We start from the raw sequence: 55940 nt of genomic DNA on the forward strand, positions 1-55940 counted from the left end.
CGTCATCATCGACCACCTGACGCCGCCGCTGACGCGTGCGGAAAGCTATGGTCCGCTGAAGGACCTTGAGGCCCTGGTCGACGAGTATTACGAGGCCGCCGGCGGAGATCCGCGCCGCCTGAAGCTGCTGAAGAAGCAGATCCTCGATCTCGTCGCCGACATCGGCCTCGATGAGGATGCCGGGATTGCCAAGGGCGAGGCCGAGGAAAGCGCGCTCGAAAAGCTCGACGCCTATCTCTGCGACCTCAAGGAGATGCAGATCCGCGACGGGCTGCACATTTTCGGCCTGGCGCCGGAAGGCCGGCTCCTGACCGACCTGACCGTCGCTCTGGCCCGCGTGCCGCGGGGCCTCGGCGAAGGTGGCGACCAGAGCCTTCAGCGGGCGATCGCCAAGGATATACTTGAAAGAGAAGACCCCTCCCCAACCCCTCCCCACAAGGGGGAGGGGCTTCCGCTTGCGCCCGACTCTTCCGTCGAGCGCCAAGGGGAGCCACGGTTGCTCTCCCCCCGTGTGGGGGAGATGGCCGGCAGGCCAGAGGGGGATTTTTCGCACAGGCATGCCGTCTTCGATCCGCTCGACTGCGTGATGTCCGATCCGTGGACCGGACCGCGGCCGGCGATCCTTGCCGAGGTCGACGACCAGCCCTGGCGCACCAAGGGCGACACGGTCGAACGCATCGAGCTGCTCGCCGCAAGGCTTGTTGCGGGCGAGGTGACGTGCCCCGAAGCATGGATGCGGACCCGCGCCGTGCTCGACGAGATCGAAACACGGCTCAAGCCGTCCGTCACCGCCTGCGGCCCCGCCGAGATCGACGGCCTGCTCACCGGTCTCGACGGCCGCTTCGTGCCGCCCGGGCCCTCCGGCGCCCCCACGCGTGGACGGCCGGACGTGCTGCCGACGGGTCGCAATTTCTACTCGGTCGACAGCCGCGCGGTGCCGACACCGGCTGCCTATGAGCTCGGCAAGAAGTCCGCCGAACTGCTGATCGCCCGCTATGTGCAGGACCACGGCGAGTGGCCGACCTCGTTCGGACTGACCGCCTGGGGCACCTCGAACATGCGCACGGGCGGCGACGACATCGCCCAGGCGCTCGCGCTCCTCGGCGTCAAGCCGCTCTGGGACACGGCGTCCCGCCGCGTCACCGGCTTCGAGATCGTCCCGCAGGCCGTTCTCGGCCGGCCGCGCGTCGACGTCACGCTCAGGATTTCCGGCTTCTTCCGCGATGCCTTCCCCGAACAGATCGCCCTTTTCGACCGCGCGGTCCGCGCCGTCGGTGCGCTGGACGAGGACGCTGCCGATAACCCCGTCGCCGCCCGGATGCGCGAGGAGGTCGCGCGGCTACGCGAAGCGGGCATGGACGAGGACGCTGCCGCCCGTCGCGCCGGCTACCGCGTCTTCGGTTCCAAGCCCGGCGCCTATGGCGCGGGCCTGCAGGCGCTGATCGACGAGAAGGGCTGGGAGCGTCGCGGCGATCTCGCCGAAGCCTATCTCGTCTGGGGCGGCTATGCCTACGGCGCAGGCGAAGAAGGCAAGGCCGAACGCGGGCTCTTCGAGGAGCGGTTGCGATCGGTGCAGGCGGTCGTGCAGAACCAGGACAATCGCGAGCACGACCTTCTCGACAGCGACGACTACTACCAGTTCGAGGGCGGCATGACCGCGGCCGTCGAGCACGTTTCGGGCCATCGGCCGAGCGTCTACCACAACGATCATTCCCGCCCTGAGCGGCCGGTCGTGCGCTCGCTCGAGGAGGAGATCGGCCGGGTGGTGCGGGCCCGCGTCGTCAACCCGAAATGGATAGAGGGCGTCATGCGCCACGGCTACAAGGGCGCCTTCGAGATCGCCGCGACGGTCGACTACATGTTCGCCTTTTCAGCCACCACCGGTGCGGTGCGCGATCATCATTTCGAGGCCGTCTACCGGGCTTTCGTTCTCGATGAGCGGGTGCGCGACTTCATGGCGGAGAAGAACCCGGCGGCGCTCGAGGAGATGTCGGCGCGCCTGATCGAGGCGATCGACCGCGGGTTGTGGACGCCGAAAAGCAATTCGGCCAAGTTCTCGCTCGTGGAACTAGCTTCGGCGGGAGGACATCATGGCTGAACTCTCCGGTCGCTGCCTGTGCGGTGGCGTGCGTTTCAAGGTGAACGGGGAAATTCTTTCGGCAGGTCATTGCCATTGCGAAAGCTGCCGACGGGCGACATCGTCACCGGTCACCACCGTCTTCACGGTCCGGCGCAGCGATGCCGAGATCGGCGGGAGCTTGCGATTCTACGCCTCGTCGCCGGGCGTCAAACGCGGCTTTTGCCGAAATTGCGGTTCGCCGATGTCCTTTCAAACGGACGAGCGGCCGAACGAAATGGATTTCTACGTCGCGAGCCTGAACGATGGGCTGCACGTCGAGATCCACGAACATTGGCACTGGGACGAACGGGTCGATTGGCTGAACGTGACCGACGATCTCCCGAAGGGCAGTTGAGGACAGGAGAAGAGAAAATGACGGAAGAGACACAGGGAACGGATACCGACCTCGCGCGCCACGCGGAGAAAATGGCCAAGAAGAAGGCCGCGCGCGACAAGATCATGGCCACCAAGACCGATGAGAAGGGCCTGATCATCGTCCACACCGGCAAGGGCAAGGGCAAGTCGTCCGCCGCCTTCGGTATGATCTTCCGCCATATCGCGCACGGCAAGAAATGCGCGGTCGTTCAGTTCATCAAGGGCGCCATGTCGACCGGCGAGCGCGACCTGATCCTGAAACACTTCTCCGATATTTGCGAATTCCACACGATGGGCGAGGGCTTTACCTGGGAAACGCAGGACAAGGCGCGCGACATCGCGATGGCCAAGGCCGCCTGGGAAAAGGCCAAGGACCTGATCCGTAATCCGGAAATCTCGATGGTGCTGCTCGACGAGATCAACATCGCCATCCGCTACGACTATATCGACATCGGCGAGGTGGTGGAGTTCCTCAAGACCGAAAAGCCGGAGATGACCCATGTCGTGCTGACCGGCCGCAATGCCAAGGACGAGCTGATCGAGATTGCCGACCTTGTGACCGAGATGGAGCTCATCAAGCATCCGTTCCGTTCCGGCATCAAGGCGCAGATCGGCGTGGAGTTCTGAGCCCGGCCGCCGCTACTCGCGGCCGCCCGGCTGCAGGGGCAATGCCTTCAGGACTTCCGCCGTCCGGGTATCGGCCGGAAAGAAGGATTCGATGGCCAGCTCCGACAGCGTGATGTCGAGCGGCGTGCCGAACACCGTCGTCGTCGAAAGGAAGGAAAGCACGCCGGCCTCGGTTTCGATCTGCAGCGGGACGGCGATCTCTCCGAGGTCGTGAGCCTCGTCGGCGGCCCCGTGCGGCGGCGCAGGAGGCCGGGGCAGGGCCATCAGCTCATCGAGAAGATTACGGAGCACGGGGTCGCCGCTTGCGGCGATCTGTTGCTGCAACCGTTCGAGAAGATGGTTGCGCCAGACGGTGAAGTTGACGATCCGTCGGCCGAGGCCGTCCGGATGGAGGCTGAGACGCAGCACGTTGACCGGCGGCGCAAGCAGGCTTTCGTCCTCGACGCCGGCGAGCAGGGGGCCGAGCGCCGCATTGGCCGAAACGAGCATCCAGTGGCGGTCGACCGCGAGCGCCGGGAACGGTTCGTGTCCTTTCAGGATCATGTCGATGGCCTGTCGTGCGGGGACGAGCGCCGGGTCGTCGAGCGATCTCTGTGCGAAGACGGGGGCGTAGCCGGCGGCGATCAGGATCGGGTTGCGCTCGCGCAGCGGCACACCGAGCCGCTCGGTCAGGTGCAGCAGCAGGTCGCGGCTCGGTGCCGCGCGCCCGCTTTCGATGAAGCTCAGATGCCGCTGCGAGATTTCGGCATCGAGCGCAAGATCCAGCTGGCTCAAATGGCGGCGCCGCCGCCATTCTCGCAGGATGTCGCCGAGGCTCGCGGCGGTCATGCGGCCGCCGGAACCTTGTCGAGGAAGCCGTGGACCTCTTTCAGTCGGCCGTCCTCGACGATCGCGAAGTCCGTTCCCTCGATCATATCGTCGTTGTCGGCGGGGCCCAGCTTCCAGGAAAAGCGCAGCCGGTCGCCATAGCCGTCCGCCGAAATCAGGGCGAAGCGGAAGCCGGGGAAGCGGGCCTGAACGGCACTGACCAGCCCCTCGATCTCGGCATGGCCTTCACCAGACATCAGCGGGTCGACATAGGTTGCGTCCTCAAGCCAGCTCTCCCTGATCAGCGTGCGGCGCCGGGTGGCGTCGGTCTCGTTCCAGACGGCGATGTAGCGTTCGGCGACGGTGTTTGCGTTGTCCATGATCTTTGCTCCTTGTGACTGCCCGGTTCGTCCAGGCAGTCCGATCATCGGCAAGAAAGGTCATAGCATCAATTACCTCGCAGGTAATCGAACGGCGATTGCAGTCGGTCCTCACACCCCGAGCCACACTCTCACCGGATTGGCCGGATCGGCGAGCAGCTTCGTGGCGAGCGCGAGGCAGGTGACGACGAGGAGCGGGCGAATGATCTTGGCACCGTTGCGCATCGCAAGCCGCGAGCCGGTCTGGGCACCGAGAAACTGGCCGAGGCCCATCAGCAGCCCGATCTTCCAGAGCACGGCGCCGGTCATCAGGAAGACCACGAAGGCGCCGACATTGGAGCCGAGGTTGAGGAGCTTGGTGTGGGCCGTCGCCTTCAGCATGCCGAAGCCTGCGAGCGAGACGAAGGCCAACATGAAGAAGGAGCCCGTTCCCGGACCGAAAATGCCGTCGTAGAGGCCGATTGCCGGAACGACGGTCGCGCCGAAAAGCGTATGCGAGAGCCGGCGGTGACGGTCCTCGTCGCTGAGGTTCGGCTTGAAACCGAAATAGAGGGCGATCGCAACGAGCAGGAAGGGCATCAGGACCCGCAGTGCCTCGCCGGGGACGATCGTCGCTATCATCGCCCCGACGGCGCCGCCGAGCACTGCCATCGCCGCCATCGGGCGCTGCGCCTTCAGGTCGACATGGCCCTTGCGCGCATAGGCGAGCGTCGCCGACAGGGCACCGAACTGCGACTGCAGCTTGTTGGTGCCGAGCGTCTGGAGCGGCGGAATGCCGGCGATCAGCATCGCGGGCAGGGTGATCAGCCCGCCGCCGCCGGCAATCGAATCGACGAAGCCGGCGACGAAGGCCGCGATGAACAGGAGAACGAAGGCTTGCAGGGCGAGATCGGCCACGAAACGACTCTTTCGGGAGCGGTTGAGAACGGCCGGCACTCTTGCACCAGCGATCCGCGGCGGGCAACCGTCTTGCCGCAGGTCGTCTGTCGCCAGCTGGGGCCGTGGCGCAGACTCCACAGCTTCCGGCGCAATCCGGTTTGACCGCGACGGTGCGCTTCGGTAAACCACTCGCTAATGTGCGACGGCGCCTGTTTGACAGGCTGGAAATAGTCCGGTGCGGCCGACCCAAGTCGGGGGCCAAGTCCGGAGCTGTCCCGATGGCCGCAGGACCGCTCGGCGGTTCTGGCGCTTCGTACATGTCGAGAGCAACGAAGCAGGAGGCCGGAGCGAATGACGGACAAACTCGGAATCATGGTGTGCGGACACGGCAGCCGCAATCAGAACGCCGCGCGCGAATTCGCCGTGATCGCGGAGGCGCTGAAGGCCCGAAATCCGGACATGCCGGTCGAATACGGTTATCTGGAATTCTGCAATCCGGTGATTTCCGCCGGCCTCGACAAGCTTCGCGCGCAGGGCGTCACGCGGGTTCTGGCGATCCCGGGCATGCTCTTCGCCGCCGGCCACGCCAAGAACGACATTCCCTCCGTGCTCAACACCTATCAGGCGCAAAATCCGGGCATGGTGATCAATTACGGGCGTGAACTCGGCATCGATCTCAAGATGATCCGCGCCGCCGGCGACCGTATCCAGGAGGCGATCGAAAAGGCGAATGCCGAACTCGGCTTCGTCGACAAGCACGAGACGCTGCTGATGGTGGTCGGTCGCGGCTCCTCTGACCCGGACGCCAATTCCAACGCCGCCAAGGTCATGCGGATGCTCTGGGAGGGCATGGGCTTCGGCTGGGGCGAGACGTGCTATTCGGGCGTGACCTTCCCGCTCGTCGAGCCGGGCCTCACCCACGCCGCCAGGCTCGGCTACAAGCGCATCATCGTCTTCCCGTATTTCCTCTTCACCGGCGTTCTGGTGAAGCGGATCTATTCCTACACCGACGAAGTGGCGGCGCGTCATCCCGAGATCCAGTTCGTCAAGGCGAGCTACCTGAACGACCATCCGCTCGTGCTCGAAGCCTTCCAGGACCGGGTCAAGGAAGTCCTCGAAGGTGCTGCGGTGATGAACTGCCAGATGTGCAAGTATCGCGAGCAGGTGCTCGGCTTCGAGGCCGATATCGGTCAGCCGCAGGAAAGCCATCACCACCACGTCGAGGGCATCGGCGGCGGGCTGGAAAACTGTCCGTGCCAGGGGGATTGCGATGCCTCCTGCCGCGATCCCGATTTCTGCAAGGAGCACGGCCTGCCCTGGACCCCGGTGCATTCCCATGCCGAGCCCAACGACCTTGAACCGGCCTTCGACTACGCGGCTTCGACCACGCTCGGCGGCAAATACGGCCATCTCCTGAACGCAGCGCCCGATGCCGAGCTCGACGCGGTGATGAACGCCCCTTCCAGCGGCAAGGCCCATGTCCACGAGCACGGCCCCAATTGCGGCTGCGGCCATCATCACCACGACCACGGTCACGATCATCACCACCATCATGACCATGACCATGACCATGACCATGCACACCGTCATGGCCACGGGCACAGCCATGATCACGATCACGGACATCACCACGCGCCGTACCCGCATGCCGACCATCCGCTCGGCCCGAAGTCGATGCAGAAGAAATGACCGCATTGTTCGACAGACAGGCGTCCCGTCACTGCCCCTCATCCCCCTGCCGGGACCTTCTCCCCGTTGGCACGGGGAGAAGGGGGATGGGGCACGGGCGATGCCGCGGATTCCTTCTCCCCGTTTGCGGGGAGAAGGTGGCGGTAGCCGGATGAGGGGCAAACGACATTGACCATTCCCCTCGACTACATCCGCGATCCCGCAGAGATCTACCGCCGGTCCTTCGAGACGATCCGGGGTGAGGCGGATTTGTCGCGCTTTTCCAATGGCATGGAGGCGCTCGTTGTCAGGCTGATTCATGCCTGTGGCATGGTCGATCTCGCCGGTGACATCGCCTTTTCGGAGGGTGCTTTCGAGGCGGGGGCCGCGGCGCTTGCCGGCGGTGCGCCGATCCTCTGCGACGCCGAAATGGTCCGCCACGGCATCATCCGGCGGCTGCTGCCGGCCGAAAACGAGGTGATCTGCCTCCTCACAGACGAGCGGGTGCGCCCGAAGGCGGCCGAAATCGGCAACACGCGTTCGGCGGCCCAGGTCGATCTCTGGGGCGAGCGGCTCGGCGGCGCGGTGGTGGCGATCGGCAATGCCCCGACGGCGCTCTTCCGGCTGCTCGAACGGCTCGACGCCGGCGCGCCGAAACCGGCCGTTATCCTCGGACTTCCGGTCGGTTTCGTCGGAGCGGCCGAAAGCAAGGAGGCGCTGATCGCCGATCCGCGCGGCGTGCCGTTCATCGCCGTCCGGGGACGCCGCGGTGGCTCGGCCATGGCGTCGGCAGCCGTCAACGCGCTCGCCGGAAGGTTGGGCACCAATGACTAGACGCTGGCTCACCATCATCGGCGTCGGCGACAACGGCCTTGAGAGCCTGACATCCGAAGCGCAGGCCCTGCTCTGGCAGGCCGAGACCATCGTGCTCGGCGAGCGGCTGGACGGCGTGCTCGAAGGTGGTCACCTGCCGGGGCTGAAGCGTGTGCTCACCTGGAGCGGCGGCTTTCGTGAGACGCTGTCGGAAGTGCTGAAGCTACGCGGCACGCCGGTGACGGTGCTCGCGACCGGCGATCCCATGCATTTCGGCATCGGCGCGACGCTGCGGCGCTACGTGCCGGCGGAAGAGATGGCCGTGCTGCCGTCGCCGTCGGCCTTCTCGCTCGCCGCCGCCCGGCTCGGCTGGCCGTTGCAGTCGGTCGCGCAGATCTCGCTCCATGGCCGGCCGCTCTCCCATCTCAACCGGCACCTTCTGCCGGGTGCGCGCATTCTGGCGCTGACGTCGGGGGCGGAAACGGTCCGCGACGCGGCGAGCCTTCTCGTCCGCCGCGGCTTCGGAGCCTCGGTGATCACAGTGCTCGACCATATGGGCGGTCCCGCAGAGCGGATGACGGTGATGAGCGCCGAGGCTTTTGCGGCGGAGGCGCCGGCGATTTCGGAGTTCAACACGCTGGCGATCGACTGCGCCGCCGAAGGGCCGCTTCTCGCGCCTGTACCCGGACTGCCGGACGATGCCTTCGTGCATGACGGCCAGTTGACCAAGCGCGAGGTGAGGGCGGCGACGCTCTCGCTGCTCGCGCCCTTTCCGAATGCGCTTCTCTGGGATGTCGGTGCCGGCTGCGGCTCGATTGCGGTCGAGTGGCTGCGTTGCGGCATGGGCGCTCAGGCCGTGGCGGTCGAGGCCCGCGCCGAGCGGGTGACGATGATCCGCACCAATGCCGAGACGCTCGGTGTTCCGGACCTGCAGGTGGTCGAGGCGCCCGCCCCGGAGGGGCTCGAAGGGCTCGAAGCGCCGGACCGCGTCTTCATCGGCGGCGGCCTGACCCACGACGGCGTCTTCGACGATTGCTGGGCAGCACTGAAACCCGGCGGCCGGCTGGTCGCCAATGCGGTGACGATCGAAGGCGAGGCGAGGCTTGCGGACCTGCACGGTTTTCACGGCGGCGAACTCACCCGCATTTCGGTGTCGCGCGGCGCGCCGGTCGGGCGCTATTGCGGCTGGAAGCCTCTGATGCCGGTTACCATCTGGTCGGTGACGAAGGGGGAGGGCGCGTGATGCGGTTCGCGTTTCAATGCCCCCTCTGGCCTGCCGGCCATCTCCCCCACAAGGGGGGAGAGATCCGCGCCGCCAACGTGCTGCGCGCCGGCCGCTCGCTTCGCACGGACATTGCCTTCCCGGCGTTAACCCGTGATCCTCCTAGGGCGCGAGCGGTGCCGCTTGTCTGTCTCCCCCCTTGTGGGGGAGATGGCCGGCAGGCCAGAGGGGGTATTTTTCCGACAAGCAGGGGGCAGTCCTCATGACCGGCAAGCTCTACGGCCTCGGCCTCGGCCCCGGCGATCCCGAACTCCTGACGCTGAAGGCACACCGCATCCTGACCTCGGTTCCGGTGATCGCCTATCCGGCACCCGATACAGGGTCAAGCTTCGCCCGGCAGATCGCAGCCCCCTATCTGAGTTTCCACCAGGTGGAGGTTCCGATTATCGTGCCCATGCGGGTCGAGCGTTTCCCCGCGAAGGAAACCTACGACGAGGCGGCCGAGACACTGGCGCGACATCTCGAAAGCGGCCTCGACGTCGCGGTTCTCTGCGAGGGCGATCCCTTCTTCTATGGTTCGTTCATGTATCTCTTCGAGCGTCTTGCCGGCCGGTTCGCCACAGAGATCGTGCCCGGCGTCTCCTCGATGATGGCTTCGGCGGCTGCCCTCGGGCGGCCGCTTGCCGCGCGCAACGACGTGCTGAGCGTCGTGCCGGGCCCGCTCGACGACGATACCATGCGCGCCCGCATCGAGGCGGCGGGTGCGGTGGCGATCATCAAGGTCGGCCGGCACTTTTCCCGCATCCGGGCGCTGATCCGCACCATGGGGCTTGAAGCCGCCGCCGGTTACGTCGAGCGCGTGAGCCTTGCCGAACAGCGCGTCCTGCCGCTCGCCGAAGTCGGCGAGGACGTCGCCCCTTATTTTTCGATGATCCTGATCTACAAGGGCGGGGAGGGCTGGAACGCCGGCCTCTCGCCGCGGACCTCAAACGGAATGCCCTCATGAGCGAACTGAACACACCGGCCGTCGTCATCCTGTCGGACAAGGCCCTCGATCTCGGCCGGCGCATCGCGCTTGCAATCGGGGGCGAACTGCACGGCGCCCGCGCGCGCGTCTCGTCCGCCGATCGCCTGTTCGACGACGTGAAGGCGCATCTGGCGGGGCTCTTCGCCGAAGGCCGGCCGATCGTCGCGGTGATGGCGTCCGGCGCCGTCATTCGCCTTCTCGCGCCGTTTCTCTCCGACAAGCAGGTGGAGCCGCCGGTGCTCTCTGTCTCCGAGGACGGTGCCTCGGTCGTGCCCCTCCTCGGCGGCCATCACGGCGCCAACGATCTGGCGCGGGCGATTGCAGGCGCACTTGATGCCCATGCGGCCGTGACCACCGCCGGCGACCTCCGGTTCGGGATCGCACTGGACGAACCGCCGGCCGGCTATGTGCTCGCCAATCCGGAGAACGCTAAGGCGGTGATGGCCGAACTGGTGGCGGGGGCGAAGGCGAAGCTCGCTGTCTCCTCTCCCCGGCGGGGAGAGGGTGGCGCGATAGCGCCGGGTGAGGGGGCGGCACCCGACAAGTCCAGCCTTTTGTCCCCCTCATCCGGTCCTTCGGACCACCTTCTCCCCGTCGGGGAGAAGGGAAGGGCGCCGCTCGCCGCCTGGCTTCTCTCCTCGCGCATCCCCTTCGCGGACGACGGGATGGTGACATTGACCGTCACCGACCGGCCGAAGAACGCAGGCCCGCTGGAGCTCGTCTACCATCCGAAGACGCTGGTGCTCGGCATCGGCTGCGAGCGGCATGCCTCCACCGACGAGGCGATTGCGCTCGCCGAAAAGGCCCTTACAGAATGCGGACTGGCGCGGGAGAGCCTCGCAGCCGTCGCCTCGATCGACGTCAAGGCGGACGAGGCGGCGGTGCATGCGGCCGCGGCGCATTTCGGCGTGCCGGCTCGTTTCTTCGACGCCGCGACGCTGGAGGCGGAAGCGCCCCGGCTCAGGAACCCGTCCGAGGTCGTTTTCGCCGAGGTCGGCTGCCACGGCGTTGCCGAAGGGGCGGCGCTCGCGGCCGTCGGGCCGGCCGGGGAACTCGTCGTCGAAAAGATCAAGTCGAAGGGTGCTACGGCCGCAATCGCCCGTGTGCCGGCGATAGTCGATCCCGAAACCATCGGCCGTGCACGCGGAAAGCTCTTTGTCGTTGGCATCGGCCCCGGTGCCGACCAGTGGCGCTCGCCCGAGGTCTCGGCGATGGTTTCCGCCTCGACCGACCTCGTCGGCTATTCGCTCTATCTCGACCTGCTCGGTCCGCTCGCGGAAGGCAAGGCACGCCACGATTTCGATCTCGGCAAGGAGGAGGCGCGCGTCGTGCGGGCCATGGAACTCGCCGGCGAGGGGCGGACGGTGGCGCTGGTCTGCTCGGGCGACGCCGGCATCTACGCGATGGCGACGCTGGTCTTCGAACTTTTCGACAAGGGCGGCATTTCGGACGCCGCGCACCGGATCGAGGTGCAGGTCTCGCCCGGCATTTCGGCGTTGCAGGCGGCGGCGGCACGCATCGGTGCGCCGCTCGGCCACGATTTCTGCACCATCTCGCTCTCCGACCTGCTGACGCCGTGGGAGCACATCCAGCGGCGCGTGACGGCGGCGGGTGAGGGCGATTTCGTCATCGCCTTCTACAATCCGGTGTCGATGAAGCGCCGCACGCAGCTTGCCTGGGCGCGCGAAAAGCTGCTGGAATACCGTCCGGCCACCACACCGGTGATCCTCGCCACCAATCTCGGGCGCCCCGGTGAGCACGTCCGCACCGTGCCGCTCGGCGCACTGAACGTCGATGACGTCGATATGCTGACGGTCGTCGTCGTCGGCTCGTCGGAAAGCCGCACGGTCACGACCGGCGACGGCAAGACCTGGGTTTACACGCCGCGCGGCTATTCGGGGAAGGCGGATACGGGGATGGCGAAAGCTGGTGCCTGAGCATGGCCCCTCATCCCCCTGCCGGGACCTTCTCCCCGTTCACTGGGAGAAGGGATTTGGGGCCGAGGCAGTGCAGCATCGTCCTTCTCCCCGCAGGCGGGGAGAAGGTGGCGGCAGCCGGATGAGGGGCAGTTACATACGCGGTAGCGTCAGGGAAGATTTGACAAGGAAAACAGCATGACCGTCTATTTCATCGGGGCAGGGCCGGGGGCTCCCGACCTCATCACCGTCCGGGGTCTCAGGCTGATCGAGCGTTGCCCGGTTTGCCTCTATGCGGGTTCGCTGGTCCCGGAGGAGATCGTCAAGGCGGCGCCCGAAGGCGCGATCGTCAAAGATACCGCGCCGATGCATCTCGATGCGATCGTCGCCGAGATGGAGGCTGCGCATGCCCGCGGTGAGGATGTCGCCCGCGTCCACTCCGGCGATCCGTCGATCTACGGCGCTATCGCCGAACAGATGCGCCGGCTCGATGCACTCGGCATCCCCTATGACGTGGTGCCGGGCGTGCCGGCGTTTGCCGCGACCGCGGCCCGGCTCAAGACGGAACTGACGCTGCCCGAGATCGCCCAGACGATCATCATCACCCGCACCGAGATGAAGGCGTCCTCGATGCCGGAGTTCGAGACGCTGGAAATCCTCGGGAAATCGCGGGCGACGCTCGCAATCCACCTGTCGATCCGCAACCTGCCGCACATCCGCGAGGTTCTCACGCCCTATTACGGCGAGGATTGCCCGGTGGTGGTCGCCTACCGCTCGACCTGGCCCGACGAACAGTTCATCCGCACGACGCTCAAGGACATGCAGGCGGCGGTGCGCGAGGCGAAGATCACCCGCACGGCCCTCATCATGGTCGGCAAGGTCTTCGGCTCGGTCGAGTTCCGCGACAGCGATCTCTATAATTCGCAGTTCAGCCACGTGCTGCGCAATGTCGGCAAGAAGAAAAAGCAGGTGGCCGGCTGAACCATGGAACGCGCGGAGGGGTGGGACTTCGAGGCCGAGCTTTGGGAGTACAAAGGCAAGGGTGCATGGCACTTCGTCACCCTTCCGCCCGAGGTCGGTTTCGCGATCCGCTGCGCGAGTGAAGGTCGTCGCCCCGGCTGGGGCATGGTGGCGGTGACGGCGGAAATCGGCGACGTCGCCTTCAAGACCTCGGTCTTTCCCGACAAGGCCGCGGAAAGCTATCTCCTCCCGGTCAAGGCCGCGGTCCGCAAGGCGGCACGGGTGAAGGCCGGCGACACGCTGAGGGTCCGGATCGTTCTCCAACGGTGAATGCGGACAATCGCGCGTTGTCCGGCTGTTGCCCTTCCACACGCGCACGCTATGGTAGGCCCACGTTCGAAACGGAGATTCTCATGGCGGTCGAAAGTAACGTGACGGAAGGTAGTTGCCGCTGCGGACAGGTGCGCCTCAAGGCGCACGGCAGGCCGATGCTGACCATGGCCTGCCATTGCACGGGCTGCCAGAAGATGACCGCCAGCGCCTTCTCGCTGAGTGCGCTCTATCCGCAGGACGCAGTGGAGGTATCCGGACTGGAGCCGGTCATCGGCGGGCTCCACGGCGAGCTGCACCACTATTGCTGCCCCTATTGCATGAGCTGGCTGTTCACCCGCGCCGAGATGATGGGGCCGTTCGTCAATCTGCGCGCGACCATGCTGGACGATGCGCGCGGTTTCCGCCCGTTCATCGAGACCTACACGAGCGAGATGCTGCCCTGGGCGACGACGCCGGCAAAGCACAGCTTCGAGAAATTCCCGCCGATGGAGACCTTTGCCGGGCTGATCGCGGAATTCGCCGGAGCCGGCGCCTGAGCGCTTGGCCTTCGCGTCCGAAATGCGATAAGACGGCTGCCTCATCATTCGACAGCGACACACTCCCGGCGGTTTCATGCAAAAGGTCATCTTCGATACGGATCCGGGCGTCGACGACGCCATGGCACTGCTCTTTCTCCATCATCATCCGGATGTCGATCTGCTCGGCGTCACCACGGTCTTCGGCAATGCCCGGATCGAGACGACCACGCGTAACGCGCTCTTCCTGAAGCGCGAGTGGAAGATCGATGCGCCGGTGGCGAGAGGCGCCGGCGAGACCTTCATACCCCACCGCATCAGCCACGAGCCGCCGACCTTCATCCACGGCGACGACGGTCTCGGCAATATCGGTGTGCCGGACGTCGTCGACGTACCGCTCGACCCGCGTCCGGCCCATCGCTTCATCGTCGAGACCATACGCGAGAATCCGGGCGAGGTAACGATCGTCGCCGTCGGGCGCATGACCAATCTCGCCAATGCGCTCAAGGAAGATCCGGAGATCGTCGAGCTCGTGAAGGAAATCGTCGTCATGGGCGGTGCCTTCGAGGTCAACGGGAACGTAACGCCGGCGGCCGAGGCCAATATCCACGGCGATCCGGAAGCGGCCGACATCGTCTTCACGGCCGAATGGCCGGTGGTAATCGTCGGGCTCGACGTCACGCTCCAGACCGTCATGACACGGAAGGCGCTCGCCGACATCCGCGACGCCGCCGGTACCCGCGCGAAACTCCTCTTCGACCTCTCGCAGTTCTACATCAAGTTCTACGAGGGGCGTGTGCCGGACGGCATGGTGGTGCATGACAGCTGCGCCTGCGCCTATGTCGTCGCGCCGGATCTCTTCGAAACCCGCGCCGGCACGGTCCGCGTCGTCTGCGGCGGCATCGCCGACGGTATGACGATCCAGAAGCCGGACGGCCGCACCTTCGGTCCGAGCGACTGGGACGGACTTCCTTCGCAGCGTATCTGCACCGGCATCGACGCGCCGGCCGTGCTGCAGCTGATCCATGACACCATCGTGTCGGTGAAGGAAGACTGAGAGAAGGGCGGTCGCTCCCCATCTTCCGCATCCGCGAGGCAGTTGCGTGCCCGGCGCGGCCTTGCTCCCCAGCGTAGTTTTGAACACATTGCCCGGACGCCGAGAGGTTTTCGGGGAAGAGTGGAATTCTCGCTTTCGAAATATTCATCCATATGGTTGACTATCTGGCGAGACTCCTATATTCAACCATATGGGTGAACGAATGGACGAAGACGCTCTGTCACGCATACTGAAAGCCGCCGGTGACACCACACGGCGACAAATCTTGACGCTGCTCGTTCAGGAAGGGGCGTTGAGAGTGACCGCGCTCGCCGCCCATTTCGACATGTCGCTGAATTCCGTCTCGAAGCATATCAAGGTGCTGGAGGAGGCGGGACTGGTCACCCGCCGGACGATGGGCCGCGAGCATTTCATCGCGGCCGAGCTCGAACCGCTGAAGCTCACCGAGAGCTGGTTCGCGCAACTGAAGTCCATCTGGGAGTTGCGCCTGACGGCGCTGGAAAATGCACTCGTTTCAGAGGAAAACGACCATGAGCGAACTTGAACTGACGGTAAGCCGCACGATCGCTGCCTCGCGCGACAGGGTCTTCAATGCCTGGCTGTCGCCGGCCACTCTTTCGAAAGTCATGCGGCCGCCGGGCACCACGAGCGGGGCGGCGAAGGTGACCAATGATCCGGTCAAGGGCGGCCGTTTCTCGATCGTCATGAAGACGCCGGAAAAGGAAATCCCGCACGCCGGCACCTATCTCGAGATCGATCCTTACTCGCGCCTTTCCTTCACCTGGGAATCGCCGTTCTCGCAGGACGACAGCGTCGTTACGATCGACTTCTCAGAACCGGAACCCGGGATGACGGACATCACCCTGAAACAGGTGAAGTTTCGCAGTGAGGAGGCGCGCCTCGGTCACATCCAGGGATGGACCGCGATCCTCGGCTGTCTCGCAGAGACGATCGCCTGAGCCGGAACCATCGCCGGGCGGCCGTCAGGTCGCCCGACGGATCATTACCACCGGCAATCCCATCTTCCTTGCCGCGGCGATCTTGCCGTAGCCCGCGTCGCCGCCCGAGTTGCGGCAGACGAGGTGGGTGACCCGGTGCGCGCGGAAAAGGTCCGCTTCCTCCTCCGGATTGACCGAGGGCTTTCCCAAAATTAGGTCGTAGCCGGCGAGGCCGAGCGGTTTCTCCGGCGGATCGACCATGCGAACGACGAAATGGCAATCCGGCCGCGATTCGAAAACGGCAAGATGCTGCCGGCCGAGCGCCAGAAAGACGCGGGCACCGGCGGGCAGGGCGGCTGCCGCGTCGCCGAGGCTCTTCACTTCGATCCAGTTGTCGCCGGGCTGCTTTTCCCAGGCGGGCCGTTCGGGCCGCTCCAGAGATATCCCCGCCGCCGCGCAGGCGAGCCTGGCATTCTGCGAGATCCGGTTTGCGAAGGGATGGGTTGCGTCGATCACCCTTGCGATCCTGTTCTCGACGATGTAGCGGGCGAGACCTTCCGCTCCGCCGAAACCGCCGGTCCGGATGCGGCCGGGGAGCGGCGCGGGGTTGCTCGTGCGCCCGGCGAGCGAGGTGACGACATCGGCGCCGGCATCGACCAGCCGGCGCGCGATCGCTGCGGCTTCCGCAGTCCCGCCGAGGATCAGGATCGTCTCCCGTCTGTCAGCCGGCGCGGCCAAGGATATTGCCTTCCCTGTCGGTGACGACGATGTCGACCTCGACCGGCGCGCCGCGCAGCACGTCGAGCGCTGCCTTTCGGGCGTCGGCGGCGACGACGGTTGCGATGTCGATCCCCTCGTTCCGGAGGATTTCGCGGACTTCGAGAGCCGTGTTGGAGTCTTCTATTTTCTTCCTGACAGATTGACTCAGGTTTTCCGTACAAGCTAGTGAAAGAAAATAGCTATTGTCGACCTGGCTGCGGGACGAATGGAGGTCGAGTGCGCCCTGCGCGAGCTTTGCCATCTTGGCGAAGCCGCCTGCAATCGTCAGCCGCGGCACAGGGTGGACGCGCAAATATTTGAGCAGGCCGCCGGCGAAATCGCCCATGTCGAGCAGAGCTCCTTCGGGCAGGCCGTACAGGTCCTGAGCGGTCTTCTCCGATGTCGAGCCGGTGGCGCCGAGCACGTGGGTGATTCCTTCGGCGCGGGCGACGTCGATGCCTCGATGGATCGAGTGGATCCAGGCAGCGCAAGAGAACGGATGCACGATGCCGGTCGTCCCCAGCACGGAAAGCCCGCCGAGGATGCCGAGGCGCGGGTTCCAGGTCTGCTTGGCGATCTCCTCGCCGCCGGGGATGGAGACGGTGATTTCGACATCGGCCGGCAGGCCGTATTCGGCGCAGAGCGTCTCCACTTCACGGGTCATCATCTGCCGCGGGACCGGGTTGATCGCCGGCTCGCCGACGCCGAGGGGCAGGCCGGGCTTGGTGACGGTCCCGACGCCGTCGCCGGCGGCAAAGCGGATACCGCTTCCGGGCGGCAATGGGCGCACCGTGGCGATTACGGTGGCGCCATGGGTGACATCGGGATCGTCGCCGGCATCCTTGACGATGCCGGCCGTAGCATAACCTTCTCCGAGACTTTCGAAGGCGAGCGCGAAGGCCGGCTCCTCGCTGCGCGGCAGGCGAATGCTGACGGGGTCCGGGAACTCGCCGGTGATGAGCGCGGTGAGCGCCGCCTTCGTGGCGGCGGTCGCGCAGGCGCCGGTCGTCCAGCCGGGGCGCAGCGGTCCCTTGGGCTTCTCCCGGCTTTCGCCGGCGGTTCCCGCGATCGTCTTCGTTGCTTCGGTCGTCTCGTCCATCGCTCTCTTATAGGCCAGCGTTTCGGCCTTCGAAAGCACGCAGATGGTGTGTCGCGCGATTGCAATTTTGGGACTGCGGGCATAGAGCAAGGCGATGACTGAATTTCCGTTTTCCGATCTGCCGGCGATCGAGCCCGGTCATGTCTGGCTGGCCGGCGCCGGCCCCGGCGATCCGGGCCTTTTGACGCTGCTCGCGGCAAAGGCGCTCGGCGAGGCCGACGTCATCGTCCACGACGCGCTGGTCAACGAGGAATGCCTGAAGCTCGCACGTTCCGGTGCGACGCTAGAATATGCCGGCAAGCGCGGCGGAAAGCCTTCCGCCAAACAGCGCGACATCTCGCTGCGGCTGGTGGAGCTTGCGAAATCGGGCCTCAAGGTGCTGCGCCTCAAGGGTGGCGATCCCTTCGTTTTCGGCCGCGGCGGCGAGGAGGCGCTGACGCTGATCGAGCACGGCGTTCCGTTCCGGATCGTGCCCGGCATCACCGCCGGGATCGGCGGGCTCGCCTATGCCGGAATTCCGGTCACGCACCGGGAGATCAATCACGCCGTCACCTTCCTCACCGGTCATGATTCCTCCGGCCTCGTTCCGGACCGGATCGACTGGCAAGCGATCGCCAAAGGCTCGCCTGTGATCGTCATGTACATGGCGATGAAGCATATCGGACGCATTTCCGAACAACTGATTGCCGGTGGCCGCCGCGTGTCGGAGCCCGTCGCCTTCGTCTGCGATGCGGCGACGGCCTCGCAGAAGGTGCTGGAAACGACGCTCGGCGAGGCGGAGCAGGCGGTCGCTGCCTCCGGTTTCGAGCCGCCTGCCATCGTCGTCGTCGGCGAGGTCGTGCGCCTGAGACCGTCGCTCGATTGGCTCGGGGCGCTTTCCGGCCGCAAGCTCGTCGGTGATCCTTTTGCCGGCGATAATCGGAAGGATACGGCATGAGCGGGTTGATGATCGCCGCGCCGGCGACTGGATCGGGAAAGACCACCGTTACGCTCGGCCTCCTGCGTGCGCTGAAGCGCCTCGGCCACCCGGTCGCGCCCGGCAAGGCGGGGCCGGACTATATCGACCCGGCCTTCCATGCGGCGGCGAGCGGCGAGGTCTGTCTCAACTTCGATCCCTGGGCGATGCGGCGCGAGCTGCTGCTTGCCAATGCCGCCCTTCACAGGTCCGGCGGCAAGGACCTCGTCGTCGAGGCGATGATGGGGCTCTTCGACGGAGCCGCCGACGGCCGGGGCTCGGCCGCCGATCTCGCCGCGATCCTCGGGCTTTCCGTGCTGCTGGTCGTCGACTGCGCGCGCTCTTCCCATTCGACCGCCGCGCTCGTCAGCGGTTTTGCCAATTACCGCATCGATACCCGCATCGTCGGCGTGATCCTCAACCGCGTCAGCGGCGACCGCCACGAAGCGATGTTGCGGGATGCCATGGCCGCCATCCGCATGCCGGTCTTCGGGGTCATCCGCACGAACAAGTCGCTGGAACTGCCGGCACGCCATCTGGGGCTGGTGCAGGCCGGCGAGCACGGCGAACTCGAGACCTTCATCGACCGGGCGGCGGATCTCGTCGCCTCCTCCTGCGACGTGAAGGCCCTGATCCGCACCGCGCGACACATCCCCGACCGCTCTTCCGACGCGAACATCGCCCGGCTTATGCCGTTCGGCCAGAAGATCGCGGTCGCCCGCGACAACGCCTTCGCCTTTTCCTACGAGCACATGCTTATGGGCTGGCGTCGTCGTGGTGCGGAAATCTCCTTCTTCTCGCCGCTTGCGGACGAAGCGCCCGCCGCCGATTGCGATGCGGTCTACCTGCCGGGCGGCTATCCGGAGCTCTCCGCCAGTCAACTCGCTGCAGCCGAAACCTTCCGCGCCGGCATGGTGGCCGCGCAGGCGCGCGGTGCCCGCATCTTCGGCGAGTGCGGCGGCTACATGGTGCTCGGCGAGGCGCTGATCGACGAGGCGGGCGAAAGCCACCGGATGCTCGGCTTCCTGCCGCTGGTGACGAGCTTTGCCAGGCGCAAGCGGCAGCTCGGCTACCGCCGCCTGCGGCCGCTTGCCGGGTCCTTTTTCACGACGGACATGACCGCGCACGAATTCCATTACGCAACGATCGTTTCGGAAGGCGAGGGCGAGCGACTCTTCGCCGCCGAGGACGCGCTCGGCACGTCGCTCGGCGAGGTCGGCCTTAGGCGCGGTTCAGTCGCCGGCTCCTTCATGCATCTCATCGATATCTGCGAGAGCCGATGAGCGGCGCCATTGTTCATGGCGGCGGCATTGCGGCGGCGGCGGCGCTTTACGGCGGATGCGTCGGGGACTGGCTCGATCTTTCGACTGGCCTCAACCCATGCCCGCCGGCCGTTCCGGACGTCCCGGCCTCTGCCTGGCAGCGCCTCCCGGACCAGCATCTTCTCGATGAGGTGACGATCGCGGCGCGTGATTTCTACCGCTCCGCCGACATCCTGCCACTTGCCGTCCCGGGAACCCAGGCGGCGATCCAGATGCTGCCGCGCCTCGTTCCTGCCGACGCGCGGATTGCGATCCTCTCGCCGACCTATGGGGAATACGCCCGGGTCTTCGCGCTTGCCGGCGCGAGCGTCGACGCCATCGCCGGACCCGATGAGGTGCGTGAGGACCATGCCCTGGTCGTTGCGGTCAACCCGAACAACCCGGATGGCCGGCTGCTGTCACGCGACGCGGTCAAGCGCCTCGCCGCCGATCTTGCGGGTCGCGGCGGCTATCTCGTCGTCGACGAGGCCTTCGCCGACTGCACCCCGGAGACGAGCGTCGTCGACTTCGTGCCCAGCACCCCGAACCTGATCGTCTTCCGTTCCTTCGGAAAGTTCTTTGGCATGGCCGGCATTCGGCTCGGCTTCGTGATCGTCGTGCCGGAGGTTCGGGAGCGCATGGCGACCTGGCTCGGGCCTTGGGCGGTTTCGGGACCGGCCCTTTCGGTTGCGGCGACGCTTTTTCGCGGCGATGCGGAGGCGATCCGCCGGCGGCTCGCCGAGCGACGGGCGGCGCTGCAGCGGGTACTTACCGGGGCGGACCTTCACGTCGCCGGCGGCACGGCACTTTTTGCGCTCGTCGAGGACCCGCACGCGGAGCAACTCCATAGCCATCTTTGCCGGGCGCACATCCTGACCCGCAAGTTCGACTACGCGCCGACTTGGCTGCGCATCGGCCTTGCACCGGACGAGGCGGCGGATGCGCGTCTCGCCGCTGCCCTTTCGACCTGGAGCGGCGGATGAGCGTCATGATCTTTGCGATCCTCTTCCTGGCGCTGGTGCTCGACCGGCTCGTCGGCGACCCGGCATGGCTCTGGCAGCGCGTTCGCCATCCGGTGGTGGTTTTCGGCGCAGCGATCGATGCCCTCGACAGGCGGATGAACCGCGAGTCGCTCGCCGGTGTGATCCGCCGCCGCAACGGGGTTCTCGCAATCGTGCTGCTTCTCACCGGGGCCGCGCTCGCCGGTAGCCTGCTGCACGGCTTCTTCGCCGCGCTCGGTCTTGTCGGTCTTCTGCCGGAGGTCGCCGTCGTCGCGGTTCTCTTGGCACAGAAGAGCCTGAAGGATCATGTCGTGGCGGTCGCCGATGGTCTGCGTCAGGAAGGACTGGCCGGCGGGCGCCGCGCCGTTTCGATGATCGTCGGACGTGATCCGGAGACGCTCGACGAGGCCGGTGTCGTCCGCGCTGCAATCGAGAGCCTTGCGGAAAATTTCGCCGACGGCACGGTGGCGCCGGCCTTCTGGTATGCCGTCGCCGGCCTGCCGGGTATTTTCGCCTACAAGATGCTGAACACCGCCGATTCGATGATCGGCCACAAGAGCCCGAAATATATCGACTTTGGCTGGGCCTCGGCCCGTCTCGACGATCTCGCCAACTGGCCGGCAGCGCGGCTGTCGAGCCTGCTGATCGCTGCCGGTGCTGCGATACGGCAGGGAACTGCCGCCGCTCGCCGTTCGCTCTCCGTCGCCTTCCGCGATAGCGGTCTCCACCGTTCTCCCAACTCCGGCTGGCCGGAAGCGGCGATGGCCGGTGCGCTCGACATCCGGCTCGCCGGTCCGCGCATCTATGGCGGCCAGGTGGTGAGCGAACCGATGATCAATGGCGCGGGCCGCGCCACGGCCGAAGCGGGCGAGATCGGCGCGGCAATCGGCATCTTCGACGCCGCCTGCTCGTCGCTTGCCGCGGTGGCGCTCGGTCTGACGGTGATCGCAATCCTTCTCTGACGGTGATTCCAGCCGTGTTGGTGTTTGTTTACTCCTTTTGCGCTAGTATGAAGCAGTGTTCACGCGCGACAGGGGTATCGGAGGGATGCGCCGGCTTGCTGTCTTGTTTCTGATCGCCGTTTTCTCGGCTGCCGGTCCTGCCGCGGCCGTTGCCGATACGGTCGTTGCCCGGATCAGCCTCTCGGCACAGACGATGCGGGTCTCGGTGAACGGCGAGCCTCAATATACCTGGAAGGTCTCGACCGCCCGCCGCGGTTACCGGACGCCGACGGGCATCTTCACCGCCCGCTGGGCATCGCGCTATCACCGGTCGCGCAAATATGACAACGCTCCGATGCCCTACGCGATCTTCTTCAAGGGGGGATACGCCATCCACGGCACTAACGAGGTGAGGAGCCTCGGGCGACCGGTCTCGCATGGTTGCGTCCGGCTCCACCCCGACAATGCGGCGATCTTCTTCCGCCTCGCGACCAGCAACGGGCTCGCCAATACGAAGATCATCATCGCGCGCTGAGATTGCAGAACTGCGCCATTCCCACTCGGGATGAGTGTCATGCGGTCTTCAGGCTGTTTTGCCGGTAGAATCAGTCGTTTCCGGCGACGCAGCGCAGCCGTTCGAGGCTCGGCACGGTGACGTGGCGATTGTTCTCGATGACGATGATGCCTTCCTTGCGCAGCTTCGTCATCTGCCGGCTTACGGTCTCGATGGTGAGGCCGAGGAAATCGGCGATATCGGCACGCGACAGAGGCAGGTCGAACGTGCGCGGGCTCGCGTTCTCCGGATCGATATGGGTTGCGATCAGGTGCAGGAAACTTGCAACCTTCTCCTGGGCCGTCTTGCGGCCGAGGGTCAGCATCCAGTCGCGCGCCTCGTCGAGTTCCTTCAGCGACTGCTCGTAGAGCATTCGCTCGAAATCCGGCGTCTCGTTGACGATACGGTCGATGAGTGCCCGCGGGAAGGTGCAGATCTCGGTGTCGGTCGCCGCCTCGGCGGTGACGGTGCTCTCTTCCTGATGCGGTCGACCGAGGAAATCCGGCGCGAACTGCAGACCGACGATCTGCTGACGGCCGTCAGCCATCATTTTGGAGAGCTTCACTACCCCGTTCAGGATGTTGCTGTAGGTGGAGACGGACTCGCCCTGGCCAATGACCTCGTTTCCGGCCTCGACCTTGCGGCGGGAGGAATGCTTGTTGAGTTCCATCAGTTGCGGAACGCTGAGGCTCGCGCAGACACCACCATGGCGTGCTTCACAGGCCTTGCAGACCGCAGGGCCTTCACACTCCAGAACATTTCTCTTGAGGGCATCCATAATGTCGATCGGTCTCATCTGCCCGCCCATCCCTACGCCTTACCGCGCTTACAAGGAACGCCCTGTTTCGACCGCGAAAGGTGCTGAGCACCCTCCGGTTTTCCTATGCCGTAATTTTAACAGCAAATTGATCGAAGTCAAAGGCTGGGGGCTCTTCTACTGTTAATAATTAAGCAATTGCTTATCCTGACAATTGCGGTGAAGTTCATGCGAGAAGGCCTTCTGGGCAAGTATTCCGGCGCGGTGCCACGTTACACGAGTTATCCGACCGCGCCACATTTTCACGAAGGCATCGGCTGCGACAAATATGCGCAATGGCTACAGAATCTTGGAAAAGGGCAAGATATCTCGCTCTATATCCACATTCCTTATTGTGACCGTTTGTGCTGGTTCTGCGCCTGCCATACAAAACACACGCTGAAATACGATCCGATCACGGTCTATCTCGAAGCGCTCTATAGTGAGATCGCCCGAGTCGGGGGACTTGTCGACCGAGATGCGAAGGTGAGCGCGGTGCATTTCGGCGGCGGTTCGCCGACCATGCTGAAGCCCGAGGACATGATCGCCCTCATGGCGGCGCTGCGCGAACACTTCGCCTTCCGCGACGATGCAGAGATCAGCGTCGAGATGGACCCGAACGATCTCGACGACGCCCGCTACGACGCGCTCGCGGCGATCGGCATGACACGCGCGAGCCTCGGCGTTCAGGATTTCAATCCGGACGTGCAGAAGGCGATCAACCGTATCCAGACCTTCGAGCACACCAAAGGCGTGGTCGAGGCGGTCAGGGCGCGGGGCGTGCACTCCGTCAACTGCGACATTCTCTATGGCCTGCCGTACCAGACGCTGGAGACGCTGGAAGCCACGGTCCGCGATATTCTCTCGCTGGCGCCCGATCGCATCGCGCTGTTCGGCTATGCCCATGTGCCGTGGATGAAGAAGCACCAGACGATGATTCCGGAAGAAGCGCTTCCCGGCGTCGAGATGCGCTTCCGCCAGATGAACCGCGCCGCAGAGATGCTGGTTGAAGCCGGCTATGAGGCGATCGGCATCGACCATTTCGCCAGGCCCGGCGACAAGCTCGCGATCGCGAGCCGCGAGGGGCGGCTCCACCGCAACTTCCAGGGCTATACCGACGATGCGGCCGATGCGCTGATCGGCCTCGGCGCGTCTTCGATCGGGCAGTTGCCCGAAGGCTACGTGCAGAACATGCCGGCGACCGGCGAGTACCAGAAGATGGCGCAGGCGCAGGGGCTGACAGTCGTTCGCGGCATCGAACTTGCCGACGACGACCGGATGCGCGCCAAGGTCATCGAGGATCTGATGTGCCGCTTTTCCTTCTCCTTCGCCGACTTGCGGAACCGATTCCCCGGGATTGCCGAGAGCGTGATCGCCGAGGCCCGGCAGTATGTCGCAAGCAACGCTGACGGAGTCTGCGAGATCGTCGCCGACCAGTTTCGCATCACCGAAACCGGCAAGCCGTTCACGCGCAGCATCGCGGCGGTCTTCGACAGTTACCTCTCGACCGGCAAGGGCCGTCATTCGATTGCTGTTTGAGCAACACTGCAACGGCAAATTTTCCTGCCGGTGAAACAGGGCATTGGCTTTTCGACGAGTTTTCCCTATGTGGAACTCGGATTTAAGACATATGAGGTAATTGGCGTGAGCGCTACATTCGACAAAGTTGCCGACATCATCGCTGAAACGAGCGAGATCGATCGCGAAACCATTACGCCCGAAAGCCATACGATCGACGATCTCGGCATCGATAGCCTGGACTTCCTCGACATCGTCTTTGCGATCGACAAGGAATTCGGCATCAAGATCCCGCTCGAACAGTGGACGCAGGAAGTCAACGAGGGCAAGGTTTCCACCGAGGAATACTTCGTTCTCAAGAATCTCTGCGCGAAGATCGACGAACTGCGCGCCGCCAAGGGCTGATCGGCCCGGCGGACGACGTACGATGCTGCTCGAATACTTCCAGATGATCGACACGGTGGAGGCGGTGAGCCTTCGCGACGGCACGCTCCGGGCACGCTCGGTCGTGCCGGAGAAGAGCCCCGTGTTCGAAGGTCACTTTCCCGGAATGCCGCTCGTACCCGGTGTGCTGCTGATCGAGACGATGGCGCAGGCCTCGGGTTTCCTCGTGCTCGCCGTCAGCGGCTTTTCGGCGATGCCCTTCCTGATGTCGGTCGACGGCGCGAAGATGCGCAGTTTCGTCGAGCCCGGCGCCGTGCTGGACATCGAAGCCAAGCTCGAACACGACGGATCGGGTTTTGCCGTCACCAAGGCCAGGATCGCATCGGGCGGCAAGAAGATCTGCGATGCCCAGCTCAAGCTGCGCACCGTGCCGTTCAGCGAGGTGCCGCTCGCCGAGATCGTCCGTAACCGCGCGGAAGAGGTCGGGCTGATGGCGGCCCTCGAAGCGGACGGCGCCGCCTGAGCGGCAGACCGCCCTTGCGGTTTCCCTGACAAGCCATGTCGTCAGGCGAAAGCTATTGCCAGCGCCGCCGCGCAGGGCGTAGGGATGCGCCGGATGGAACGCCGGTCGAAGAATTGCCGGCCGAAGGATAGAGAATGAGCAAGAAGCCGAACGACGTGGTGATCACCGGTATTGGCATCGTCACCTGCCATGGAACCGGCAAGGAGCCGCATATCGCCCTGCTGTCCGCCCCGGCTGCGCCGGCGCCGGCGGTGGAGACGGAAAAACTCAAGCCGTACCCGATCCACTGCCTGCCGGAGATCGACTGGTCGACGCAGATCCCCAAGCGTGGCGACCAGCGCCAGATGGAGAACTGGCAGCGGCTCGGTGTCTATGCGGCGGGGCTTGCGCTCGATGACGCCGGCCTCAAGGACAATGCCGAACTCTGCGGAACGATGGACCTGATCGTCGCTGCCGGCGGCGGCGAGCGCGACGTCAACGTCGATACGCTGATCGTCAACGAAGCCCTGCGCCGCAACGATCGCGACAGGCTGCTCGTCGAGAAACTGACGACCGAGCTTCGCCCGACGCTGTTTCTGGCGCAACTTTCCAACCTCATGGCCGGCAATATTTCGATCGTGCACAAGGTCACCGGTTCCTCCCGCACCTTCATGGGCGAGGAGTCGGCCGGCATTTCGGCGATCGAGACGGCGTTCGCCCGGTTGCGTTGCGGCCAGTCGACCCACACGCTCGTCGGCGGCGCCTTTATCGGTGAGCGCCCGGATATCCTGCTGCTTGTCGAAGGTATCCATGCCCATGCGACCGGCGAATGGCGGCCCCTGTGGTCGCGTTCGGAGGATGCAGGCGGCGGCATGATGCTCGGATCGGTCGGCGCCTTCCTCGTGCTCGAAAGCCGGGAACATGCCGAGGCGCGGGGCGCCCATGTCTACGCGGTCCTCGACGCCGTCGAGGGCGATCGCGGCGGCCGCGATGGTGACCGGTTCGAAGCCCGGGTGGAGCGTTTGCTCTCCGGTCTGGGGGACGCGACATCCGACACGGTCGTCTTTTCCGGTTCGAGCGGCCTGCACGACCTGGCACGCCGCGAGAAGGCAGTGCTCGACCGTCGCTTTCCTGCCGCGCCCGTACGCGGCTATGGCGGCAGCACGGGTCACGGCATGGAGGCACAGTTCCCGCTCGGTCTTGCGCTTGCCGCCCTTGCTCTCGACAGCCATGCGAAAGTGCCGCCCTTCGATCCTGCCCATGAAGGGGCGATGGCCATGCCCGCCCGCCATGCCGTCGTGACGACGGTGGGCTATGTCCACGGCGAGGGCGTCGCCCTCGTCTCGGCCGACGCGTGAGGAGGAACGGATCCATGACCGACAATCGCTTCAAGGATCATCTCGGACGGCCGATCGTCGTCGTCACCGGTATGGGCGTGATTACCTCGCTCGGACAAGGGCTCGAGGACAACTGGAATGCGCTCACCGCCGGCAAGTCCGGCATCCATGCGATCAAACGCTTCCCGACCGAAGGCATGCCGACACGCATCGGCGGTACCGTCGATTTCATCGAGGTGCCGGCAGCCAACGCCGTCGAGCGCTCCTATGCGTTCGCTCGGGAAACCACCATCGAGGCGCTCGGCCAGGCCGGCCTCTCGGGCGATTTCAACGGTCCGCTCTTCCTCGCCGCACCGCCTGTCGAACCGGAATGGTCCGATCGCTTCGCGCTCGCCGAGCGTGCTCCGCCACCGGACCACGACGGTGACGTTTACGAGCGTTTTCTCACCGCAATGCGCGCGAAGCCGGATCCGGTCTTCCTCGAGGCGGTCCAGTTCGGCTCGATCTCGGAACGGCTTGCCGACCGCTTCGGCACGCGTGGCCTGCCGGTCACGCTCTCGACCGCCTGTGCGTCGGGCGCGACGGCCATCCAGCTCGGCGTCGAGGCCATCCGCCAGGGCCGTACCGAGCGCGCGCTGACGGTCGCGACCGACGGTTCCATCAGCGTCGAGGCGGTGATTCGCTTCTCGCTGCTGTCTGCGCTCTCGACCCAGAACGATGCGCCGGAAAAGGCGTCGAAGCCCTTCAGCAAGGATCGCGACGGTTTCGTGATCGCCGAGGGCGCGGCGACGCTCGTCCTCGAATCGATGGAATCGGCCGTGGCTCGCGGGGCGAAGATCCTCGGCGTGATGAAGGGATGCGGGGAGAAGGCCGACCATTTCCACCGCACGCGCTCCTCTCCGGACGGCGGCCCGGCGATCGCGACGATGCGCGCGGCGCTTGCCGATGCGGGGATCGGCGAGGCTGACATCGACTATGTCAATGCCCACGGAACCTCGACGCCGGAAAACGACAAGATGGAATACGGTGCGATGCTCGCCGTCTTCGGTGAGCGGCTGAAGCAGATTCCGGTGTCATCGAACAAGTCGATGATCGGCCACACGCTGACGGCGGCCGGCGCAGTCGAGGCAGTCTTCTCCTTCCAGACGATGCTGACCGGCACGATTCCGCCAACCATCAACTACGTCAATCCCGATCCGACGATGGAGCTCGACGTGGTTCCCAACGTCAAGCGCACAGCTGATGTTTCCGCAGTGTTGTCGAATTCGTTCGGCTTCGGCGGCCAGAACGCCAGCCTTGTCATGATGCGTGAACCGGCTTAATCGGAACGCCACGAGAAACAGTGTATCGGAACGCCGAAGGGCGAAGGACGGGATTCATGCGCGCATTGCAGCTGGTCGACGACCGCAAGCTCGAAATTGTCGATCTGCCGGAGCCGGAGGCGCCGGGGCCGGGCGAGGTGACGCTGCGGGTCAAGGCCGTCGCGCTCAATCATATCGACGTCTGGGGCTGGCGCGGCATGGCGTTTGCCAAGCGCAAGATGCCGCTGACGATCGGCGCGGAGGCTTCCGGGGTCGTCGAGGCGATCGGACCGGGCGTCGGCAACATCCTGCCGGACCAGCTTGCCGCCGTCTACGGCGCGCGCACCTGCGGCCTCTGCAAGCCATGCCGCGAAGGTCGTGACAATCTCTGCGAACATGTGGGCGGCGTGCATGGCTTCCATCTGGACGGCTTTGCCCAGGAGAAGATCAACCTGCCGGCCCGGCTACTGGTTCCGGCACCGCCCGGCGTCGACGCGGTCGGCGCGGCGCTCGCGCCGGTGACCTTCGGCACCGTCGAGCACATGCTCTTCGACAACGCGAAGCTCGAACCGGGTGAAACCATTCTCGTCCATGCCGGCGGCTCGGGTATCGGCTCGGCGGCGATCCAGCTCGCTAAGAAGATCGGCTGCACGGTCATCACCACGGTGGGTTCGGACGACAAGATCGAGCCGGCAAAGGCGCTCGGCGCCGATCACGTCATTAACTATCGCACCGACCGCTTCGAAGGAGTCGTGCGCAAGCTGACCAAGAAGAAGGGCGTCGACGTCGTCTTCGAACATGTCGGCAAGGACACCTGGGCCGGCTCGATGCTGTGCCTGAAGCGTGGCGGCCGGCTGGTCACCTGCGGCTCGACCTCGGGGGTCTCGACCGACATGAACCTGATGATGCTCTTCCAGCAGCAGCTGAAATTGCTCGGTTCCTTCGGATGCCGCATGGAGAATATGGCCAATGCCATGCAGAAGATGGCCCGCGGCATCGTTCATCCGGTGATCGATACCGAGGTGCACCTGGAGGACATCGACATGGCGCTGACCCGCATGGAGACCCGTCAGGTGTTCGGGAAGATCATCCTCAGGATGGACTGACGCATTGAAGCTCTTCGTCACCCGCATCGTCCTTGCCTTGCGCCACTTCCAGCAGTGGCTGGTGGCGCAGCTCGCCTTCGGGTTCCTGACGGTGCTCAAGATTCTTCCTGCAGATCCGGCGATCAACTTCGCCGACTGGCTGATGCGCAAGGTGGGGCCGCGGACACGTCGCCACGGCCTCATGCTGACGAACCTGCGCAATGCCTTTCCGGAGAAGTCAGAAGCCGAGCGGGAAGAAATCGCCGTCGCGAGCTGGGGGCACATGGGCCGGCTCGCCGCCGAATATGTCTTCCTCGACCAGCTCTTCGATTTCGATCCGGAAAGGCAGGGCGAGGGGAGAATCGAGGTGAGCGGCATTCCGCTCTTCCTGGAGCTGCGCGACCATCCGCGTCCCTTCATCGTCTTCACCGCGCATACGGCGAATTTCGAGCTGCTGCCGGTCGCAGGTGCCGCCTTCGGCCTCTATGTCAGCGTGCTCTTCCGGCCGCCGAACAATCCCTATATCGCCGAGAAGGTCTTCGACTTCCGCAAGAAGCGGATGGGCAAGCTGGTGCCGTCCCATGCCGGATCGTCCTTCGCACTCGCGCGCCAGCTCGAAGCCGGTGGCGGGGTTGGTGTGCTGGTCGACCAGAAGTTCAAGAAGGGCGTCACCACGAGCTTCTTCGGCAGGCCGGTGAAGACCAATCCGCTGCTCGCCAAGCTTGCACGGCAGTTCGATTGCGACGTCTATCCCGCCCGCTGCATCCGGCTCCCCGGCAACCGTTTTCGTCTCGAAATCGAACCGAAGGTCGATCTGCCGCGTACTGCCACGGGTCAGCTCGACGTCACCGCGACGGCCCAGCTCCTGAACGACAAGGTCGAATCGTGGGTGCGGGAATACCCTGAACAGTGGCTCTGGTATCACGATCGCTGGAATATCAAGCAAAGCCTCGATCTGGGGTGACGAGCCCCGCATGTGTCTCATCCGGTTTCCGCCGGGATGGAGCGCTCCTTACCTGTGCAGAGCGAGATTTACCCCTAAACTTGAGCTGTTGAGTCAGTCGGTTATTCATGTTACCCGACTCCTGATCGCATGATGGGAAATCTGTTCCGAATGCGACACCTTCGCGCGGCCTCACCCGCCGATGCCGGACCAGTGTGGAGTGCTCCCCGATGCCCGAAGCGACACGGAAAGACAGTCTGGACGCCCTCTTCGAGGCCGTCGCCTTGAAGAGCATGCAGCTTCGGCAAGCGGTCCGCGTCGGCGACGACCGTCTCGTTCGCCTGCTCGACCGGGAACTCGATCCCTTGGTCGCGGCGGTGCTGGACTACCGTGCGTCCGACCTCCGGGAAATACACCAGCAACTCCGTTTCGTCAGCGATCTCATCCGCGAGGATGCGGACGATCGGTCCTGCGTGACGCGCCACGCCGGCGTCCTTTCAGACCTTCTCGACCGTTATTTCGGCGAGGAGGAAGAGCGATCGGCGACGGGGGCATCGGCCCCTCAAGAGCGACGGCGCTGGACGGCGACGACGACCTCTTCAACGAGTCGATTCTCAACACGCTGTCGGAGCAGGTTGCTGTCGTGACCACCGACTACCGCTATCTCTATGCCAATCCTGCCCACGCCTCGACGTTGAAGCGCCGGCAGATCGAGATCGTCGGCCGACACGTCGCGGAATTCATGCCCGGCAGCCATTTCGAGGATTTTACCCGTACGCGGCTCGACCGCTGCTTTGCCGGGGAGATGTTGAGCTTCAACTTCTCCTATCGTCCGTGGGGACGGGACGGGTCGGCGTGCTGTACGATGACGCCGTTTGCCGGCAATGACGGCCGCGTGGTCGGCGCGGTGGTGCTCATTCGGCGGAAACAGGAAACCTGCCGGAAGATCGCGGCCTAAGTCGGGCGCGGGCCGGCGGTACCGTTGGGTTCACTGTCGGCCTTGAGGTGTCGCGTTCGGCGGCAATTGCGTCAGCAGGCAGTCACGCTCGAAAGCGATGTGCCGGCGCATGCCTTCGAAGAAGCCGCGCAACATATATCCGACGGCCTCCATGTTGACGACATCGCCCATGCCGAGCTTCAGCAAGGCATCCGTCAGTTCCTCGGCGAAGCATTCGTCCTCGCAGTGCTCGAACTTCAGCCGTTCGATCGTTTCGCGAAGCTGCGGGCCGCGCTCGGACTCGATCCAGGGGAACAATACAGCCTCTTCGTATTCGTGGATGTCGTGGACGAGGGGGCCGAGCATCTTGGCGGCGTAGAGGCATTTCTGGCGGTCGACGCTGGAGGGGAGCGAATCGGCAATCGCCTCGAGCTCGTTGCAGAGCGCGAGTTGCTCGTCATGCGCCCTGCGCAGCCACGCAATCGTCCGCTGATTGTCGTTGAGTGCTGCGGACGGAACAGGCGAGCCCGGTGTGGTCTCTGATCCCGTTCCGTTGGTTTTTGCTTTCATGACCGTCATCTCCGGTACCTCGGCCGCGCAATCGGGGTCGCAAAGCCTCACATTCCCCGCGACCGCGAGGTCCGAGCGGGCCATTTCCGCCTCCCGAACGGCCGTGCGGCATCATTTCGGGGTAGCTGCGACAATAATCACTTTTCCCTTAACGGCCGTTTTCCTGCATTGATTTAAATCAAGGTGCCTTGAGGCACTCGATGTCAATTCTGCACACAGCGCAGGAGGATTCTCCGCCCTATCGGGGTCCTTCTGCGGTTGATCAGCAAGCCGTTGGGGGTTCCAACAATGAATTACACACTAGAAACTATGGTGATGGCGGTCCTCGCCTTCGCTGCGCTGCTCGGGGTGGCTTTCGCCCAGGACAGCCTGTTCGCTGTCCACATGACGGTCGCCTTTATCGTGCTGCTCGGCGGTACGGTCGTCATGCTGCGCCAGATGAAGTTCGCGCCTGCGAACGCAAAGTCGGCTGCGCAGGTAAAATCCGAATATTTCGATGAGGTCGTGAAATACGGCGTCATCGCGACCGTCTTCTGGGGCGTCGTCGGCTTTCTCGTCGGCGTCGTCGTCGCCCTGCAGCTCGCATTTCCGGACCTGAACATTGAACCTTGGTTCAATTTCGGCCGCATGCGTCCGCTGCATACGTCGGCGGTCATCTTCGCCTTCGGCGGCAACGCTCTGATCGCAAGCTCCTTCTATGTCGTCCAGCGCACCTCGCGCCAGCGTCTCTTCGGCGGCTCGCTCGGCTGGTTCGTGTTCTGGGGGTACCAGCTCTTCATCGTGATGGCCGCGACCGGCTATCTGCTCGGAATCACCGAGGGGCGTGAATACGCAGAACCGGAATGGTACGTCGACCTCTGGCTCACCGTCGTCTGGGTTGCCTATCTGCTGGCATTCCTCGGCACGATCATGACCCGCAAGGAATCGCACATCTACGTCGCGAACTGGTTCTACCTTTCGTTCATCGTCACGATCGCGATGTTGCACATCGTCAACAACCTCTCGGTTCCGGTCTCCTTCCTCGGGGTCAAGAGCTACTCGGCCTTCTCTGGTGTTCAGGATGCGCTGACGCAGTGGTGGTACGGCCATAACGCGGTCGGCTTCTTCCTGACCGCCGGCTTCCTCGGCATGATGTACTACTTCGTTCCGAAGCAGGCCGGTCGCCCGGTCTATTCGTACCGCCTGTCGATCATCCACTTCTGGGCTCTGATCTTCCTCTACATCTGGGCCGGCCCGCACCACCTGCACTACACGGCCCTGCCGGACTGGGCGCAGACACTCGGCATGGTGTTCTCGATCATGCTGTGGATGCCCTCCTGGGGCGGCATGATCAACGGTCTGATGACGCTCTCGGGCGCCTGGGACAAGATCCGTACCGACCCGATCATCCGCATGATGGTCATCGCCGTCGCCTTCTACGGCATGTCGACCTTCGAAGGTCCGATGATGTCGATCAAGGCAGTCAACTCGCTCAGCCACTATACCGACTGGACCATCGGTCACGTTCACTCGGGCGCTCTCGGCTGGGTCGGCATGATCTCCTTCGGCATGGTCTATTACCTGACGCCGAAGCTGTGGAACCGCAACCGCCTGTACTCGCTGCGGCTCGTCAACTGGCACTTCTGGCTGGCCACGCTCGGCATCGTTCTCTATGCCGCCGTTATGTGGGTTGCCGGTATCCAGCAGGGCCTGATGTGGCGCGAATATGACGCACAGGGCTTCCTGGTCTACTCGTTCGCCGAGTCGGTCGCCGCCATGTTCCCCTACTACGTCCTGCGTGCCGTCGGCGGTGCGATGTACCTCACCGGCGGTATCATCATGGCCTACAACGTCCTGATGACCATCCGCGGTTACGAAAGGCAGGAAGCACCGATCCCCGGTTCGGTCGTCCCCGCCGCCGTCCAGCCGGCTGAATAAGAAGGAAGGCTCTCATGTCCATTCTTGATAAACACCAAATCCTCGAGAAGAACGCGAGCCTTCTCCTTGTCGGATCGCTGCTGGTCGTGACCGTCGGGGGTATCGTCGAAATCGTTCCGCTCTTCTACCTCGAGAACACCATCGAAAAGGTAGAGGGAATGCGGCCGTACTCGCCGCTCGAACTCGCCGGTCGCGACATCTACATCCGTGAAGGCTGCTATGTCTGTCACAGCCAGATGATCCGTCCGTTCCGCGACGAAGTGGAGCGCTACGGTCACTACTCGCTGGCGGCGGAGTCGATGTACGACCATCCGTTCCAGTGGGGATCGAAGCGCACCGGGCCGGACCTAGCGCGCGTCGGCGACCGCTATTCGAACGAATGGCATGTTCAGCACCTGACCGAGCCCCGGGACGTCGTTCCGGAATCGGTCATGCCGAGCTACTCGTTCCTGAAGACGACGCCGCTCAAGGTCGCGAACGTTTCCGCGCACCTCGAGACCAATAAGATCGTGGGCGTCCCCTATACGGACGACATGATTGCGAATGCGGAAGCGGATCTCGCCGCGCAGGCCGATCCGAATGCAGACACCTCGGGACTGCTGGCGCGCTATCCCAAGGCCAAGGTGGGTGATTTCGACGGCGATCCGGCGAAGCTGACGGAGATGGATGCACTCGTTGCCTATCTCCAGATGCTCGGCACGCTGGTGGACTTCACCACCTATGACGACGCGACCGGATATCGTTGAGGAGGGGCACATGGAAACCTACACGGCCATGCGCCACTTCGCCGACAGTTGGGGCCTGCTTGGCATGACCCTGTTCTTCGTCGGTGTGATCCTCTTCACCTTCCGGCCCGGCGGCAAGAAAGTTGCCGACGAGATCGCGCGCATCCCTCTCAAGGAGGACTAAGAGATGTCTGAGAAACATATTGACGAAATCAGTGGCGTCGAAACCACTGGCCATGAGTGGGACGGCATTCGCGAGCTCAACAACCCGCTGCCGCGCTGGTGGGTCTGGTTCTTCTACGCGACCATCGTATGGGCGATCGGCTACACCATCGCCTATCCGGCGTGGCCGCTCCTGAAGGAAAACACCAAGGGCATGCTGAACTACACCAACCGTGCGGCGCTGACCCAGGAATTGACGGCGGCGAAGGCGGCACAGGCGGTCTATCTCGACAAGATCGCCGCCTTGCCGCTCGACCAGATCGTCGCCGACAAGGAACTGGCACAGTTTGCCATGTCCGGTGGTGCCGCAGCCTTCAAGGTCAACTGCGCGCCGTGCCACGGCTCGGGTGCGGCCGGTTCGCCGGGCTATCCGAACCTCAACGACAACGACTGGCTGTGGGGTGGCGATCTGGAGACGATCCAGACGACGCTCACCCACGGCATCCGCTATGATGCGGACGCCGATACCCGCGTGTCGCAGATGCCGGCTTTTGGCGAGATCCTGCAGCCGGAGCAGATCCAGCAGGTTGCCGCCTATGTCTGGAGCCTGACGAACACGCCGTCGGACCCGGCGCTCGTCGAAGCCGGCAAGCAGGTCTTTGCGGAGAACTGCGTCGCCTGCCATGGCGAGGATGCCAAGGGCATGCGCGAACTCGGTGCTCCGAACCTGACCGACGCGATCTGGCTGCGCGTGCAGGGCGAGCAAGGGATCGCCCAGCAGGTCGCGCAGCCGAAGCACGGTGTGATGCCCGCCTGGGGCGCTCGCCTCGGCGAGACCACCGTCAAGGAACTTGCCGTCTACGTCCATTCGCTGGGCGGCGGCGAGTAAGCAGAGCCTGCCGGCGGCCGGAAACGGCCGCCGGACCACGAGAATGCAATCAGGTCCCCTTTTTCAGACCACGCCCGGTGCGTGGTCTTTTTTTTATTTGGGGTAGGGCGGCGTACGCTACCGGTTCGCAGGCCGCCGTACCCGAGAGCTCACGGCGCGTGACCTTATGCCGCTGGCAACGACGTTCACCCTTCGTTGCGGCGCTTCGCCGCCCCTTGATATAAGTCAAGGCGGCTATCCTGGCGAAGTGGGAAAAGGGTGGCCTGAATATGAGGTCCCATGTCATGAATCTTCACGTCGACAAGAACAGTCCGACAGACTCCGACGAGGTCGAGCGCCTCGAGGCCGAACCGGTGATGTCCGCCAAGCGGCGGGAACCGCTCTACAAGGCCCGCAAGAAGATCTTCCCGAAGCGGGCGGAGGGGCGATTCCGGCAGTTCAAGTGGCTCGTCATGCTCGTGACGCTCGGCATCTACTACCTGACGCCGTGGCTCAGATGGGACCGTGGTGAGTTTGCGCCCGACCAGGCGGTGCTGATCGACCTCGCTCACCGCCGCTTCTATTTCTTCTTCATCGAGATCTGGCCGCAGGAGTTCTTCTTCGTCGCCGGGCTTTTGGTGATGGCTGGCTTCGGCCTGTTCCTGCTGACCTCCGCGGTCGGTCGCGCCTGGTGCGGCTATACCTGTCCACAGACGGTCTGGGTCGATCTCTTCCTCGTCGTCGAGCGGGCGATCGAGGGTGATCGCAATGCGCGCATGAAACTGGAGACCGCGCCCTGGACCGTCGACAAGATCTGGAAGCGGGTGACGAAGCACGCGATATGGCTGGCGATTTCGGTCGCTACCGGCGGCGCCTGGATCTTCTACTTCGCCGACGCGCCGATGCTCGCGATGGATTTCATCGAGGGGCAGGCGGCTCCCGTCGCCTACATGACCGTCGCTGTGCTGACGGCCACCACCTATCTCTTCGGCGGTCTGATGCGTGAGCAGGTTTGCGTCTACATGTGTCCGTGGCCGCGCATCCAGGCGGCGATGCTCGACGAGAGCTCGCTGGTGGTGACCTACAACGACTGGCGTGGCGAACCGCGCACGCGCGGCACCAAGAAGGCCGCTGCCGAAGGCAAGATCGCCGGCGACTGCGTCGACTGCAACGCCTGCGTCGCCGTCTGTCCCATGGGGATCGACATCCGCGACGGGCAACAGCTCGAATGCATCACCTGCGCGCTCTGCATCGACGCCTGCGACGCCGTCATGGACAAGGTTGGCAGGCCGCGAGGTCTGATCGCCTATGCGACGCTCGAGGAATACCAGTCCAACATGGCGCTTGCGACCGACAACGGCACCACGGAAATCCAGCCGAACCGCGTGCGCAATGACGACGGAAGCTTCAGCGACAAGGTCCGTCACTTCAACTGGCGCATCATCTTCCGCCCGCGGACGCTGCTCTACATGGGGGTTTGGACGGCCGTCGGTATCGGGCTTCTCGTCGCGCTGCTCGGTCGTGACCGGCTGGAGATCAACGTGCTGCACGACCGCAATCCGCAATACGTGCTGGAATCCGACGGATCGATCCGCAACGGCTACACCGTTCGCCTCTTGAACATGGTACCGAAGCCGCGCAACATGGAAGTGACGCTGGACGGCCTGCCGGGCGCGACCATGCGCGTGAACGGCATGTCGGAAGTGGATGTCCGCTCGTTCGTCGTCAACGTCGAGCCCGACGAAGCGACGACGCTGAAGGTTTTCGTCACCGTGCCCGCGGACGAGATCGAATCCAAGGTCGAGAGCTTCCATTTCGACGTCAAGGACGTGGATAGCGCGGAAGCCGACAGCTACAAGGCGGTGTTCAACGCACCTGGAGAGAAGCACAAATGAGCGTGCGTGAGGAAAAGGCCGGATTCGTTTTCACCGGCAAGCATATGCTCGGCGTCTTGGTCCTGTTCTTCGGAACGATCATCTCGGTCAATCTCGTGATGGCCTATTACGCCTCCTCGACATGGAGCGGCCTGGTCGTTCAGAACACCTATGTCGCGAGCCAGCAGTTCAACGCCAAAGCTTCGGCGATCCGCGAGATGCTGGCCTCCGGCATCAAGGGGGAGCTGGAGGTTTCCGACCAGACGATCCGCTACCGGCTGACGCTTCCCGAGAACCAGCCGCTGGCGGCCGACAAGGTGACGGCGCACTTCAAGCGTCCGGTCGGCGAGCATCAGGACTTCGTCGCCGAGCTTTCGGCGCTCGGGGATGGTGTCTACGGGGCGAGCCACCAGGTTCTGGCTGGTGAGTGGATCGTCGAGCTGATCGCGGTCAAGGACGGCAAGACGATCATGCACGAAGCGCCGCGCATCGCGCTCGCCAATGGCAGGATGATCCTTCTCGACGAGCGGCACGAGCATCCCGGCGAGGGAGACAGGAAATGAGCTGCTGCGCGGCCGGAACCGAAGGCGCCCTCGATATCGAGCGGGCGGGTCATGCGCTGCCGACGGCCGAGGAACTGCGGCTCGCGAGCCGCGATCTCGGAGACGGTTTGCGACAGGTCGACCTCGCGGTGCCCGCCGTTCACTGCGGCGCCTGCATTACCACCATCGAGGCTGCCCTGCGGAAGCTTCCCGAGGTCGAGCGGGCCCGCGTCAACCTGACGTCGAAGCGCGTATCGATCGTCTGGCGGGAAGAACATGATGGCCGTCCGACCGATCCGTCGGTGCTGCCGCAGGCGATCGCTGCGACCGGCTACGAGGCGCATCTCTTCACCACCGCTGCCGAGGCCTCGGACGAACTGCGCAATAGGCTGATCCGGGCGGTTGCGCTCTCCGGTTTCGCGGCTGGCAACATCATGCTGCTGTCGGTCTCGATCTGGTCGGGTGCGGACGCCGCGACCCGCGATCTCTTCCACTGGATCTCGGCGATGATCGCCGCACCGGTGCTGATTATCGCCGGCCGATTCTTCTATCAGTCCGCCTGGAAAGCCCTGAAGCACGGCCGTACCAACATGGACGTGCCGATTGCGCTCGCGATCACGCTCTCCTATGTCGTGTCGCTATGGGAGACGATCCATCACGGCGAACATGCCTGGTTCGACGCCACCGTGTCGCTGCTCTTCTTCCTGCTGATCGGCCGCACACTCGACCATGTCATGCGTGATCGTGCGCGTTCGGCGATCACTGGGCTCGCGCGCCTCAGTCCCCGCGGCGCCATGGTGCTGGCGGAGAACGGTTCTCGCGACTACCGGCCCGTCGAGGAAATCCGTGTCGGGGACCGCATTGCGATCGCAGCCGGTGACCGCGTGCCGGTCGACGGCGAGATCGTCGCCGGTTCGAGCGACATGGATGTTTCGATCGTCAACGGCGAGAGCGCCCCGCATGCGGTCACCACCGGCGACGGCGTGCAGGCGGGAACGCTGAGCCTCACCGGCTCGCTGGTCATCCGCGCGACCGCGACGGCGCGCGATTCCTTCCTTGCCGAGATCATCGGCCTCATGGAAGCCGCCGAAGGGGGCAGGGCGCGTTACCGGCGTATCGCCGATCGTGCCGCGCAGATCTATGCGCCCGCGGTTCACCTTCTCGCGTTTCTCACCTTCCTCGGCTGGGGCGTTTTCGGCGGCGACTGGAAACAGGCGATGCTGATCGCGATCTCGGTCCTGATCATCACCTGCCCCTGTGCGCTCGGTCTTGCGGTGCCGGTGGTACAGGTCGTCGCTGCCGGCCGCCTGTTCCGCAACGGGATCATGGTCAAGGATGGTTCTGCCATGGAGCGTCTCGCCGAGATCGATACCATCGCCTTCGACAAGACCGGCACGCTGACGCTCGGACGCCCGCGCTTCATCAACCGCACGGAGGTCGATCCGCAGCATCTCGCGCTTGCGGCCGGTCTTGCGGCCCATTCCCGTCACCCTCTCTCTCTCGCTCTCCATGCGGCAGCCGGCAGCCCGTCGACGGAGCTCGGCACGGTCCGCGAAATTCCGGGCGCAGGCATTGAGGCGGTGACGCCGGCCGGCACCTATCGCCTCGGCAACCGCCCGTTCGCCTGCCAGACCATCGACGACCGGGCGACTGAGAACGACGCAACCTCCGAAGTCGTGCTGTCGCTCGACGGACACGAGCTCGAGCGCTTCCGTTTCGAGGATGCCGTGCGGCCGGGCGCGGAAAGTGCGGTCGACAGCTTGAAGTCGCAGGGCTACGCCGTGGGCATCCTCTCGGGCGACCGTCAGGGCGTGGTCGCCTCGCTTGCGGCCCGCCTCGGCATCGACAACTGGCGCGCCGGCCTTTCTCCGCGCGAGAAGGCGGAACTGTGCGCCGCCGCCGGGGCCAAGGGGCAGAAGCTGCTGATGGTCGGCGACGGCATCAATGACGCTCCGGCGCTTTCTGCGGCGCATGTCTCGATCGCGCCGGCGACGGCCGCCGATGTCGGTCGCCAGGCTGCCGATTTCGTCTTCATGCGCGAGAGCCTCGACGCGGTTCCGTTCGCCATCGAGGCGTCGCGCCGCGCCGGCCGGCTGATCCGCGAAAACTTCGCGCTGGCGATCGGATACAATGCTCTCGCGATTCCTGTCGCGATGCTCGGCTATGCAACACCGCTGATCGCAGCGATTGCGATGTCGAGTTCTTCGATCATCGTCGTGCTCAATGCCTTGCGGCTCAACCGGCTGGAAATGGCCGATCAGCCTGCCGCAGATGAGAAGCAGTCTTTTGCCGGTCCGGAGGCTTCGTTCGCGTCATGAACATGCTGATCTACCTGATCCCGATCGCGCTCTTCCTCGGCGGTCTCGGACTTTTCGCCTTCCTCTGGTCGCTGAAGAGCGGCCAGTACGAGGATTTGGAAGGCGCCTCCTGGCGCGTGCTCGACGACGGTGACGACCGGCCGGCGCGCTGAACGACCGAAGCAGCCGCCCGGTTCCTCGCGAGAGTTCGCCCGACGCTGCCCGGCAGATCGGCGCTTGCCGCCCGTTCCGATGAGTGCCACATATGCCTCCACCTGAAACAAGGAGGCTTGCGCATGCAGACGGCTGAAATCGGCTTGATCGGTCTCGGGGTGATGGGGTCGAACCTCGCCCTCAACATTGCGGAAAAAGGCAACCGGATCGCGGTGTTCAACCGAACGGCTGCGCGCACCGACGAGTTCCTCGGGGAGGCGGGCGACCTCGGCGGCAACATAATCGGTTGCCGCACGATCGAGGAGTTCGTCGCCGCCATCCGTCCTCCGCGCCCGATCATCATCATGATCAAGGCCGGCGATGCCGTCGATGCGCAGATCGATGCCCTGATGCCGTATCTCGCAAACGGCGACATTATGATCGACGCCGGTAACGCCAATTTCCGCGACACGATGGCCCGCTTCGAACGCCTGAAGGATACCGGCTTCACCTTTATCGGCATGGGTGTCTCGGGCGGCGAGGAGGGCGCGCGCCACGGTCCGTCGATCATGGTCGGCGGTACGCCCGAGTCCTATGCCCGCGTCGAGAGCGTCCTGACCTCCATTGCCGCGAAATACGAAGGCGATCCCTGTTGCGCCTGGCTCGGTCCGAATGGTGCCGGCCACTTCGTCAAGACGATCCACAACGGCATCGAATATGCCGACATGCAGATGATAGCGGAGATCTACGGCATCCTGCGCGACGGCCTCGGAAAACGGGCTCCCGAGATCGCCGAGGTCTTCGGCGGCTGGAACCGCGGCCGGCTCAACTCCTATCTGATCGAGATCACTGAAAAGGTGCTGCAGGCGAAGGATACGGTGACGGGCAATGCGATCGTCGACATGATCCTCGACCGGGCGGGGCAGAAGGGTACCGGCAAATGGTCGGTCATCGAGGCGCAGCAGATGGGCGTGCCGGCGACGGCGATCGAGGCGGCGGTCGCCGCCCGAAGCCTCTCGTCGATGAAGGACGAGCGCGTCGCGGCGGAGGCGATCTTCCCCGGCGGACGCTCGCGCTTCGAACTGCCGTCCGGCGTCCTCCTCGAAACCGAGCTCGAGCTGGCGCTCTTCGCCGCCAAGATCGCCGCCTATGCGCAGGGGTTCGCCGTGCTTTCCTCCGCCAGCCGTGAGTACGACTGGTCGTTGCCGATGCCGACCATCGCGCGCACCTGGCGGGCCGGCTGCATTATCCGGTCGCAGTTCCTCGACGAGATCACCCAGGCCTTCACCGCCAATCCGGAGGCGGCGAACCTCATCGTGACGCCGGCCTTCTCCGCCATGGTTCGCGAGAGCCTGCCGTCACTGCGCCGGGTCGTCGCGTCCGCCGTCACGGCGGGGCTCCCGGTTCCGGCTCTCGCCTCGGCACTCTCGTACTTCGATTCCTACCGGCAGGCACGGGGCACCGCGAACCTCATCCAGGCGCAGCGTGACTTCTTCGGAGCCCATGGTTTCGAGCGTACCGACGGGCTCGACCGGCCGCACGGTCCCTGGGGCAGCGGCGCCTGACGAGCCACCGAAGCATTGCTGAAGCCCGTCGCGGTCAGTCTGACCAGACGGGCTCGCTCATGCTCTGGAGATGTTCGGGAGCGATGCCGTCGATGCGGGCGATCACCGCTTTTGCAAGTTCGCGGCCGGCGTGGCGCACGTCTTCGAAGGCGGTGATGATTTCCGGCCGGATCCATTTGAGGATCGGCGCCGATTCCTTCGAGACGAGGTCGATGTCGAGGCCGACGCGTTTCCCGGCTGCCTCGATACCGGCATTGACGGCGATGGTGGCGCTTCCGGCCGATGAGACGATGCCGTCCGGTGCATCGTCGGACCGCATCAGCGCCTCGATCGCATCGCGGATGTCCTGCAGCGGCGCGTCGATGTTGAGGCCGAGCGGCACTTCCTTTGCGCCGTGCTCGCGCAGCCCCTTCACGAAGCCTGTCCGGGTATGCGTGTAATACGAGAGCTTGCTCGGCGGCTGGAGGAGGGCGATCCGCCTGCGCCCGCGACGCACGAGGCGCTCGACCGCCTGTTGGGCGAAGGCCTCGTTGTCGAAATCGTGATAGGGGTGAACAAGCCCGGCATCCGTGCGTCCATGGGTGGCGAACGGCATGTTCTGCTCGCAAAGCAGCCGCACGCGCGCGTCGTCCGGTTCGATCCGCGAAATGATGACGCCGTCCGCCGAGCCGGTGTCGAGAATGTAGCGCACCGGCAGCATCGGATCCTTGCTGTGGGAGTGCGGCGTCACGACGATGTGGTATGGCGTTCCCGTCAGTACCTCGGAAATGCCGAAGACCATCTGGCTCGAAAAGCCCATGATCTCCTCGTCGATACTGAGCACCAGTGCGATGACGTTGGTCTTGCCGGTGCGCAGGCGCACGCCGGCGCGGTTCGGCTGGTAGCCGAGCTGGCGGGCGACCATGCGAACCCGCTCCTTCGTGTCCGCCCCGATATCCGGCGCATCCTTCAATGCCCTGGAGATCGTGGTGATGCCCAAGCCCGTCATATAGGCGATGGTCTTCAGTGTCGGCCGCTCGGCTGTCGTGCCGGTCGGCCTGCGGACTTCAATCGCCTTACCCTTTTTCATATGTTCCCCGCCGCTTACGATGATCCGCATTATAGACACCGTCGAAGGCGCCGCAATCAATCCGGATCGGTCATTCAGAACAAGCGTAAGATGATCAATCTGAAACGTTGCAGTGAATTTGTCGAGTGTTCAGGTGATAAAATTTTGACGGGAGCAACCAGCGGTATTTATCCACGGTGAACCCTGGCCATTTTGCGCCTGCGAGAGAGAGGTGTGGCGCCGTCGGTGTCGAAATACCCGGCGATTTCGCTAAATTTCTGGCCAAAATATAGAAAATCGCAATCGCTGCGGTGCAACGGCGGAACGGCGTTCGGCAAGGAATCTTGCTGCCGTACTTCGCGGGCAGGTTGAAAATAGTATTAAGAAAAGATTGTCGTCTCTTCCCGGTTGCGCGCACCGAGCGTTTCGCATAGATTTTTTACGGCAACGTTTCAGTGAGGGAGGACACTCATGAATTTTCGTCGTATTGCCATTTTGCTCACCGCCGGCGTGGCACTGCCGTTCGGGGCAGCCCAGGCGACCGATCTTGAAGTAACGCATTGGTGGACGTCGGGAGGCGAGGCGGCGGCGGTTGCCGAACTCGCCAAGGCGTTCGACGCGACCGGCAACAAATGGGTCGACGGCGCGATCGCCGGCTCCGGCGGCACCGCCCGCCCGATCATGATCAGCCGCATTACCGGCGGAGACCCGATGGGCGCCACGCAGTTCAATCACGGCCGTCAGGCGGAGGAGCTTGTGCAGGCCGGATTGATGCGGGATCTCGATGCCGTGGCCGAGCGTGAGAAATGGCGTGAGGTTATCAAGCCGGCGAGCCTGCTCGAAAGCTGCACCATCGACGGCCACATCTATTGTGCTCCGGTCAACATCCACTCGTGGCAGTGGCTGTGGCTCTCGAACGCCGCCTTCGAGAAGGCGGGTGTCGCCGTTCCGAAGAACTGGGACGAGTTCGTCGCGGCCGCGCCGGCGCTGGAAAAGGCCGGCATCATCCCGCTCGCCGTCGGCGGCCAGGCCTGGCAGACGTCAGGCGCGTTCAACGTCATCATGGTCGCGCTTGCCGGCAAGGACAACTTCTACAAGGTCTACAAGGACAAGGATGCCGATTTCGCGGCTGGTCCGGAGATCACGAAGGTCTTCAAGGCGGCCGACGATGCACGCCGGATGTCGAAGGGATCCAACGTGCAGGACTGGAACCAGGCCACCAATCTGGTGATCACCGGCAAGGCCGGCGGCCAGATCATGGGTGACTGGGCGCAGGGCGAGTTCCAGGTGGCCGGACAGGTCGCCGGCAAGGACTACACCTGCCTGCCCGGCCTTGGCGTCAACGAGATCATCTCCACCGACGGCGATGCCTTCTACTTCCCGCTGCTGAAGGACGAGGCGAAATCCAAGGCGCAGGAGGAGCTTGCGTCCGTTCTTGTGAGCCCGAAGACACAGGTCGCATTCAACTTGAAGAAGGGCTCGCTGCCGATCCGCGGCGACGTCGATCTCAATGCGGCTAATGACTGCATGAAGAAGGGCCTCGACATTCTCGCCAAGGGCAATGTGGTGGAGAGCACCAACCAGCTCATGTCCGCCGACAGCCAGAAGCAGATCGAAGACCTGTTCTCCGAGTTCTTCGCCAATCCGTCGATGACGCCGGAAGACGCGCAGAAGCGCTTCGTCGACATCATCGCATCCGCGGACTGAGGCGCGGCATCGCCCGTCGGCCGTCGGCTCCTGTCCGGCGGCCGGCCTGCCTCTTTGCCGCGGCGCGGGGAGGTGCGAAGGTGTCCGGTTTTCCGCCACGGCCGGTACGAGCCAGGCGTGACGTCTCCAGTTGCCTTCGATTGCGAATGAGGAGGACAGATTCATGACGGGCCAGACTTATGCCGGTCGACCCAACAAGCTCTTGCGCAATCTCAATGCGAAGATTGCCTCCATTCCGATGATACTCGTCGCCGTCGTCATCTTTCTCGGCGGCACGATCTGGACTGTGGTCTATTCGTTCACCAATTCGAAGCTTCTGCCGCGGCTGAAATTCGTCGGCATCGAGCAATACGAGCGCCTGTGGGTGGCGCCGCGCTGGATCGTCTCGATCGAGAATCTCGCGATCTACGGCCTCTTCACGCTGGTCTTCAGCCTGGTGATCGGCTTCCTGCTTGCGGCGCTCATGGACCAGAAGATCCGGTTCGAAAACACGTTCCGGACGATCTTTCTCTATCCTTTTGCGCTCTCCTTCATCGTCACCGGCCTTGTCTGGCAGTGGGTGCTCAACCCGGAATTCGGTATTCAGTCGGTGGTTCGCAGCCTCGGATGGACGAGCTTCACCTTCGACCCTCTCTATAATTCCGAGATCGTCATCTACGGCATCCTGATCGCAGGTCTGTGGCAGGGGACCGGTCTCGTGATGTGCCTGCTGCTCGCCGGCTTGCGCGGCATCGATGAGGACATCTGGAAGGCGGCGCGTGTCGACGGCATTCCGATGTGGAGGACTTACCTCTTCATCGTCATCCCGATGATGCGGCCGGTCTTCATTACCACGCTCGTCATCATCGCGAGCGGCATCGTGCGCGTCTACGACCTCGTCGTCGCCCAGACCAGCGGCGGCCCCGGCATCGCCTCGGAAGTGCCGGCGAAATACGTCTACGACTACATGTTCCAGGCGCAGAACCTCGGGCAGGGCTTTGCCGCGTCGACGATGATGCTGATCACCGTCTCCATCATTATCATTCCCTGGGCCTATCTCGAATTCGGAGGAAAGAAGCGTGGCTAATCCCGGCTCCCTCAACACGACCGCGGCCGCGCTCGACGCCTCTTCCGGCCGGCTCGGCTCCGAGCCGCGTGGCGCCCGGCCCCGACGGGTCCTCTCGTCGCGCAACATCATCATCTACGGCACGCTCTTCGTCGCTGCCGCCTATTACCTGTTGCCGCTCTACGTGATGGTGATGACCTCGCTCAAGGGCATGCCGGAAATCCGGCTCGGCAACATCTTCTCGCCGCCGGTGGAAATCACTTTCGAGCCATGGGGCAAGGCGTGGGCGACCGCCTGCACCGGGCTCAACTGCGACGGGCTTTCGCGCGGCTTCTGGAATTCGGTCCGGATCACCGTTCCCTCGACCCTGGTGTCGATCCTGATCGCATCGGTCAACGGCTACGCGCTCGCCAACTGGCGCTTCAAGGGCGCCGACCTCTTCTTCACCATCCTCATCATCGGCGCCTTCATTCCCTATCAGGTGATGATCTATCCGATCGTCATCGTGCTGCGCGAGATGGGCATCTACGGCACGCTGACCGGCCTCGTCATCGTGCACACGATCTTCGGCATGCCGATCCTGACGCTGCTCTTCCGCAACTATTTCACCTCGCTGCCGGAAGAACTCTTCAAGGCGGCGCGTATCGACGGGGCGGGCTTCTGGCAGATCTATTTCCGCATCATGCTGCCGATGTCGCTGCCGATCTTCGTGGTCGCGATGATCCTGCAGGTTACCGGCATCTGGAACGACTTCCTGTTCGGTGTGGTGTTCACGCGACCCGAATACTACCCGATGACCGTCCAGCTCAACAACATCGTCAACTCCGTCCAGGGCGTGAAGGAGTACAACGTCAACATGGCCGCAACGCTGCTGACCGGCGCGGTTCCGCTCATCGTCTACTTCGTCTCCGGACGCCTCTTCGTCCGGGGCATCGCCGCCGGCGCAGTCAAGGGTTAAGCAAGATGTCGCATTCTGTCTCCATCAAGGATCTGTCTTTGAGCTTCGGCGCCGTGAAGGTGCTGCAAAACCTCGATCTCGATATCCGTGACGGCGAGTTCCTCGTCCTGCTCGGCTCGTCCGGCTGCGGAAAGTCGACGCTGCTGAACTGCATCGCCGGTCTGCTCGAGCCGACCGACGGGCAGATCTTCATCAAGGATCGCAACGTCACCTGGGAGGAGCCGAAGGATCGCGGCATCGGCATGGTGTTCCAGTCCTACGCGCTCTATCCGCAGATGAGCGTGGAGAAGAACCTCTCTTTTGGGCTGCAGGTCGCAAAGGTGCCGAAGCCGGAGATCGAAAAGCGCGTGGAGCGCGCCGCCGAGATCCTGCAGATCGGGCCGCTCCTCAAGCGCAAGCCGGCGGAGCTCTCCGGCGGACAGCGCCAGCGCGTCGCGATCGGCCGCGCTCTGGTGCGCGATGTCGACGTCTTCCTGTTCGACGAGCCGCTCTCGAACCTCGATGCCAAGCTGCGCTCGGAACTGCGCGTCGAGATCAAGCGGCTGCACCAGTCGCTCAACAACACGATGATCTACGTCACCCACGACCAGATCGAGGCACTGACGCTCGCCGACCGCATCGCCATCATGAAGAGCGGCGTCATCCAGCAGCTCGACGACCCGATGACGATCTACAACCGTCCGCGCAATCTCTTCGTCGCCGGCTTCATCGGCTCGCCGTCGATGAACTTCATCCGCGGCGAAATCGCCGAACGCGGCGGGCGCCGGGTCTTCCACACCGATGGCGTCGACTTCTCGCTTGACGGCTACGACGCGAACGGCACGCTTGCCGCCGGGCGCAAGGTCGTCCTCGGCGTGCGTCCCGAACATGTCCTCCTCGACGAGGACATCGTCGGTTCGGATGAAATCCACGAGGCGGTGGTGGATATCGAGGAGCCGATGGGTGCCGACAATCTGCTGTGGCTGAAGCATGCCGGCCATGTGCTCGGGGTTCGTACCGGCGGCACCCGCCGCTACCGGCCGGGTACGAAGGTGCGCCTCGGTTTCGACATGGCCGTCGCCTCGCTCTTCGACGCTGTGACGGAGGACCGGATTTGAGTGCCAGCGTCCGCGTGAACATACCCCCCTCTGCCCTGCCGGGCATCTCCCCCTCAAGGGGGAGATCGCCGGGTTTCCGGCGCACCGATCTGCCTCTGATGCTGGCGCGAGCCGAGGCGTCGATGGGCTTTCGCCCTGGACTTCGGGAAACCTCGCGTGGAGCGGCGCAGCGCATGTTTCGTCCTGCTCACGAGATGCGGCGGCTGACGCACGTCGATCTCCCCCCTTGAGGGGAGATGGCCGGCAGGCCAGAGGGGGGTGTTCGTGCCTTCGACAGATGGACTGAGACTATGACATCGCCCTCGACCATCATCGATCTCTCCGGCGAGTGGCAGCTCTCCTCGCGTGACGGTGAGCACAGCTGCACGATCCTGCTGCCCGGTGACGTGCATTCGGCCCTGCAGGCGGCGGGCATCATTCCGGACCCCTATATCGGGCGCAACGAGGAGCGCGTGCAGTGGGTCGCGGAGCGCGACTGGGTGCTCGAAAGGACCTTCTTTCTCGATTCTCCTGACGGTCGTTTCTATCTCGATCTCGACTATGTCGATACGGTTGCCGTCGTCTTCGTCAACGACATCCCGGTGCTTTCCTCGGACAACTGCTTCCGGCGCTACCGGCCGGACGTGTCGGAAGCGCTGGAACCGGGCGAGAACCGCATCCGCATTCTGCTGCATTCGTCGGTCGCGGCAGGCGCCGAGCGGCAGGCGCGCCAGCCATTCTATGTTCCTTATTCGACCACCAATTCGCCGATCCCGAACGGCAACATGCTGCGCAAGCCGCAATGCCATTTCGGCTGGGACTGGAATATCGCGCTGGCGCCGCTCGGCGTATACGGGACTGTCGCGCTGAAGGCCCTCGATCCGGCGCGCGTCGAGCATCTCGTCACCCGGCAGGTGCACAACGAGGATGGCAGCGTCGATCTCCACATCACGCTGACGCTCTACGCGGACGAGCCGGCCGTCGTGCCGGTACATTTCGATCTCGACGGCGAGCGGGTGCTGCTCGATTGCGGCATCGACGCCGGCGAAACGACGATCCCGCACGTCTTCCATATCGAGGCGCCAAAGCTCTGGTGGCCGGCGGGCAGCGGCGAACAGGCGCTCTACTGCCTGACCGTCGAGATCCCCGGCGAGGTGGTGACACGGCAGATCGGTCTCAGGACCGTCGAACTCGTCACCGGTGCGGACGAGGCGGGTAGCCGCTTCGCCTTCCGTATCAACGGGCGGGAGATCTTCTGTCGCGGCGCGAACTGGATTCCGGCGGACGCGCTCTTTTCGCGGACCTCACGGGAGAAGACCGAGGACCTCTTACGCTCGGCGGTCGAGGCCAACATGAACATGATCCGCGTCTGGGGCGGCGGGTTCTACGAGCACGACTGGTTCTACGATCTCTGCGACCGGCTCGGCCTCATGGTTTGGCAGGATTTCATGTTCGCCTGCAATCTCTATCCCTGCACCGAGGACTTTCTCGCGAACGTCGCCGAGGAGGTGGACTACCAGGTCAGGCGTCTCTCCTCGCACGCCTCCATCGTGGTCTGGTGCGGCGACAACGAACTCGTCGGCGCGCTCACCTGGTTCCCGGAATCGCGCGACAACCGCGACCGTTATCTCGTCGCCTACGACCGCCTCAACCGCACCATCGAGCAGGGGCTGAAGAAGGCGGCGCCGGAGGCGATCTGGTGGCCGTCGAGCCCGGCTTCCGGCTATCTCGACTACGGCGATGCCTGGCATGCCGACGGCTCGGGCGACATGCATTACTGGTCGGTCTGGCACGAAAATAAGAGTTTCGATAATTACCGAACTGTCAAACCGCGCTTCTGCTCGGAATTCGGCTTCCAGTCCTACACCTCGCTTCCGGTCATCCGCGGTTTCGCCGAGGCGAAGGACATGAATATCGCCTCGCCGGTGATCGAACTGCACCAGAAGAACGCCGGCGGCAACGAGCGGATCGCCGGGACCATGTTCCGCTATTTCCGTTTCCCGAAGGATTTTCCCAACTTCGTCTATCTCTCGCAGATCCAGCAGGGACTGGCGATCAGGACGGCGGTCGACTACTGGCGTTCGCTGAAGCCCCATTGCATGGGAACCCTCTACTGGCAGCTCAACGACACCTGGCCGGTCGCCTCCTGGGCGAGCCTCGATTACGGCGGCGGGTGGAAGGCGATGCATTACATGGCGCGCCGCTTCTTCCAGCCGATCACGGTCGCGGCGATCCCGTCCGAAGACGGCAAAGAGGTTCGCTTCTCGATGGTCAACGACACGCCGGAGCCTGCGGTGGTCGACATGAACCTTTTCGCAGTTACGCTGGGCGGCGAGAAGATCCCCTTGCGGATGGCGAGCGGGACGTGCCCGCCCGACCGGGCAGAGACGCTGCTCATCATCGCGGCGGGCGACATACCGCCCGGTTCTATCCTCGCCTGGAGCTTCATCGCCAACGGGACGAGCGGTGAGGGCCATTACGTCCACGGCACTTACAAGGCACTCGACCTCGCACCGTCAGGCCTGACGCTGCAGGCGGCGCCGGGGCAGGGCGGCACGGTCGAGATCACCGTCTCCGCGCGCGGTCTCGCGCTCTTCGTGATGATCGAGTGTGATATCGCCGGCCGCTACTCCGACAACGCCTTCGACCTTGCCGCGGGCGAAAGCCGCGTCGTGACCTTCGCGCCGGCCGCGCCGCTCGCGCCGGGCAGCGTGCCGGACTTCACCCTCTACGACCTCTATTCCTGCCAGGCCGCGACCTGACCTTTCCGCAGCCCGCCGACCAGAACCCCCGGGGCACCACCCGAACCCTACGAGGAGACTACAAATGACGAAACTCGGCTTCCAGCTCTACAGCGCCCGCAACTTCCAGCCCTTTTCCGAGGTCTTTCCGAAGCTCTCCGCCGCCGGCTACAAGGAGGTCGAGGGGTATGGCGCCATGTACGCCTCGCTCGACGATGCCGGTGTTGCCGCGCTGCGGGCCGATCTCGACCGCAACGGGCTCGCCATGCCGACCGCCCATTTCAGCCTCGACATGCTGGAGGAAGATCCGAAGCGCGTGCTGAAGATCGCCGGGACGCTCGGCATCGAGGCGATCTATTGCCCCTTTCTCACGCCGGACAAGCGCCCGACAGACGCGCGCGGCTGGTTCGCCTTCGGCCAGCGGCTGCAGGAGGCCGGCGAGCCTGTCCGTGATGCAGGGCTGGTCTTCGGCTGGCACAATCATGACTTCGAATTCGCCACCCTCGATGACGGCTCGACGCCGCAGGAGCAGATTTTCGCCGGCGGCCCGGATCTCTCCTGGGAAGCCGACATCGCCTGGGTGATCCGCGGCGGCGCCGACCCGCTGGCCTGGATCGAAAGCTACGGCAAGCGCATCAGCTCCGTCCACGTTAAGGACATTGCGCCGGCGGGACAGAACGCCGACGAGGACGGCTGGGCCGATGTCGGTCACGGTGCCGTCGACTGGAAGGGCATCGTCGACGCCCTGAAGGCACATCCTGTCCGCCATTTCATCGTTGAGCATGACAATCCCAACGACCTCGACCGGCTGATCACCCGGTCGATCGCCTCCTTCAACAGCTACTGACCATTACAGAAACATTCGGAACGTCCCCATGACACGTGAACTCGGCGTCGGCATCATCGGATGCGGCAACATCTCTACGACCTATTTTTCGCTCGCCCCGCTCTTCAAGGGGCTGAAGGTGCTCGCCTGCACCGACCTCAACATGAACGCCGCCGAGCTTCGGGCGGAGGAATACGGCGTCAAGGCGCAGACGGTCGACGAACTGCTCGCCAATGACGAGCTCGACATCATCGTCAACCTCACCATTCCGGATGCGCATTACGCCGTCTCGAAGCGCATTCTCGAGGCCGGCAAGCACGTTTATTCGGAAAAGCCGCTGGTGCTGAGCCTCGAAGCCGGCGAGGACCTCCGCCGGATCGCGACGGACAAGAAGCTCAGCGTCGGCTGCGCGCCGGACACCTTCCTCGGCGGCGCGCACCAGCTTGCCCGCAAATACATCGACGAGGGCGGGATCGGCCGCATCACCTCCGGCACCTGCCACGTGATGAGCCCGGGCATGGAAATGTGGCACCCCAATCCCGACTTCTTCTTCCTGCCCGGCGGCGGGCCGGTGCTCGATCTCGGCCCGTACTACATCGCCAACCTCATTAATCTCATCGGTCCGGTGAAACGGGTGGCCGCACTCACCTCCATGGCGTCGGAGACGCGCACGATCACCAGCCAGCCGCGCGCCGGCGAGGTGATCCCGGTGCGGACGCCGACCAACATCCACGCGCTCCTCGAATTCGAGAATGGTGCGACGGTCACGCTGTCGGCGAGCTGGGATGTCTGGTCCCATCGCCACGGCAACATGGAGCTCTACGGCACCGACGGCTCGCTCTTCGTGCCCGATCCGAACTTCTTCGGCGGTACCGTGGAGGCGAGCGGCCGCAACAAGGAGATCAAGCCGCTCGAGGGTTGGGATCATCCCTTCGGCATCAATAACCAGGAGCATGCGAACGGCCCGCGCGCCAATTACCGGACGGCCGGCCTCGCCGACATGGCGGTCGCGATCCTCGAAGGCCGCGACGCCCGCTGCTCGCTGGACCGCGCGCTCCACGGCGTCGACGTCATGACCTCCATCCTGCAATCGGGCGCGGAGGGCCGTTTCGTCGATCTCTCCACCACCTGCACGCAACCGCAGGCGCTCGGCATCGACGAGGCGCTGGCCCTGCTGAGGTGACGGAGGGCGGTGAAGCCGGTATGAGGAAAAGCGTCTGGCCGCCCTCATCCGGCTGCCGCCACCTTCTCCCCGCTGGCGGGGAGAAGGTGGCGGCACGACCTCGCCACTTTCTCCTTCTCCCCGATCACGGGGAGAAGGTCCCGGCAGGGGGATGAGGGGCGGTCTCGAAAGGCAAATACCGCCTCTGTAACTGGAGACTTTCATGACCTGGCAACCATCCGAGAGCCGCTACGAGCGGATGACCTACAATCGCTGCGGACGAAGCGGCCTCAAGCTGCCGGCGATTTCGCTCGGCCTCTGGCACAATTTCGGCAACGACACGCCGCACGCGACGAAGCAGGCGATCTGCCGTACCGCCTTTGATCTCGGCATCACCCATTTCGATCTCGCCAACAATTACGGCCCGCCGCCCGGTTCGGCGGAGGCGGCGTTCGGCGAGATCCTGCGAACCGATTTCGCCGGTTACCGCGACGAGCTCATCATCTCGTCCAAGGCGGGCTACGGCATGTGGGCCGGTCCCTACGGCGAATGGGGCAGCCGCAAATACGTGATCGCATCGTGCGACCAGAGCCTGAAGCGGCTCGGTCTCGACTATGTCGACATCTTCTATTCGCACCGCTTCGATCCGGATACGCCGCTCGAAGAAACCTGCGGGGCGCTCGACCACATCGTCCGGTCGGGCAGGGCGCTCTATGTCGGGATTTCCTCCTACAATTCGAAGCGCACCCGCGAGGCGGTGGCGATCCTGAAGGACCTCGGCACGCCGGTTCTCATCCACCAGCCGAGCTATTCGATGATCAACCGCTGGATCGAGGAAGACGGTCTCGTCGATACGCTCGAAGAACTAGGCATCGGCTCGATCGTCTTCTCGCCGCTGGCGCAGGGGATGCTGACGTCGAAGTACCTGAACGGCATTCCGACCGGCAGCCGCGCCGCGCAAGAAAAATCGCTCGATCCGGGCTTCCTCAACGAGAAGAACCTGGAGAACATCCGCGCGCTCGGCCGGATCGCGGAACGGCGCGGCCAGACGCTCGCGCAGATGGCGCTTGCCTGGGTGCTGCGCGGCGGCCACATCACCTCGGCACTCATCGGCGCCAGCCGTCCCGAGCAGGTCGAGGATTGCGTGAAGGCATTGGAAAAGCCTGAGTTCACGGCCGAGGAGCTCGCCGAGATCGACACCTATGCCAGGGAAGCCGACATCAATCTCTGGGCGGCATCGGCCGAACGGAAAGGGCCGCCCAGGAAGAAGAAGTGATTGCATTTGCCCCTCACCCTGACCCTCTCCCCGCACGCGGGGCGAGGGGACGGTCGGGGCGGTGCCGCTTGTCCCTTCTCCCCGTCAGAACGGGGAGAAGGTGGCGGTAGCCGGATGAGGGGCAGTCAAAAGCGGGAGGAGAAACGCGACATGATCAACAATCCCATCCTGCCGGGCTTCAATCCGGATCCGTCGATTTGCCGGGTCGGCGAGGACTATTTCATCGCGACCTCCACCTTCGAATGGTATCCAGGTGTCCAGATCCATCATTCGCGGGATCTGGTGAATTGGCGGCTCGTCTGCCGGCCGCTCAATCGCGCAAGCCAGCTCGACATGCGCGGCAACCCGGACAGTTGCGGCATCTGGGCGCCGTGTCTTTCCTACAGCGAGGGGCTGTTCTGGCTCGTCTATACCGACGTCAAGCGCTTCGATGGCAACTTCAAGGACGCGCACAACTACATCGTCACCGCGCCCTCGATCATGGGCGCGTGGTCCGACCCGGTCTACGTCAACTCGTCCGGCTTCGACCCGTCGCTCTTTCATGACGACGACGGGCGGAAGTGGTTCGTCAACATGCAGTGGAACCACCGCACCGAGAGCTATGGCGGGGCGCCGAAGCATCCGGCCTTCGACGGCATCCTGCTGCAGGAATGGGATGCGGAGAAGAAGCGGCCCGTCGGGCCGGTCAAAAACATCTTTCCCGGCAGCTCACTCGGTCTTGTCGAGGGACCGCATCTCTTCAAGCGCAACGGCTGGTACTACCTGACGACCGCCGAGGGCGGTACCGGCTACGACCACGCGGCGACCATGGCCCGCTCGCGGACCATCGACGGTCCTTACGAATTCCATCCGGACATTCATCTCATTACGTCCAAGGATCATCCGGAGGCGGTGCTGCAGCGTGCCGGCCACGGGCAATATGTCGAGACGCCGGATGGCACGCCCTACCACACCCATCTCTGCGGCCGGCCGCTACCGCCCAAGCGGCGCTGCACGCTGGGCCGCGAGACGGCTATCCAGAAATGCGTCTGGCGTGATGACGGCTGGCTCTATCTCGAAGATGGCGGCCCGGTGCCCTCGGTGGAGGTGCCCGCGCCGGGCGGCGAGGTGGCCCGCGTGGAAGCTCCGGCCGTCATTGCGCATGATTTCGATCGCCCGGAACTGCCGCCCGAGTTCCAGTGGCTGCGCTCGCCGGTGCCGGAACGGTTGTTCAGTCTCTCCGCCCGGCCGGGCTTCCTGCGCCTCTTCGGGCGGGAAAGCATCGGTTCCTGGTTCGAGCAGTCGCTGGTTGCGCGGAGGCAGGAGCATCATCGCTTCCGCGCCGAAACCTCGCTCGAATTCTCGCCCGATACCTACCAGCAGGTCGCGGGTCTCACCCACTACTACAACCGCTACAAGTTCCATGCGCTCGGGGTTACGCTGCACGAGAAGCGCGGGCGGGTGATCATGATCCTGAGCTGCGCCGGTGATTATCCGAACGGCCGGCTGAGTTTTCCGCTCGACAGCGGAATTGCCGTTCCCGAAGGCTCGCTCGACCTCGCCATGGAAATCCGCGACAACGACCTGCAGTTCTTCTGGCGGCCGGCCGGCGCCGTCGACTGGAAGCCGGTCGGTCCGGTGCTCGATGCCGGCGTCGTCTCCGACGAGGGCGGCCGCGGCGAGCACGGTTCCTTCACCGGAGCCTTCGCCGGCATGTTCGCCTTCGACACCAGCGGGCGGGCGGAGCCGGCCGATTTCACCCGGTTCGTTTACGAGCGGCTCTAGCCCAGCCTCTCCGCGTGCCAGCGCAGGTGGTCGTCCATGAAGGTCGAGATGAAGTAGTAGGAGTGGTCGTAGCGCTCGTGCATGCGCAGCCGGAGCCCGATCTCGGTGTCCTTGATCGCGTCCTCGAAGAGCCAGGGCCGCAGGCCGTTTTCCAGGAAGCTGTCGGCGCTGCCCTGGTCGATCAGGAATTCAGGGAAGCGGGCACCGTCGGCGACCAGCGCGCAGGCGTCGTACTCGCGCCACTTCGCCTTGTCGGGTCCCAGGTATTTCTCGAAGGCGTCGACCGTCCAGTCGGCCGTCGATGGTTCGACGATCGGCGCGAAGGCGGAGCAGCTGCGGAATCGTTCGGGGTTCTTCAGCGCGATCGTCATGGCGCCGTGACCGCCCATCGAGTGGCCGAAGATGCCCTGCCGGTCCATGTCGACGCGGAAATGCTCGGCGACGAGTGCCGGCAGTTCCTCGGTGATGTAGGTGTACATCCGGTAGTTCTCGGCCCACGGCGCTTCCGTGGCGTCGAGATACATGCCGGCACCCTTGCCCATCTTCCAGTTGGTGAGTTCGTCCGGCACGTCGTTGCCGCGCGGGCTCGTGTCCGGGCAGACGATGATCAGCCCAA

At 64.4% G+C, this 55940-nt stretch carries 55 protein-coding genes (2 of these 55 running past the window's edge); 46 read left to right on the plus strand and 9 right to left on the minus strand.

From position 1 onward, the window contains the following. The 3 genes in view from cobN to cobO are tightly spaced (at most 17 nt apart) and all read left to right on the plus strand, a layout consistent with a single transcriptional unit that may run on beyond the window. Positions 1–2098, plus strand: partial view of a cobaltochelatase subunit CobN gene (cobN, locus tag H4I97_RS06580; protein ID WP_425306241.1) — the 3' portion only. The gene continues 1265 nt to the left of window position 1, outside the view; the window shows 2098 of its 3363 coding nt (coding positions 1266–3363); the start codon falls outside the window, past its left edge; the stop codon is at positions 2096–2098. Then, entirely contained in the window at positions 2091–2474 is a 384-nt protein-coding gene (locus H4I97_RS06585; RefSeq protein ID WP_182307109.1) for a GFA family protein, read from the plus strand. The genes cobN and H4I97_RS06585 overlap by 8 nt, the downstream gene beginning before the upstream one ends. 17 nt (positions 2475–2491) lie before the next feature. Next, positions 2492–3121 (plus strand): cob(I)yrinic acid a,c-diamide adenosyltransferase, encoded by a 630-nt coding sequence (cobO, locus tag H4I97_RS06590; RefSeq protein ID WP_182307110.1) that lies wholly within the window; start codon positions 2492–2494, stop codon positions 3119–3121. A 12-nt stretch (positions 3122–3133) separates the two neighbouring features. Here the strand turns inward: cobO and H4I97_RS06595 are convergent, their stop codons facing one another. The 3 genes from H4I97_RS06595 to H4I97_RS06605 form a co-directional block, all read right to left on the minus strand. Beyond that, the gene (locus H4I97_RS06595) at positions 3134–3949 is read right to left on the minus strand and encodes a helix-turn-helix domain-containing protein (protein ID WP_182307111.1); all 816 of its coding nucleotides are present in this window, start codon (positions 3947–3949) and stop codon (positions 3134–3136) included. Continuing rightward, a complete protein-coding gene (locus H4I97_RS06600; protein ID WP_182307112.1) occupies positions 3946–4308 on the minus strand; it encodes a nuclear transport factor 2 family protein in 363 nt (120 codons plus the stop codon). Before H4I97_RS06600 ends, H4I97_RS06595 begins: the two co-directional genes overlap by 4 nt. A 111-nt stretch (positions 4309–4419) precedes the next feature. Continuing rightward, positions 4420–5205 (minus strand): TSUP family transporter, encoded by a 786-nt coding sequence (locus H4I97_RS06605; protein WP_182307113.1) that lies wholly within the window; start codon positions 5203–5205, stop codon positions 4420–4422. Positions 5206–5538: 333 nt separating this feature from the next. On the opposite strand from H4I97_RS06605, the gene H4I97_RS06610 reads away from it, so the two are divergent. The 11 genes from H4I97_RS06610 (at position 5539) to H4I97_RS06660 (ending at position 15657) form a co-directional block, all read left to right on the plus strand. Further along, positions 5539–6876, plus strand: coding sequence for a sirohydrochlorin chelatase (locus H4I97_RS06610; protein WP_182307114.1), 1338 nt, complete (start codon positions 5539–5541; stop codon positions 6874–6876). A 174-nt stretch (positions 6877–7050) separates the two neighbouring features. Next, entirely contained in the window at positions 7051–7689 is a 639-nt protein-coding gene (locus tag H4I97_RS06615; RefSeq protein ID WP_244658763.1) for a precorrin-8X methylmutase, read from the plus strand. Then, positions 7682–8911, plus strand: coding sequence for a precorrin-6y C5,15-methyltransferase (decarboxylating) subunit CbiE (cbiE, locus tag H4I97_RS06620; protein WP_182307116.1), 1230 nt, complete (start codon positions 7682–7684; stop codon positions 8909–8911). Before H4I97_RS06615 ends, cbiE begins: the two co-directional genes overlap by 8 nt. A 241-nt stretch (positions 8912–9152) precedes the next feature. Beyond that, positions 9153–9896 (plus strand): precorrin-2 C(20)-methyltransferase, encoded by a 744-nt coding sequence (gene cobI / locus H4I97_RS06625; protein WP_182307117.1) that lies wholly within the window; start codon positions 9153–9155, stop codon positions 9894–9896. Further along, complete coding sequence (gene cobJ, locus H4I97_RS06630; RefSeq protein WP_182307118.1) at positions 9893–11854, plus strand: precorrin-3B C(17)-methyltransferase; 1962 nt, start codon at positions 9893–9895, stop codon at positions 11852–11854. Before cobI ends, cobJ begins: the two co-directional genes overlap by 4 nt. A gap of 177 nt (positions 11855–12031) precedes the next feature. Further along, the gene (gene cobM / locus H4I97_RS06635) at positions 12032–12814 is read left to right on the plus strand and encodes a precorrin-4 C(11)-methyltransferase (protein WP_182307119.1); all 783 of its coding nucleotides are present in this window, start codon (positions 12032–12034) and stop codon (positions 12812–12814) included. A 3-nt stretch (positions 12815–12817) separates the two neighbouring features. Then, positions 12818–13123, plus strand: coding sequence for a DUF1905 domain-containing protein (locus H4I97_RS06640; RefSeq protein WP_182307120.1), 306 nt, complete (start codon positions 12818–12820; stop codon positions 13121–13123). Positions 13124–13206: 83 nt separating this feature from the next. Then, a complete protein-coding gene (locus H4I97_RS06645) occupies positions 13207–13662 on the plus strand; it encodes a GFA family protein (RefSeq protein ID WP_182307121.1) in 456 nt (151 codons plus the stop codon). A gap of 76 nt (positions 13663–13738) precedes the next feature. Beyond that, a complete protein-coding gene (locus tag H4I97_RS06650; RefSeq protein ID WP_182307122.1) occupies positions 13739–14698 on the plus strand; it encodes a nucleoside hydrolase in 960 nt (319 codons plus the stop codon). A 202-nt stretch (positions 14699–14900) separates the two neighbouring features. Further along, complete coding sequence (locus H4I97_RS06655) at positions 14901–15242, plus strand: ArsR/SmtB family transcription factor (RefSeq protein WP_129332764.1); 342 nt, start codon at positions 14901–14903, stop codon at positions 15240–15242. Further along, entirely contained in the window at positions 15229–15657 is a 429-nt protein-coding gene (locus tag H4I97_RS06660; protein WP_182307123.1) for an SRPBCC family protein, read from the plus strand. Before H4I97_RS06655 ends, H4I97_RS06660 begins: the two co-directional genes overlap by 14 nt. A gap of 24 nt (positions 15658–15681) precedes the next feature. Here H4I97_RS06660 and H4I97_RS06665 read toward each other — a convergent pair whose 3' ends face one another. Together H4I97_RS06665 and H4I97_RS06670 are read right to left on the minus strand one after the other, a co-directional pair. Continuing rightward, positions 15682–16374, minus strand: coding sequence for a cobalt-precorrin-6A reductase (locus H4I97_RS06665; protein WP_182307124.1), 693 nt, complete (start codon positions 16372–16374; stop codon positions 15682–15684). Continuing rightward, a complete protein-coding gene (locus tag H4I97_RS06670; protein ID WP_182307125.1) occupies positions 16358–17494 on the minus strand; it encodes a cobalt-precorrin-5B (C(1))-methyltransferase in 1137 nt (378 codons plus the stop codon). Before H4I97_RS06670 ends, H4I97_RS06665 begins: the two co-directional genes overlap by 17 nt. 94 nt (positions 17495–17588) lie before the next feature. Between H4I97_RS06670 and cobA the strand changes: the two genes are divergently transcribed. From cobA to H4I97_RS06695, 5 genes are all read left to right on the plus strand, one after another. Next, entirely contained in the window at positions 17589–18431 is an 843-nt protein-coding gene (cobA, locus tag H4I97_RS06675) for a uroporphyrinogen-III C-methyltransferase (RefSeq protein ID WP_182307126.1), read from the plus strand. Further along, positions 18428–19732 carry a cobyrinic acid a,c-diamide synthase CobB gene (locus tag H4I97_RS06680; protein WP_182307127.1) on the plus strand — a complete coding sequence of 435 codons (1305 nt, stop codon included), beginning with the start codon at positions 18428–18430 and terminating at the stop codon, positions 19730–19732. The genes cobA and H4I97_RS06680 overlap by 4 nt, the downstream gene beginning before the upstream one ends. Further along, complete coding sequence (cobD, locus tag H4I97_RS06685) at positions 19729–20733, plus strand: threonine-phosphate decarboxylase CobD (RefSeq protein ID WP_182307128.1); 1005 nt, start codon at positions 19729–19731, stop codon at positions 20731–20733. Before H4I97_RS06680 ends, cobD begins: the two co-directional genes overlap by 4 nt. Next, positions 20730–21713 carry an adenosylcobinamide-phosphate synthase CbiB gene (gene cbiB, locus H4I97_RS06690; RefSeq protein WP_182307129.1) on the plus strand — a complete coding sequence of 328 codons (984 nt, stop codon included), beginning with the start codon at positions 20730–20732 and terminating at the stop codon, positions 21711–21713. The genes cobD and cbiB overlap by 4 nt, the downstream gene beginning before the upstream one ends. A gap of 85 nt (positions 21714–21798) precedes the next feature. Further along, positions 21799–22227, plus strand: a complete 429-nt coding sequence (locus tag H4I97_RS06695) for a L,D-transpeptidase (RefSeq protein WP_182307130.1) — start codon at positions 21799–21801, stop codon at positions 22225–22227. 70 nt (positions 22228–22297) lie between these two features. Here the strand turns inward: H4I97_RS06695 and H4I97_RS06700 are convergent, their stop codons facing one another. Beyond that, the gene (locus H4I97_RS06700; protein ID WP_182307562.1) at positions 22298–23023 is read right to left on the minus strand and encodes a Crp/Fnr family transcriptional regulator; all 726 of its coding nucleotides are present in this window, start codon (positions 23021–23023) and stop codon (positions 22298–22300) included. Between the two features lie 207 nt (positions 23024–23230). On the opposite strand from H4I97_RS06700, the gene hemN reads away from it, so the two are divergent. The 9 genes from hemN to H4I97_RS06745 all read left to right on the plus strand — a co-directional run bounded on the left by hemN (position 23231) and on the right by H4I97_RS06745 (position 31069). Beyond that, on the plus strand, positions 23231–24580 hold the full coding sequence (gene hemN, locus H4I97_RS06705) for an oxygen-independent coproporphyrinogen III oxidase (RefSeq protein WP_182307131.1): 1350 nt from the start codon (positions 23231–23233) through the stop codon (positions 24578–24580). A gap of 105 nt (positions 24581–24685) precedes the next feature. After that, positions 24686–24964 (plus strand): acyl carrier protein, encoded by a 279-nt coding sequence (locus H4I97_RS06710; protein ID WP_112831921.1) that lies wholly within the window; start codon positions 24686–24688, stop codon positions 24962–24964. A 22-nt stretch (positions 24965–24986) separates the two neighbouring features. After that, the gene (locus H4I97_RS06715) at positions 24987–25466 is read left to right on the plus strand and encodes a 3-hydroxyacyl-ACP dehydratase FabZ family protein (protein ID WP_182307132.1); all 480 of its coding nucleotides are present in this window, start codon (positions 24987–24989) and stop codon (positions 25464–25466) included. A 134-nt stretch (positions 25467–25600) separates the two neighbouring features. After that, a complete protein-coding gene (locus H4I97_RS06720) occupies positions 25601–26803 on the plus strand; it encodes a beta-ketoacyl-ACP synthase (protein WP_182307133.1) in 1203 nt (400 codons plus the stop codon). A gap of 14 nt (positions 26804–26817) precedes the next feature. Then, a complete protein-coding gene (locus H4I97_RS06725; RefSeq protein WP_182307134.1) occupies positions 26818–28104 on the plus strand; it encodes a beta-ketoacyl-ACP synthase in 1287 nt (428 codons plus the stop codon). A gap of 56 nt (positions 28105–28160) precedes the next feature. Next, entirely contained in the window at positions 28161–29189 is a 1029-nt protein-coding gene (locus tag H4I97_RS06730) for a zinc-binding dehydrogenase (protein WP_182307135.1), read from the plus strand. Between the two features lie 4 nt (positions 29190–29193). Then, on the plus strand, positions 29194–30132 hold the full coding sequence (locus tag H4I97_RS06735; protein ID WP_182307136.1) for a lipid A biosynthesis lauroyl acyltransferase: 939 nt from the start codon (positions 29194–29196) through the stop codon (positions 30130–30132). A gap of 209 nt (positions 30133–30341) precedes the next feature. Continuing rightward, on the plus strand, positions 30342–30758 hold the full coding sequence (locus H4I97_RS06740) for a hypothetical protein (protein ID WP_182307137.1): 417 nt from the start codon (positions 30342–30344) through the stop codon (positions 30756–30758). After that, on the plus strand, positions 30755–31069 hold the full coding sequence (locus H4I97_RS06745; protein ID WP_182307138.1) for a PAS domain-containing protein: 315 nt from the start codon (positions 30755–30757) through the stop codon (positions 31067–31069). Before H4I97_RS06740 ends, H4I97_RS06745 begins: the two co-directional genes overlap by 4 nt. A 30-nt stretch (positions 31070–31099) precedes the next feature. Here H4I97_RS06745 and H4I97_RS06750 read toward each other — a convergent pair whose 3' ends face one another. Beyond that, positions 31100–31618 carry a hemerythrin domain-containing protein gene (locus H4I97_RS06750; protein WP_182307139.1) on the minus strand — a complete coding sequence of 173 codons (519 nt, stop codon included), beginning with the start codon at positions 31616–31618 and terminating at the stop codon, positions 31100–31102. A gap of 288 nt (positions 31619–31906) precedes the next feature. Between H4I97_RS06750 and ccoN the strand changes: the two genes are divergently transcribed. From ccoN to gndA, 9 genes are all read left to right on the plus strand, one after another. Further along, the gene (gene ccoN / locus H4I97_RS06755; protein WP_182307140.1) at positions 31907–33535 is read left to right on the plus strand and encodes a cytochrome-c oxidase, cbb3-type subunit I; all 1629 of its coding nucleotides are present in this window, start codon (positions 31907–31909) and stop codon (positions 33533–33535) included. Positions 33536–33549: 14 nt separating this feature from the next. Then, a complete protein-coding gene (gene ccoO, locus H4I97_RS06760; protein ID WP_182307141.1) occupies positions 33550–34281 on the plus strand; it encodes a cytochrome-c oxidase, cbb3-type subunit II in 732 nt (243 codons plus the stop codon). A 10-nt stretch (positions 34282–34291) separates the two neighbouring features. Then, positions 34292–34444, plus strand: a complete 153-nt coding sequence (locus H4I97_RS06765) for a cbb3-type cytochrome c oxidase subunit 3 (protein ID WP_182307142.1) — start codon at positions 34292–34294, stop codon at positions 34442–34444. A gap of 3 nt (positions 34445–34447) precedes the next feature. After that, positions 34448–35311 (plus strand): cytochrome-c oxidase, cbb3-type subunit III, encoded by an 864-nt coding sequence (gene ccoP, locus H4I97_RS06770; RefSeq protein ID WP_182307143.1) that lies wholly within the window; start codon positions 34448–34450, stop codon positions 35309–35311. Between the two features lie 284 nt (positions 35312–35595). Beyond that, on the plus strand, positions 35596–37185 hold the full coding sequence (ccoG, locus tag H4I97_RS06775; RefSeq protein WP_182307144.1) for a cytochrome c oxidase accessory protein CcoG: 1590 nt from the start codon (positions 35596–35598) through the stop codon (positions 37183–37185). Then, a complete protein-coding gene (locus H4I97_RS06780) occupies positions 37182–37727 on the plus strand; it encodes a FixH family protein (RefSeq protein ID WP_182307145.1) in 546 nt (181 codons plus the stop codon). Before ccoG ends, H4I97_RS06780 begins: the two co-directional genes overlap by 4 nt. Continuing rightward, positions 37724–40024, plus strand: coding sequence for a cation-translocating P-type ATPase (locus H4I97_RS06785; protein WP_182307146.1), 2301 nt, complete (start codon positions 37724–37726; stop codon positions 40022–40024). Before H4I97_RS06780 ends, H4I97_RS06785 begins: the two co-directional genes overlap by 4 nt. After that, a complete protein-coding gene (ccoS, locus tag H4I97_RS06790; protein WP_129332786.1) occupies positions 40021–40176 on the plus strand; it encodes a cbb3-type cytochrome oxidase assembly protein CcoS in 156 nt (51 codons plus the stop codon). The genes H4I97_RS06785 and ccoS overlap by 4 nt, the downstream gene beginning before the upstream one ends. 123 nt (positions 40177–40299) lie before the next feature. Then, the gene (gene gndA / locus H4I97_RS06795) at positions 40300–41721 is read left to right on the plus strand and encodes an NADP-dependent phosphogluconate dehydrogenase (RefSeq protein WP_182307147.1); all 1422 of its coding nucleotides are present in this window, start codon (positions 40300–40302) and stop codon (positions 41719–41721) included. Between the two features lie 34 nt (positions 41722–41755). On the opposite strand, the gene H4I97_RS06800 is transcribed toward gndA, so the two are convergent. Next, entirely contained in the window at positions 41756–42790 is a 1035-nt protein-coding gene (locus H4I97_RS06800; RefSeq protein WP_182307148.1) for a LacI family transcriptional regulator, read from the minus strand. A 450-nt stretch (positions 42791–43240) separates the two neighbouring features. Between H4I97_RS06800 and H4I97_RS06805 the strand changes: the two genes are divergently transcribed. The 9 genes from H4I97_RS06805 to H4I97_RS06845 all read left to right on the plus strand — a co-directional run bounded on the left by H4I97_RS06805 (position 43241) and on the right by H4I97_RS06845 (position 55324). After that, positions 43241–44476, plus strand: coding sequence for an ABC transporter substrate-binding protein (locus tag H4I97_RS06805; RefSeq protein ID WP_182307149.1), 1236 nt, complete (start codon positions 43241–43243; stop codon positions 44474–44476). Positions 44477–44639: 163 nt separating this feature from the next. Continuing rightward, on the plus strand, positions 44640–45542 hold the full coding sequence (locus H4I97_RS06810; protein ID WP_182307150.1) for a carbohydrate ABC transporter permease: 903 nt from the start codon (positions 44640–44642) through the stop codon (positions 45540–45542). Continuing rightward, a complete protein-coding gene (locus H4I97_RS06815) occupies positions 45535–46479 on the plus strand; it encodes a carbohydrate ABC transporter permease (protein ID WP_182307151.1) in 945 nt (314 codons plus the stop codon). Before H4I97_RS06810 ends, H4I97_RS06815 begins: the two co-directional genes overlap by 8 nt. Before the next feature lie 5 nt (positions 46480–46484). Next, entirely contained in the window at positions 46485–47576 is a 1092-nt protein-coding gene (locus H4I97_RS06820) for an ABC transporter ATP-binding protein (protein WP_182307152.1), read from the plus strand. Between the two features lie 290 nt (positions 47577–47866). Continuing rightward, positions 47867–50317 (plus strand): glycosyl hydrolase 2 galactose-binding domain-containing protein, encoded by a 2451-nt coding sequence (locus H4I97_RS06825; protein ID WP_182307153.1) that lies wholly within the window; start codon positions 47867–47869, stop codon positions 50315–50317. Between the two features lie 64 nt (positions 50318–50381). Then, positions 50382–51143 (plus strand): sugar phosphate isomerase/epimerase family protein, encoded by a 762-nt coding sequence (locus H4I97_RS06830; protein WP_182307154.1) that lies wholly within the window; start codon positions 50382–50384, stop codon positions 51141–51143. Positions 51144–51171: 28 nt separating this feature from the next. After that, positions 51172–52305: a Gfo/Idh/MocA family protein gene (locus H4I97_RS06835; RefSeq protein WP_182307155.1), complete on the plus strand. Its 1134-nt coding sequence runs from the start codon at positions 51172–51174 to the stop codon at positions 52303–52305. Positions 52306–52507: 202 nt separating this feature from the next. Next, positions 52508–53560 carry an L-glyceraldehyde 3-phosphate reductase gene (gene mgrA / locus H4I97_RS06840; protein WP_182307156.1) on the plus strand — a complete coding sequence of 351 codons (1053 nt, stop codon included), beginning with the start codon at positions 52508–52510 and terminating at the stop codon, positions 53558–53560. 150 nt (positions 53561–53710) lie between these two features. After that, positions 53711–55324 carry a glycoside hydrolase family 43 protein gene (locus tag H4I97_RS06845; RefSeq protein WP_182307157.1) on the plus strand — a complete coding sequence of 538 codons (1614 nt, stop codon included), beginning with the start codon at positions 53711–53713 and terminating at the stop codon, positions 55322–55324. On the opposite strand, the gene fghA is transcribed toward H4I97_RS06845, so the two are convergent. Beyond that, a protein-coding gene (gene fghA / locus H4I97_RS06850; RefSeq protein WP_182307158.1) for an S-formylglutathione hydrolase crosses the window boundary here: on the minus strand, positions 55321–55940 show its 3' portion. 214 nt of this gene lie beyond the right edge of the window; only the last 620 of its 834 coding nucleotides appear in the window; the start codon falls outside the window, past its right edge — the gene reads right to left on this strand; the stop codon is at positions 55321–55323. The two genes, H4I97_RS06845 and fghA, sit on opposite strands and share 4 nt — an antisense overlap.

The sequence above is a fragment of the Ciceribacter thiooxidans genome (assembly GCF_014126615.1).
Taxonomy (GTDB): domain Bacteria; phylum Pseudomonadota; class Alphaproteobacteria; order Rhizobiales; family Rhizobiaceae; genus Allorhizobium; species Allorhizobium thiooxidans.

What these genes read in the sequence shown, in the direction of transcription:
- H4I97_RS06610 (WP_182307114.1), top strand. Translation starts at nt 5,539, where the DNA reads ATGACGGACAAACTCGGAATCATGGTGTGCGGACACGGCAGCCGCAAT.
- cbiE (WP_182307116.1), top strand. Translation starts at nt 7,682, where the DNA reads ATGACTAGACGCTGGCTCACCATCATCGGCGTCGGCGACAACGGCCTT.
- gndA (WP_182307147.1), top strand. Translation starts at nt 40,300, where the DNA reads ATGCAGACGGCTGAAATCGGCTTGATCGGTCTCGGGGTGATGGGGTCG.
- cobD (WP_182307128.1), top strand. Translation starts at nt 19,729, where the DNA reads ATGAGCGGCGCCATTGTTCATGGCGGCGGCATTGCGGCGGCGGCGGCG.
- H4I97_RS06700 (WP_182307562.1), bottom strand. Translation starts at nt 23,023, where the DNA reads ATGGATGCCCTCAAGAGAAATGTTCTGGAGTGTGAAGGCCCTGCGGTC.
- H4I97_RS06830 (WP_182307154.1), top strand. Translation starts at nt 50,382, where the DNA reads ATGACGAAACTCGGCTTCCAGCTCTACAGCGCCCGCAACTTCCAGCCC.
- H4I97_RS06720 (WP_182307133.1), top strand. Translation starts at nt 25,601, where the DNA reads ATGAGCAAGAAGCCGAACGACGTGGTGATCACCGGTATTGGCATCGTC.
- H4I97_RS06805 (WP_182307149.1), top strand. Translation starts at nt 43,241, where the DNA reads ATGAATTTTCGTCGTATTGCCATTTTGCTCACCGCCGGCGTGGCACTG.
- H4I97_RS06765 (WP_182307142.1), top strand. Translation starts at nt 34,292, where the DNA reads ATGGAAACCTACACGGCCATGCGCCACTTCGCCGACAGTTGGGGCCTG.
- cobO (WP_182307110.1), top strand. Translation starts at nt 2,492, where the DNA reads ATGACGGAAGAGACACAGGGAACGGATACCGACCTCGCGCGCCACGCG.
- H4I97_RS06600 (WP_182307112.1), bottom strand. Translation starts at nt 4,308, where the DNA reads ATGGACAACGCAAACACCGTCGCCGAACGCTACATCGCCGTCTGGAAC.
- H4I97_RS06825 (WP_182307153.1), top strand. Translation starts at nt 47,867, where the DNA reads ATGACATCGCCCTCGACCATCATCGATCTCTCCGGCGAGTGGCAGCTC.
- H4I97_RS06670 (WP_182307125.1), bottom strand. Translation starts at nt 17,494, where the DNA reads ATGGACGAGACGACCGAAGCAACGAAGACGATCGCGGGAACCGCCGGC.
- H4I97_RS06730 (WP_182307135.1), top strand. Translation starts at nt 28,161, where the DNA reads ATGCGCGCATTGCAGCTGGTCGACGACCGCAAGCTCGAAATTGTCGAT.
- H4I97_RS06695 (WP_182307130.1), top strand. Translation starts at nt 21,799, where the DNA reads ATGCGCCGGCTTGCTGTCTTGTTTCTGATCGCCGTTTTCTCGGCTGCC.
- H4I97_RS06650 (WP_182307122.1), top strand. Translation starts at nt 13,739, where the DNA reads ATGCAAAAGGTCATCTTCGATACGGATCCGGGCGTCGACGACGCCATG.
- cobM (WP_182307119.1), top strand. Translation starts at nt 12,032, where the DNA reads ATGACCGTCTATTTCATCGGGGCAGGGCCGGGGGCTCCCGACCTCATC.
- ccoG (WP_182307144.1), top strand. Translation starts at nt 35,596, where the DNA reads ATGAATCTTCACGTCGACAAGAACAGTCCGACAGACTCCGACGAGGTC.
- H4I97_RS06660 (WP_182307123.1), top strand. Translation starts at nt 15,229, where the DNA reads ATGAGCGAACTTGAACTGACGGTAAGCCGCACGATCGCTGCCTCGCGC.
- H4I97_RS06810 (WP_182307150.1), top strand. Translation starts at nt 44,640, where the DNA reads ATGACGGGCCAGACTTATGCCGGTCGACCCAACAAGCTCTTGCGCAAT.
- H4I97_RS06715 (WP_182307132.1), top strand. Translation starts at nt 24,987, where the DNA reads ATGCTGCTCGAATACTTCCAGATGATCGACACGGTGGAGGCGGTGAGC.
- hemN (WP_182307131.1), top strand. Translation starts at nt 23,231, where the DNA reads ATGCGAGAAGGCCTTCTGGGCAAGTATTCCGGCGCGGTGCCACGTTAC.
- ccoO (WP_182307141.1), top strand. Translation starts at nt 33,550, where the DNA reads ATGTCCATTCTTGATAAACACCAAATCCTCGAGAAGAACGCGAGCCTT.
- H4I97_RS06595 (WP_182307111.1), bottom strand. Translation starts at nt 3,949, where the DNA reads ATGACCGCCGCGAGCCTCGGCGACATCCTGCGAGAATGGCGGCGGCGC.
- H4I97_RS06820 (WP_182307152.1), top strand. Translation starts at nt 46,485, where the DNA reads ATGTCGCATTCTGTCTCCATCAAGGATCTGTCTTTGAGCTTCGGCGCC.
- H4I97_RS06845 (WP_182307157.1), top strand. Translation starts at nt 53,711, where the DNA reads ATGATCAACAATCCCATCCTGCCGGGCTTCAATCCGGATCCGTCGATT.
- cobA (WP_182307126.1), top strand. Translation starts at nt 17,589, where the DNA reads ATGACTGAATTTCCGTTTTCCGATCTGCCGGCGATCGAGCCCGGTCAT.
- H4I97_RS06740 (WP_182307137.1), top strand. Translation starts at nt 30,342, where the DNA reads ATGCCCGAAGCGACACGGAAAGACAGTCTGGACGCCCTCTTCGAGGCC.
- H4I97_RS06725 (WP_182307134.1), top strand. Translation starts at nt 26,818, where the DNA reads ATGACCGACAATCGCTTCAAGGATCATCTCGGACGGCCGATCGTCGTC.
- ccoP (WP_182307143.1), top strand. Translation starts at nt 34,448, where the DNA reads ATGTCTGAGAAACATATTGACGAAATCAGTGGCGTCGAAACCACTGGC.
- H4I97_RS06645 (WP_182307121.1), top strand. Translation starts at nt 13,207, where the DNA reads ATGGCGGTCGAAAGTAACGTGACGGAAGGTAGTTGCCGCTGCGGACAG.
- H4I97_RS06785 (WP_182307146.1), top strand. Translation starts at nt 37,724, where the DNA reads ATGAGCTGCTGCGCGGCCGGAACCGAAGGCGCCCTCGATATCGAGCGG.
- H4I97_RS06585 (WP_182307109.1), top strand. Translation starts at nt 2,091, where the DNA reads ATGGCTGAACTCTCCGGTCGCTGCCTGTGCGGTGGCGTGCGTTTCAAG.
- mgrA (WP_182307156.1), top strand. Translation starts at nt 52,508, where the DNA reads ATGACCTGGCAACCATCCGAGAGCCGCTACGAGCGGATGACCTACAAT.
- H4I97_RS06800 (WP_182307148.1), bottom strand. Translation starts at nt 42,790, where the DNA reads ATGAAAAAGGGTAAGGCGATTGAAGTCCGCAGGCCGACCGGCACGACA.
- H4I97_RS06680 (WP_182307127.1), top strand. Translation starts at nt 18,428, where the DNA reads ATGAGCGGGTTGATGATCGCCGCGCCGGCGACTGGATCGGGAAAGACC.
- cobI (WP_182307117.1), top strand. Translation starts at nt 9,153, where the DNA reads ATGACCGGCAAGCTCTACGGCCTCGGCCTCGGCCCCGGCGATCCCGAA.
- ccoS (WP_129332786.1), top strand. Translation starts at nt 40,021, where the DNA reads ATGAACATGCTGATCTACCTGATCCCGATCGCGCTCTTCCTCGGCGGT.
- H4I97_RS06640 (WP_182307120.1), top strand. Translation starts at nt 12,818, where the DNA reads ATGGAACGCGCGGAGGGGTGGGACTTCGAGGCCGAGCTTTGGGAGTAC.
- cobJ (WP_182307118.1), top strand. Translation starts at nt 9,893, where the DNA reads ATGAGCGAACTGAACACACCGGCCGTCGTCATCCTGTCGGACAAGGCC.
- H4I97_RS06655 (WP_129332764.1), top strand. Translation starts at nt 14,901, where the DNA reads ATGGACGAAGACGCTCTGTCACGCATACTGAAAGCCGCCGGTGACACC.
- cbiB (WP_182307129.1), top strand. Translation starts at nt 20,730, where the DNA reads ATGAGCGTCATGATCTTTGCGATCCTCTTCCTGGCGCTGGTGCTCGAC.
- H4I97_RS06780 (WP_182307145.1), top strand. Translation starts at nt 37,182, where the DNA reads ATGAGCGTGCGTGAGGAAAAGGCCGGATTCGTTTTCACCGGCAAGCAT.
- H4I97_RS06835 (WP_182307155.1), top strand. Translation starts at nt 51,172, where the DNA reads ATGACACGTGAACTCGGCGTCGGCATCATCGGATGCGGCAACATCTCT.
- ccoN (WP_182307140.1), top strand. Translation starts at nt 31,907, where the DNA reads ATGAATTACACACTAGAAACTATGGTGATGGCGGTCCTCGCCTTCGCT.
- H4I97_RS06750 (WP_182307139.1), bottom strand. Translation starts at nt 31,618, where the DNA reads ATGAAAGCAAAAACCAACGGAACGGGATCAGAGACCACACCGGGCTCG.